General features: G+C 51.2%; 56 protein-coding genes and 5 pseudogenes (2 of these 61 running past the window's edge). 45 read left to right on the top strand and 16 right to left on the bottom strand.

Features of this window, described 5'->3' with window-relative positions; translation table 11 throughout:
- Window positions 1-291: the end of an MBL fold metallo-hydrolase gene (locus ACLJRE_RS01210; protein ID WP_001667037.1), read on the top strand. 507 nt of this gene lie to the left of the window's left edge; only the last 291 of its 798 coding nucleotides appear in the window; its start codon lies beyond the left edge, outside the window; its stop codon occupies window positions 289-291.
- A gap of 87 nt (window positions 292-378) precedes the next feature.
- On the opposite strand, the gene queD is transcribed toward ACLJRE_RS01210, so the two are convergent.
- Window positions 379-741 (bottom strand): 6-carboxytetrahydropterin synthase QueD, encoded by a 363-nt coding sequence (gene queD, locus ACLJRE_RS01205; RefSeq protein ID WP_000108312.1) that lies wholly within the window; start codon window positions 739-741, stop codon window positions 379-381.
- A gap of 435 nt (window positions 742-1,176) precedes the next feature.
- Here queD and cysJ point away from each other — a divergent pair, with 435 nt between their 5' ends.
- The 3 genes from cysJ to cysH all read left to right on the top strand — a co-directional run bounded on the left by cysJ (window position 1,177) and on the right by cysH (window position 5,498).
- Complete coding sequence (cysJ, locus tag ACLJRE_RS01200; RefSeq protein ID WP_000210909.1) at window positions 1,177-2,976, top strand: NADPH-dependent assimilatory sulfite reductase flavoprotein subunit; 1,800 nt, start codon at window positions 1,177-1,179, stop codon at window positions 2,974-2,976.
- Window positions 2,976-4,688: an assimilatory sulfite reductase (NADPH) hemoprotein subunit gene (cysI, locus tag ACLJRE_RS01195; protein ID WP_001290665.1), complete on the top strand. Its 1,713-nt coding sequence runs from the start codon at window positions 2,976-2,978 to the stop codon at window positions 4,686-4,688. The genes cysJ and cysI overlap by 1 nt, the downstream gene beginning before the upstream one ends.
- Before the next feature lie 75 nt (window positions 4,689-4,763).
- Window positions 4,764-5,498 carry a phosphoadenosine phosphosulfate reductase gene (gene cysH / locus ACLJRE_RS01190; RefSeq protein ID WP_000080400.1) on the top strand — a complete coding sequence of 245 codons (735 nt, stop codon included), beginning with the start codon at window positions 4,764-4,766 and terminating at the stop codon, window positions 5,496-5,498.
- Between the two features lie 87 nt (window positions 5,499-5,585).
- Here cysH and sopD read toward each other — a convergent pair whose 3' ends face one another.
- The 3 genes and pseudogenes from sopD to ACLJRE_RS01175 all read right to left on the bottom strand — a co-directional run bounded on the left by sopD (window position 5,586) and on the right by ACLJRE_RS01175 (window position 9,663).
- Window positions 5,586-6,539 carry an SPI-1 type III secretion system effector SopD gene (gene sopD / locus ACLJRE_RS01185; RefSeq protein WP_001145533.1) on the bottom strand — a complete coding sequence of 318 codons (954 nt, stop codon included), beginning with the start codon at window positions 6,537-6,539 and terminating at the stop codon, window positions 5,586-5,588.
- Window positions 6,540-6,922: 383 nt separating this feature from the next.
- Window positions 6,923-8,515: pseudogene (gene cas3, locus ACLJRE_RS01180) on the bottom strand (CRISPR-associated helicase Cas3'); the annotation flags it as partial.
- Between the two features lie 101 nt (window positions 8,516-8,616).
- Window positions 8,617-9,663, bottom strand: coding sequence for an aminopeptidase (locus tag ACLJRE_RS01175; RefSeq protein ID WP_023212181.1), 1,047 nt, complete (start codon window positions 9,661-9,663; stop codon window positions 8,617-8,619).
- Window positions 9,664-9,913: 250 nt separating this feature from the next.
- Here ACLJRE_RS01175 and cysD point away from each other — a divergent pair, with 250 nt between their 5' ends.
- The 10 genes from cysD (at window position 9,914) to ACLJRE_RS01125 (ending at window position 17,355) form a co-directional block, all read left to right on the top strand.
- Window positions 9,914-10,822 carry a sulfate adenylyltransferase subunit CysD gene (gene cysD, locus ACLJRE_RS01170; protein WP_000372384.1) on the top strand — a complete coding sequence of 303 codons (909 nt, stop codon included), beginning with the start codon at window positions 9,914-9,916 and terminating at the stop codon, window positions 10,820-10,822.
- 9 nt (window positions 10,823-10,831) lie between these two features.
- Window positions 10,832-12,271 (top strand): sulfate adenylyltransferase subunit CysN, encoded by a 1,440-nt coding sequence (cysN, locus tag ACLJRE_RS01165; protein WP_001092259.1) that lies wholly within the window; start codon window positions 10,832-10,834, stop codon window positions 12,269-12,271.
- Window positions 12,258-12,863, top strand: a complete 606-nt coding sequence (gene cysC / locus ACLJRE_RS01160; RefSeq protein WP_001173661.1) for an adenylyl-sulfate kinase — start codon at window positions 12,258-12,260, stop codon at window positions 12,861-12,863. Before cysN ends, cysC begins: the two co-directional genes overlap by 14 nt.
- A 50-nt stretch (window positions 12,864-12,913) precedes the next feature.
- The gene (locus ACLJRE_RS01155) at window positions 12,914-13,237 is read left to right on the top strand and encodes a DUF3561 family protein (RefSeq protein ID WP_001537530.1); all 324 of its coding nucleotides are present in this window, start codon (window positions 12,914-12,916) and stop codon (window positions 13,235-13,237) included.
- A gap of 190 nt (window positions 13,238-13,427) precedes the next feature.
- On the top strand, window positions 13,428-13,739 hold the full coding sequence (gene ftsB, locus ACLJRE_RS01150) for a cell division protein FtsB (RefSeq protein ID WP_000517480.1): 312 nt from the start codon (window positions 13,428-13,430) through the stop codon (window positions 13,737-13,739).
- Window positions 13,740-13,757: 18 nt separating this feature from the next.
- Complete coding sequence (ispD, locus tag ACLJRE_RS01145) at window positions 13,758-14,468, top strand: 2-C-methyl-D-erythritol 4-phosphate cytidylyltransferase (protein ID WP_000741649.1); 711 nt, start codon at window positions 13,758-13,760, stop codon at window positions 14,466-14,468.
- A complete protein-coding gene (gene ispF / locus ACLJRE_RS01140) occupies window positions 14,468-14,947 on the top strand; it encodes a 2-C-methyl-D-erythritol 2,4-cyclodiphosphate synthase (RefSeq protein ID WP_001219244.1) in 480 nt (159 codons plus the stop codon). Before ispD ends, ispF begins: the two co-directional genes overlap by 1 nt.
- A complete protein-coding gene (gene truD, locus ACLJRE_RS01135) occupies window positions 14,944-15,993 on the top strand; it encodes a tRNA pseudouridine(13) synthase TruD (protein ID WP_000134246.1) in 1,050 nt (349 codons plus the stop codon). Before ispF ends, truD begins: the two co-directional genes overlap by 4 nt.
- The gene (gene surE / locus ACLJRE_RS01130) at window positions 15,974-16,735 is read left to right on the top strand and encodes a 5'/3'-nucleotidase SurE (protein WP_001221538.1); all 762 of its coding nucleotides are present in this window, start codon (window positions 15,974-15,976) and stop codon (window positions 16,733-16,735) included. The genes truD and surE overlap by 20 nt, the downstream gene beginning before the upstream one ends.
- Window positions 16,729-17,355 (top strand): protein-L-isoaspartate(D-aspartate) O-methyltransferase, encoded by a 627-nt coding sequence (locus ACLJRE_RS01125; protein WP_000253542.1) that lies wholly within the window; start codon window positions 16,729-16,731, stop codon window positions 17,353-17,355. The genes surE and ACLJRE_RS01125 overlap by 7 nt, the downstream gene beginning before the upstream one ends.
- Window positions 17,356-17,493: 138 nt before the next feature.
- Here ACLJRE_RS01125 and ACLJRE_RS01120 read toward each other — a convergent pair whose 3' ends face one another.
- Window positions 17,494-17,652: a peptidase gene (locus tag ACLJRE_RS01120; protein WP_223148970.1), complete on the bottom strand. Its 159-nt coding sequence runs from the start codon at window positions 17,650-17,652 to the stop codon at window positions 17,494-17,496.
- On the opposite strand from ACLJRE_RS01120, the gene nlpD reads away from it, so the two are divergent.
- Both nlpD and rpoS read left to right on the top strand, forming a co-directional pair.
- Window positions 17,582-18,664 (top strand): murein hydrolase activator NlpD, encoded by a 1,083-nt coding sequence (gene nlpD, locus ACLJRE_RS01115; RefSeq protein ID WP_223202022.1) that lies wholly within the window; start codon window positions 17,582-17,584, stop codon window positions 18,662-18,664. The genes ACLJRE_RS01120 and nlpD overlap by 71 nt on opposite strands.
- A 62-nt stretch (window positions 18,665-18,726) precedes the next feature.
- Complete coding sequence (gene rpoS, locus ACLJRE_RS01110) at window positions 18,727-19,719, top strand: RNA polymerase sigma factor RpoS (RefSeq protein ID WP_000081498.1); 993 nt, start codon at window positions 18,727-18,729, stop codon at window positions 19,717-19,719.
- Between the two features lie 44 nt (window positions 19,720-19,763).
- Here rpoS and ACLJRE_RS01105 read toward each other — a convergent pair whose 3' ends face one another.
- From ACLJRE_RS01105 to ACLJRE_RS01095, 3 genes are read right to left on the bottom strand one after another with little or no spacing between them, the layout of a single operon-like run.
- The gene (locus ACLJRE_RS01105; protein WP_000562967.1) at window positions 19,764-20,000 is read right to left on the bottom strand and encodes a non-oxidative hydroxyarylic acid decarboxylases subunit D; all 237 of its coding nucleotides are present in this window, start codon (window positions 19,998-20,000) and stop codon (window positions 19,764-19,766) included.
- 10 nt (window positions 20,001-20,010) lie between these two features.
- A complete protein-coding gene (locus tag ACLJRE_RS01100) occupies window positions 20,011-21,438 on the bottom strand; it encodes a non-oxidative hydroxyarylic acid decarboxylases subunit C (RefSeq protein ID WP_000863168.1) in 1,428 nt (475 codons plus the stop codon).
- On the bottom strand, window positions 21,438-22,031 hold the full coding sequence (locus ACLJRE_RS01095) for a non-oxidative hydroxyarylic acid decarboxylases subunit B (RefSeq protein ID WP_001237181.1): 594 nt from the start codon (window positions 22,029-22,031) through the stop codon (window positions 21,438-21,440). The genes ACLJRE_RS01100 and ACLJRE_RS01095 overlap by 1 nt, the downstream gene beginning before the upstream one ends.
- Window positions 22,032-22,201: 170 nt before the next feature.
- Between ACLJRE_RS01095 and ACLJRE_RS01090 the strand changes: the two genes are divergently transcribed.
- Window positions 22,202-22,606: a MarR family winged helix-turn-helix transcriptional regulator gene (locus ACLJRE_RS01090; RefSeq protein ID WP_000423338.1), complete on the top strand. Its 405-nt coding sequence runs from the start codon at window positions 22,202-22,204 to the stop codon at window positions 22,604-22,606.
- An 18-nt stretch (window positions 22,607-22,624) separates the two neighbouring features.
- Here the strand turns inward: ACLJRE_RS01090 and ygbI are convergent, their stop codons facing one another.
- A complete protein-coding gene (gene ygbI, locus ACLJRE_RS01085) occupies window positions 22,625-23,389 on the bottom strand; it encodes a DNA-binding transcriptional repressor YgbI (RefSeq protein WP_000613179.1) in 765 nt (254 codons plus the stop codon).
- A 196-nt stretch (window positions 23,390-23,585) separates the two neighbouring features.
- On the opposite strand from ygbI, the gene ltnD reads away from it, so the two are divergent.
- Genes ltnD through ACLJRE_RS01055 form a run of 6 tightly spaced genes read left to right on the top strand, consistent with a single transcriptional unit; the run spans window position 23,586 to window position 29,664 of the window.
- The gene (ltnD, locus tag ACLJRE_RS01080) at window positions 23,586-24,509 is read left to right on the top strand and encodes an L-threonate dehydrogenase (protein ID WP_000206958.1); all 924 of its coding nucleotides are present in this window, start codon (window positions 23,586-23,588) and stop codon (window positions 24,507-24,509) included.
- A complete protein-coding gene (gene otnK, locus ACLJRE_RS01075; protein ID WP_000912488.1) occupies window positions 24,503-25,765 on the top strand; it encodes a 3-oxo-tetronate kinase in 1,263 nt (420 codons plus the stop codon). The genes ltnD and otnK overlap by 7 nt, the downstream gene beginning before the upstream one ends.
- Window positions 25,762-26,400: an aldolase gene (locus ACLJRE_RS01070; protein WP_000209068.1), complete on the top strand. Its 639-nt coding sequence runs from the start codon at window positions 25,762-25,764 to the stop codon at window positions 26,398-26,400. The genes otnK and ACLJRE_RS01070 overlap by 4 nt, the downstream gene beginning before the upstream one ends.
- 4 nt (window positions 26,401-26,404) lie before the next feature.
- A complete protein-coding gene (locus ACLJRE_RS01065) occupies window positions 26,405-27,181 on the top strand; it encodes an HPr family phosphocarrier protein (RefSeq protein ID WP_001136896.1) in 777 nt (258 codons plus the stop codon).
- A gap of 39 nt (window positions 27,182-27,220) precedes the next feature.
- Window positions 27,221-28,171 (top strand): D-erythronate dehydrogenase, encoded by a 951-nt coding sequence (denD, locus tag ACLJRE_RS01060; protein ID WP_001165731.1) that lies wholly within the window; start codon window positions 27,221-27,223, stop codon window positions 28,169-28,171.
- Entirely contained in the window at window positions 28,168-29,664 is a 1,497-nt protein-coding gene (locus ACLJRE_RS01055) for a GntP family permease (RefSeq protein WP_000202719.1), read from the top strand. Before denD ends, ACLJRE_RS01055 begins: the two co-directional genes overlap by 4 nt.
- A 41-nt stretch (window positions 29,665-29,705) precedes the next feature.
- Here the strand turns inward: ACLJRE_RS01055 and ACLJRE_RS01050 are convergent, their stop codons facing one another.
- Window positions 29,706-30,638 carry a LysR family transcriptional regulator gene (locus ACLJRE_RS01050; RefSeq protein ID WP_000216305.1) on the bottom strand — a complete coding sequence of 311 codons (933 nt, stop codon included), beginning with the start codon at window positions 30,636-30,638 and terminating at the stop codon, window positions 29,706-29,708.
- Between the two features lie 87 nt (window positions 30,639-30,725).
- Between ACLJRE_RS01050 and ACLJRE_RS01045 the strand changes: the two genes are divergently transcribed.
- Both ACLJRE_RS01045 and ACLJRE_RS01040 read left to right on the top strand, forming a co-directional pair.
- Entirely contained in the window at window positions 30,726-31,934 is a 1,209-nt protein-coding gene (locus ACLJRE_RS01045) for an MFS transporter (protein WP_000222388.1), read from the top strand.
- Window positions 31,931-32,311: a DUF4440 domain-containing protein gene (locus ACLJRE_RS01040; RefSeq protein WP_001070466.1), complete on the top strand. Its 381-nt coding sequence runs from the start codon at window positions 31,931-31,933 to the stop codon at window positions 32,309-32,311. Before ACLJRE_RS01045 ends, ACLJRE_RS01040 begins: the two co-directional genes overlap by 4 nt.
- A gap of 55 nt (window positions 32,312-32,366) precedes the next feature.
- Here the strand turns inward: ACLJRE_RS01040 and mutS are convergent, their stop codons facing one another.
- The gene (mutS, locus tag ACLJRE_RS01035) at window positions 32,367-34,934 is read right to left on the bottom strand and encodes a DNA mismatch repair protein MutS (RefSeq protein WP_001005807.1); all 2,568 of its coding nucleotides are present in this window, start codon (window positions 34,932-34,934) and stop codon (window positions 32,367-32,369) included.
- A gap of 157 nt (window positions 34,935-35,091) precedes the next feature.
- On the opposite strand from mutS, the pseudogene ACLJRE_RS01030 reads away from it, so the two are divergent.
- Both ACLJRE_RS01030 and ACLJRE_RS01025 read left to right on the top strand, forming a co-directional pair.
- A pseudogene (locus tag ACLJRE_RS01030) lies at window positions 35,092-35,490 on the top strand (cytoplasmic protein); the annotation flags it as partial.
- A 126-nt stretch (window positions 35,491-35,616) separates the two neighbouring features.
- Window positions 35,617-35,739: pseudogene (locus ACLJRE_RS01025) on the top strand (cytoplasmic protein); the annotation flags it as partial.
- 170 nt (window positions 35,740-35,909) lie between these two features.
- Here the strand turns inward: ACLJRE_RS01025 and pphB are convergent.
- Window positions 35,910-36,566: a protein-serine/threonine phosphatase gene (gene pphB / locus ACLJRE_RS01020; protein ID WP_000420448.1), complete on the bottom strand. Its 657-nt coding sequence runs from the start codon at window positions 36,564-36,566 to the stop codon at window positions 35,910-35,912.
- A gap of 223 nt (window positions 36,567-36,789) precedes the next feature.
- Between pphB and ACLJRE_RS01015 the strand changes: the two are divergent.
- Window positions 36,790-37,220, top strand: a pseudogene (locus ACLJRE_RS01015) (transposase); the annotation flags it as partial.
- 72 nt (window positions 37,221-37,292) lie between these two features.
- On the opposite strand, the pseudogene ACLJRE_RS01010 reads toward ACLJRE_RS01015, so the two are convergent.
- The 4 genes and pseudogenes from ACLJRE_RS01010 to invH form a co-directional block, all read right to left on the bottom strand.
- A pseudogene (locus ACLJRE_RS01010) lies at window positions 37,293-37,385 on the bottom strand (GNAT family N-acetyltransferase); the annotation flags it as partial.
- 49 nt (window positions 37,386-37,434) lie between these two features.
- Entirely contained in the window at window positions 37,435-37,782 is a 348-nt protein-coding gene (locus tag ACLJRE_RS01005) for a DUF1493 family protein (RefSeq protein WP_023212178.1), read from the bottom strand.
- Entirely contained in the window at window positions 37,767-38,216 is a 450-nt protein-coding gene (locus tag ACLJRE_RS01000) for an STM2901 family protein (protein WP_000381613.1), read from the bottom strand. The genes ACLJRE_RS01005 and ACLJRE_RS01000 overlap by 16 nt, the downstream gene beginning before the upstream one ends.
- Window positions 38,217-38,646: 430 nt before the next feature.
- Window positions 38,647-39,090 carry an SPI-1 type III secretion system invasion lipoprotein InvH gene (invH, locus tag ACLJRE_RS00995; RefSeq protein WP_000715096.1) on the bottom strand — a complete coding sequence of 148 codons (444 nt, stop codon included), beginning with the start codon at window positions 39,088-39,090 and terminating at the stop codon, window positions 38,647-38,649.
- A gap of 456 nt (window positions 39,091-39,546) precedes the next feature.
- On the opposite strand from invH, the gene invF reads away from it, so the two are divergent.
- From invF to sipD, 17 genes are all read left to right on the top strand, one after another.
- Window positions 39,547-40,197: a type III secretion system transcriptional activator InvF gene (gene invF / locus ACLJRE_RS00990; protein WP_023212177.1), complete on the top strand. Its 651-nt coding sequence runs from the start codon at window positions 39,547-39,549 to the stop codon at window positions 40,195-40,197.
- Window positions 40,194-41,882, top strand: a complete 1,689-nt coding sequence (gene invG / locus ACLJRE_RS00985) for a type III secretion system outer membrane ring protein InvG (protein ID WP_000848101.1) — start codon at window positions 40,194-40,196, stop codon at window positions 41,880-41,882. The genes invF and invG overlap by 4 nt, the downstream gene beginning before the upstream one ends.
- Window positions 41,879-42,997 (top strand): type III secretion system gatekeeper InvE, encoded by a 1,119-nt coding sequence (gene invE, locus ACLJRE_RS00980; RefSeq protein ID WP_000612171.1) that lies wholly within the window; start codon window positions 41,879-41,881, stop codon window positions 42,995-42,997. The genes invG and invE overlap by 4 nt, the downstream gene beginning before the upstream one ends.
- A 24-nt stretch (window positions 42,998-43,021) precedes the next feature.
- Window positions 43,022-45,079: a type III secretion system export apparatus protein InvA gene (gene invA, locus ACLJRE_RS00975; RefSeq protein ID WP_000927219.1), complete on the top strand. Its 2,058-nt coding sequence runs from the start codon at window positions 43,022-43,024 to the stop codon at window positions 45,077-45,079.
- Between the two features lie 23 nt (window positions 45,080-45,102).
- A complete protein-coding gene (gene spaK / locus ACLJRE_RS00970; RefSeq protein ID WP_001164066.1) occupies window positions 45,103-45,510 on the top strand; it encodes an SPI-1 type III secretion system chaperone SpaK in 408 nt (135 codons plus the stop codon).
- Window positions 45,507-46,802: a SctN family type III secretion system ATPase InvC gene (gene invC / locus ACLJRE_RS00965; protein ID WP_000856766.1), complete on the top strand. Its 1,296-nt coding sequence runs from the start codon at window positions 45,507-45,509 to the stop codon at window positions 46,800-46,802. The genes spaK and invC overlap by 4 nt, the downstream gene beginning before the upstream one ends.
- On the top strand, window positions 46,780-47,223 hold the full coding sequence (spaM, locus tag ACLJRE_RS00960; protein WP_000555884.1) for an SPI-1 type III secretion system protein SpaM: 444 nt from the start codon (window positions 46,780-46,782) through the stop codon (window positions 47,221-47,223). Before invC ends, spaM begins: the two co-directional genes overlap by 23 nt.
- Window positions 47,223-48,233 (top strand): SPI-1 type III secretion system protein SpaN, encoded by a 1,011-nt coding sequence (spaN, locus tag ACLJRE_RS00955; RefSeq protein WP_023212176.1) that lies wholly within the window; start codon window positions 47,223-47,225, stop codon window positions 48,231-48,233. The genes spaM and spaN overlap by 1 nt, the downstream gene beginning before the upstream one ends.
- Entirely contained in the window at window positions 48,233-49,144 is a 912-nt protein-coding gene (spaO, locus tag ACLJRE_RS00950; RefSeq protein ID WP_000058731.1) for an SPI-1 type III secretion system protein SpaO, read from the top strand. Before spaN ends, spaO begins: the two co-directional genes overlap by 1 nt.
- Window positions 49,134-49,808, top strand: a complete 675-nt coding sequence (gene spaP / locus ACLJRE_RS00945) for an SPI-1 type III secretion system export apparatus protein SpaP (RefSeq protein WP_000526016.1) — start codon at window positions 49,134-49,136, stop codon at window positions 49,806-49,808. Before spaO ends, spaP begins: the two co-directional genes overlap by 11 nt.
- Window positions 49,809-49,833: 25 nt before the next feature.
- Window positions 49,834-50,094 (top strand): SPI-1 type III secretion system export apparatus protein SpaQ, encoded by a 261-nt coding sequence (gene spaQ / locus ACLJRE_RS00940; RefSeq protein ID WP_000342503.1) that lies wholly within the window; start codon window positions 49,834-49,836, stop codon window positions 50,092-50,094.
- A gap of 3 nt (window positions 50,095-50,097) precedes the next feature.
- The gene (gene spaR, locus ACLJRE_RS00935; RefSeq protein ID WP_000498965.1) at window positions 50,098-50,889 is read left to right on the top strand and encodes an SPI-1 type III secretion system export apparatus protein SpaR; all 792 of its coding nucleotides are present in this window, start codon (window positions 50,098-50,100) and stop codon (window positions 50,887-50,889) included.
- Window positions 50,876-51,946: an SPI-1 type III secretion system export apparatus protein SpaS gene (gene spaS, locus ACLJRE_RS00930; protein WP_000097719.1), complete on the top strand. Its 1,071-nt coding sequence runs from the start codon at window positions 50,876-50,878 to the stop codon at window positions 51,944-51,946. Before spaR ends, spaS begins: the two co-directional genes overlap by 14 nt.
- Window positions 51,947-52,083: 137 nt before the next feature.
- Window positions 52,084-52,581 (top strand): SycD/LcrH family type III secretion system chaperone SicA, encoded by a 498-nt coding sequence (sicA, locus tag ACLJRE_RS00925; protein ID WP_000386309.1) that lies wholly within the window; start codon window positions 52,084-52,086, stop codon window positions 52,579-52,581.
- Between the two features lie 2 nt (window positions 52,582-52,583).
- Window positions 52,584-54,365 carry an SPI-1 type III secretion system needle tip complex protein SipB gene (gene sipB, locus ACLJRE_RS00920; RefSeq protein ID WP_000245782.1) on the top strand — a complete coding sequence of 594 codons (1,782 nt, stop codon included), beginning with the start codon at window positions 52,584-52,586 and terminating at the stop codon, window positions 54,363-54,365.
- 27 nt (window positions 54,366-54,392) lie between these two features.
- Window positions 54,393-55,622 (top strand): SPI-1 type III secretion system needle tip complex protein SipC, encoded by a 1,230-nt coding sequence (gene sipC, locus ACLJRE_RS00915; RefSeq protein WP_023212175.1) that lies wholly within the window; start codon window positions 54,393-54,395, stop codon window positions 55,620-55,622.
- Between the two features lie 70 nt (window positions 55,623-55,692).
- Window positions 55,693-56,321, top strand: the 5' portion of a protein-coding gene (sipD, locus tag ACLJRE_RS00910; protein WP_023212174.1) for an SPI-1 type III secretion system needle tip complex protein SipD. Its footprint extends 394 nt past the window's final position; only the first 629 of its 1,023 coding nucleotides appear in the window; the start codon lies at window positions 55,693-55,695; its stop codon lies off the right edge, out of view.

The following is a 56,321-nucleotide window of genomic DNA, read 5'->3' as shown; positions in this document are numbered from 1 at the left end:
CTGATTTACCAGTCGGCAAAAGGATTAGTCATCATTACGGGATGCGGGCATCGGGGAATCGCAAATATTGTCCGGCACTGTCAGAACATTACCGGTATAAAGCGGATTTACGCGCTTGTCGGCGGATTTCATCTCCGCTGCGCATCACCGTTCACGATGTGGCGAGTCAGGCGCTTTCTGCAAGAACACAAACCTGAAAAACTATGCGGTTGTCACTGTACAGGGGCCTGGGGGCGGTTGTGGCTACCGGAAATAACCGCACCTGCAACTGGTGATGTGCTGCGCTTTTAACACCGCGCTGGACAATGTTTTCACTGATAAAACGTCGTGTGAATAGGCTGGAATCAATTTGGCATCCAGCCCACGCGTTAATAAACCTTATTCGCCGCGATAGATGCAGCCGGCTGTACAGGTTTCTTTCACCATCACGGCGCTCAGTAGCGGCACGACGGGCTTAACCTGATCCCAAATCCATTTTGCCAGCACTTCGCTGGTGGGATTGGACAGCCCTGGAATATCATTCAGATAGTAGTGATCAAGACGATCGTAAGTAGGTTTAAACGCCGCTTTGAGATCCGCGAAATCCATAATCCAACCGGTATGTGGATCGACTTCACCGGTAATTTCGAGACGCACCATAAACGAGTGTCCGTGCAGGCGGCCGCACTTATGCCCTTCAGGCACGTGAGGCAGGCGGTGAGCGGCTTCAAAGGTGAAATCTTTATACAACGTGGTGGACATGATGAACTCTCAGGCAATAAAAAAACCGCCGTAGGGTACCGGAAAGCGCATTTTTTATCATTAACTAAAACCATTCTCCGCCTTGTGACGGGCAATTAATTTAAGAATTTCCAGAAAATTCAATAATTATCAATCAATTATAAAATCGATTTTGGCGTTAATCACGATAACTAAAACAGGTTAGTTCATTTGGTTATTTGTTATTTCCAACCCTTCTTTAATTGTTATTCCTCTCACCGTTAACCTTATCCTCAGTTTGGGATTTATCGCTTATACACTTCATCCTTCAAGCCGCATCTGTGTTGACTGCGTTTACTCACCCCAGTCACGTATTTATGTACGCTCCTGGGGCGCGATCAGCTTACAGTCTGGGCTACAGCGAACTTGAATGATTTTGTGTATAGATCCGCTTTGCTTACTGGAACATAACGACGCATGACGACACCGGCTCCACTGACTGGGTTGCTTCCGCTTAATCCGGAGCAACTGGCGCGCCTTCAGGCCGCGACAACCGACCTTACTCCCGAACAGCTTGCCTGGGTCTCCGGCTATTTTTGGGGCGTACTGAACCCGCGCTCAGGCGCTGTTGCCGTCACGCCTGCTCCTGAGGGGAAGATGCCGGGAGTTACGCTTATCTCCGCTTCGCAAACCGGCAATGCGCGTCGTGTGGCGGAAGCGCTGCGTGATGATCTGCTGGCGGCCAACCTTAATGTGACTTTGGTGAACGCTGGCGACTACAAATTCAAACAGATTGCCAGTGAAAAACTGTTGGTGATAGTGACGTCCACCCAGGGAGAAGGCGAGCCGCCGGAAGAGGCTGTCGCGCTGCATAAATTCCTGTTCTCGAAAAAAGCGCCGAAACTGGAAAACACCGCGTTTGCCGTATTTAGCCTTGGCGATACATCCTATGAATTCTTCTGCCAGTCCGGAAAAGATTTCGACAGCAAACTGGCGGAACTGGGCGGTGAACGTCTGCTCGACCGTGTCGATGCTGACGTTGAATATCAGGCAGCTGCCAGCGAATGGCGCGCCCGCGTGGTTGATGTTCTGAAGTCCCGCGCACCTGTCGCGGCACCTTCGCAATCCGTCGCTACTGGCGCGGTAAACGACATCCACACCAGCCCCTATACCAAAGACGCGCCGCTGACCGCGACCCTCTCCGTGAATCAGAAAATCACCGGTCGCAACTCGGAAAAAGACGTTCGCCATATTGAGATTGATTTAGGCGACTCCGGTCTGCGTTACCAGCCGGGCGATGCGCTGGGCGTCTGGTATCAGAACGATCCGGCTCTGGTGAAGGAGCTGGTTGAGTTGCTGTGGCTGAAGGGCGATGAGCCGGTGACGGTTGATGGTAAAACCCTGCCGCTCGCCGAAGCGCTGGAGTGGCACTTCGAGCTGACGGTGAATACCGCCAACATTGTTGAGAACTACGCGACCCTGACGCGCAGTGAGTCGCTGTTGCCATTAGTGGGCGACAAAGCGCAGCTCCAGCACTACGCCGCGACCACGCCCATTGTTGATATGGTGCGTTTCTCTCCGGCGCAGCTCGACGCTGAAGCATTAATCGGCCTGCTGCGTCCGCTGACGCCGCGTCTGTACTCCATCGCCTCCGCGCAGGCGGAAGTCGAAAGCGAAGTACACGTAACCGTCGGCGTCGTGCGCTACGATATTGAAGGCCGCGCCCGCGCGGGTGGTGCTTCCAGCTTCCTCGCCGACCGCGTGGAAGAAGAGGGCGAAGTGCGCGTGTTTATTGAACACAACGATAATTTCCGCCTGCCAGCTAACCCGGAAACGCCGGTGATTATGATTGGCCCAGGTACGGGTATCGCGCCGTTCCGCGCCTTTATGCAGCAACGCGCCGCCGACGGTGCGGAAGGCAAGAACTGGCTGTTCTTCGGTAACCCGCACTTCACCGAAGACTTCCTTTATCAGGTTGAATGGCAGCGTTACGTGAAAGAAGGCGTGCTGAACCGGATCGATCTGGCCTGGTCCCGCGATCAAAAAGAAAAAATCTACGTACAAGACAAACTGCGCGAACAGGGCGCGGAGCTGTGGCGCTGGATCAATGACGGTGCCCACATTTATGTCTGCGGCGACGCCAGGCGTATGGCCGCAGATGTCGAAAAAGCATTGCTGGAAGTGATTGCTGAATTCGGTGCAATGGACATCGAAGCGGCGGATGAATTTTTAAGTGAGCTGCGCGTCGAGCGCCGTTATCAGCGAGATGTCTACTAATGAGCGAAAAACATCCAGGCCCACTGGTGGTCGAAGGTAAACTGTCCGATGCCGAGCGCATGAAGCTGGAAAGCAACTACCTGCGCGGTACCATTGCGGAAGATCTGAACGACGGTCTCACCGGCGGTTTTAAAGGCGACAACTTCCTGCTAATACGCTTTCATGGCATGTATCAGCAGGATGACCGCGATATTCGCGCCGAGCGTGCGGCGCAGAAGCTGGAGCCGCGCCACGCGATGCTGCTGCGCTGCCGCCTGCCGGGCGGGGTGATTACTACGACGCAATGGCAGGCGATCGATAAATTCGCGGCGGATAACACGATTTATGGCAGTATCCGTCTGACCAACCGCCAGACCTTCCAGTTCCACGGCATTCTGAAGAAGAACGTTAAGCCGGTGCACCAGATGCTGCACTCGGTGGGGCTGGATGCGCTGGCAACCGCCAACGACATGAACCGTAACGTGCTGTGTACCTCTAACCCGTACGAGTCTCAGCTGCATGCTGAAGCCTACGAGTGGGCGAAGAAGATCTCCGAACATCTGCTGCCGCGTACTCGCGCCTATGCGGAGATCTGGCTCGATCAGGAGAAGGTGGCGACCACCGATGAAGAGCCGATCCTCGGTCAGACCTATCTGCCGCGTAAGTTCAAAACCACGGTAGTGATCCCGCCGCAAAACGATATAGATCTGCACGCCAACGACATGAACTTTGTGGCGATTGCCGAGAACGGCAAGCTGGTCGGCTTTAACCTGCTGGTGGGCGGCGGTCTGTCTATTGAGCATGGTAATAAGAAAACCTACGCTCGTACGGCCAGCGAGTTTGGCTATCTGCCGCTGGAGCACACCCTGGCGGTGGCCGAAGCGGTAGTGACGACGCAGCGCGACTGGGGTAACCGTACCGACAGGAAAAATGCCAAAACCAAATACACCCTTGAGCGCGTGGGACTGGAGACGTTTAAAGCGGAAGTCGAGCGTCGCGCGGGGATCAAATTTGAGCCGATCCGCCCGTATGAGTTTACCGGTCGCGGCGATCGTATCGGTTGGGTGAAAGGGATCGACAACAACTGGCACCTGACGCTGTTTATCGAAAATGGTCGTATCCTGGATTATCCGGGGCGCCCGCTGAAAACCGGCCTGCTGGAGATCGCGAAGATTCATCAGGGCGAGTTCCGTATTACCGCTAACCAGAACCTGATTATTGCCAGCGTGCCGGAAAGCCAGAAAGTGAAAATCGAGACGCTGGCGCGCGACCACGGGTTGATGAATGCCGTGAGCGCGCAGCGTGAAAACTCAATGGCCTGCGTGTCGTTCCCAACCTGCCCGCTGGCAATGGCGGAAGCCGAGCGTTTCCTGCCGTCGTTCACGGACAAAGTGGAAGCGATTCTGGAAAAACACGGCATTCCTGATGAGCATATCGTGATGCGCGTGACCGGCTGCCCGAACGGCTGTGGTCGCGCGATGCTGGCGGAAATTGGCTTAGTAGGGAAAGCGCCTGGTCGTTATAACCTGCATCTTGGCGGCAACCGTATTGGGACACGTATCCCACGGATGTATCAAGAAAATATCACCGAGCCGGATATTCTGGCTTCGCTGGATGAACTGATTGGGCGCTGGGCGAAAGAGCGTGAAGCGGGTGAAGGCTTTGGCGACTTTACGGTGCGTGCGGGCATCATTCGCCCGGTGCTCGATCCCGCGCGTGATTTCTGGGAATAACCTGAATTGCCGGATGGCGTCTGTGTAGGCCTGATAAGCACAGCGCCATCAGGCAAGGCAAACAGTGAGGAACTTATGTCCCAACTCGATCTCAACGCATTGAATGAACTGCCAAAAGTCGATCGCGTACTGGCGTTGGCGGAAACCAACGTCCAACTGGAAACGCTAACAGCCGAAGAACGCGTGGCCTGGGCGCTGGAAAATCTGCCCGGCGAATATGTGCTTTCTTCAAGCTTTGGCATCCAGGCGGCGGTGAGCCTGCACCTGGTGAACCAGATTCGCCCGGATATCCCGGTGATCCTCACCGATACCGGCTATTTGTTCCCGGAAACCTATCAGTTTATTGATGAGTTAACGGACAAACTTAAACTCAATCTGAAAGTTTACCGCGCGGGCGAAAGTCCGGCCTGGCAGGAAGCGCGCTACGGCAAACTGTGGGAGCAGGGCGTTGAGGGCATTGAGAAATACAATGACATCAACAAAGTCGAGCCGATGAACCGGGCGCTCAAAGAGTTAAACGCGCAGACCTGGTTTGCCGGTCTGCGTCGCGAGCAGTCCGGTAGCCGCGCGCATTTACCCGTTCTCGCTATCCAGCGCGGCGTGTTTAAAGTGCTGCCGATTATCGACTGGGATAACCGCACGGTTTACCAGTATCTGCAAAAGCACGGTCTGAAATACCATCCGCTGTGGGATCAGGGCTATCTGTCGGTGGGCGATACGCACACCACCCGCAAATGGGAGCCGGGTATGGCGGAAGAAGAGACACGCTTCTTCGGACTGAAGCGCGAGTGCGGGCTGCATGAAGGGTAATTGTCCTTACGCGGTATAATTATACTTGCTGCTATGAAAAATCCGGCAGGCAGCCGGATTTTAAATTAGTTATTTTACTGACTATCTTTATGTCAGTAATATATTACGACTGCACCCATCTTTACCAATGTGCAAAGAACGTTCATGCGTTAGATATATCTTTTCAAGAATTACATCAATAAACATTTTTTTTGCATGATAGTCGTTATAATCCTGATTAAGTTTTTTTAAAAAACCAGAATTTGTTGGTTTAAACTCTGCAAACGGTGAATAGCTATGTAGTAAATAGGAGATGCACGGATGCATCATGCTAAAAGCGACTTCACCTTGTACCTCCTGATAACCTATTTTGCAAAACTGAGTCGTAGGCTCAAAGTTACCGGCATTAATACAGGCCAGCATCGATTTTTCATCTGCAGTAAGTGAGTCCTGCCATTCGACAAGCGGGTGGTCTGGAGCCTCTGCGGGACGCATCATCTCATAAACCGTCGCTTTGATTTGTGCATTGCCCGTCACTTCTTTTCGTAGAGTAGAAATCGACTCCTGAAGTAATTCCGGGTGCCAGGTCATCTTCGCACCAATCACCTCGCATATTTGTAAAAATAACTGTCTCTCCTCTCTACTCATAGATTCTATCACTGCATCATCTGATATATTGAGGATGTCCTTAATATTGCTTTGGCTGATCACCGTGTCGCCGACCATAAGTAAAAATTGTGTCTGAGAAGCGTCCAACTTGATAGTAAACAGATCCTGATGAGCCGGGCAGGCCAGATGTTGTAGCCGTTTAAAGGCGTAAATTTTATTTATATCCTCTACGTTAACTTCCATCTCTCCAGGTTCACCACGGCCCTGCCCGTGAATGATGGAGTGTAACACTTCCAGCGCATGGTCCTTTTTTTCCGCTCTAAAATGATCCTGGACTTTATCCCAGCCCCCCATATGGATTGCTTTTTCTTTATCTGCGCTTAACAGATGAGCAAGCCGACTTTCATTAAGCGTATAATTTTGATGATTACCGAAGCTTAAAGTGACTGGCATAATATTTTCCTTCAAATTTATATTATTTAATATCCGGAGTAAAATATATCGTTCAACTCCCTCTTTTTTATTAAACAGACAAGGTTTACTACAGGAGAGAATTTGAACGGCATTATAAATACAGCACATTTAGTGTTGGCAATCCTTTATGGTGACGATAATTCAGACAAAAGGTAGATGATTCGCCGCAAATGGTCGTTTTTTTAAATTTTGGTTTGTCATGAATGGTGTTGATGCTGAGAGATAAAGTATGATGAAATGAAGTAGTTAAATTTAATTAATTAAGGGTATTCATGGAAATGGATGTAGATAGAGAAGCTACAAAGATTTTGGTGAATCTAATGTAATAACTTCTCTATACAACGGAGTTAGAATAATACCCGTTATCCAACCAATCCAAAACGTTTACTATAATAGCTAGCTTCTCCGGCATCAGATACCAGCACAACCTGTCCGGAAGGGCGATGGTGGCGTTTTCTGAAACAGGCTAATGTTTCCTCATCTGGACATTGGAATGTACCAGAATTTTTTTGCCACCATGATTTTCGGACGGATAAGCGACTTTTTTCCCAGCAGAAATCTATTTCATCAACTAAAGGGCGTAGCTGTCCATCAATGTCTTTTCTGGCGAGATAAACATCAACACTCTCTTCACCCAGACGGGTAGAAAATTCTCTATCTTTATCCCATAAAAAGTCGCTGGCTTCTCGATCGTAACCGAGATCGTAACGTAATAAATTTTGCGCAGCCACTGAACGTTGGCTAAGGACTTTGCCAAAGGCAACGTCAGAGATCGTCTGCAAGCCTGCTGGCGCAGCAATTTTCTGCTCGTATACGCCGTCAACGAGTGCTCTGGCATTATCCGGCATACGGATCTCACCATGTTGACGCAGCAGCGCCTGTGTACGCCACAGGCAGGCATGATCGGCGTAAACAAAGCCGGTACCTTTTAGCTCTTGCCCCAACCAGCCCTCTTCTGCCTGCTCCTGCCAGTGAGGGGCCAGAATATGCAATACTGGTGGCTGGCGTTCATCCGGAAGCGTAGATTTTCGTTGCCCATGGGCATCGCGGATATGGCGTTGCAGGCGACCGGCGCGCTGGATCAATAAATCAATCGGCGCCAGATCGGTGATCATCCAGTCAAAGTCCAGATCGAGACTTTGTTCAACGACTTGTGTGGCGATTAATACCTTACCACGTCGTTCAGAAACGGGGGCATTGTTACCAAACCAGTTTAACGTTTTATTTTCAATAGCAATACGATCGATAAAAGCAAAACGGCTGTGGAAAAGCAAAAGATCCTGCTCTGGAACGATTCCCTCGTGTAGCAACTGCTGGTAAGTGTCCAGCGCATCATCAACCGTGTTGCGGATCCAACAAATGCACTGTCCGGTTGCCACAACGCGATAAATAATGTCCAGTGCTTCCTGGCGCTGCTGTATCCAATTAACGGCTACAGTCCTTTGGACTTCGGGACGTGTGGCCAGTGGTTGCTCTAACAGACCGGAGGAAGTGAGGTGGCTTAACCATGGATAACCCGCGTTATCGCTACCACCAGCGCTCATAAATCCCGCGCCATCGCTAAACGCATTAAGTAATTTTTCCCGTAAAGCGGCGGGAAGAGTGGCGCTCAGAATAATAGCGCTACCGCCCTGGGCGGCATGGAAGCGCAATAAACCTTCCAGCAATTTAACCATATAACCATCATAGGCGTGCACTTCATCCAGCAGCAGGATTTTGTCGCGCATCCCTAGCAATCGGAGCGATTGATGGCGAAAAGGCATCACCGCCATTAAGAGTTGATCCAGCGTACCTACGCCGACTTCCGCCAGCAGCGCTTTTTTGCGTGAATCTGCAAACCAGGTATGGCACTCAGTAGTCGCGTTGCCATCATCACGGGCATAATCTTCAGCTATATTTTCTGTTGGCTGCCAGATGGATTGTCGGAAAGAGTCCGACATTTCTCGCCCACCGTGTTCCCCGCGCCAGCGGGGATAAACCGCCTTAACGGATTAGGTAGTAACCTGAAACAGGGTGTTCCCCGCGCCAGCGGGGATAAACACGTTTCACCAGCATATCAGGACGTTTTTTCCGCCTTCGCCAGCTCTTTTACCAACGGCAGCATTATCCGCACTACATCGCGGCTACGGCGCTCAATTCGCCCAGGTAGCGCCTTGTCTATATGCTGTTGATTATCAAGCCGTACGTCGTGCCAGCTATTGCCGTTCGGGAAGGATGCATTTTTCACGCGTTGCTGGTATCCGTCTTTTTTACCCAGATTCCAGTTCGTCGCCTCAACAGAAAGCACCGATATTCCCGCTTTATCGAAAACCTCCGCATCATTACAGCAACCCGTTCCTTTGGGGTAGGATGGATTGCGTCCCGGATTGGTGTTGGCGGCGATACCATAACGGCGCGCAATCGCTAATGCCCGATCGCGGGTCAGTGTACGCACCGCTTCAGGCGTATTTTTCCCGCTATTAAAATAGAGCTTGTCGCCAACAATCAGGTTATCGAGATTAATGACCAGCAGTGTATTTTTCTTCTCAGCGTCACTCATTCGTTTGAGTAAATTTTCCGCGCCTAGCTTTCCCTCTTCTTCCCCACTGGTGGCGATAAAACGAATCCCATAATGGGTCGGTATATCTTTCAGGCGCGCCGCCAGTTCCAGCATAACGCCTAATCCCGCGGCATTATCATCCATTCCCTGTAACGTTAAACCGCCCAGATTGGCATCGACATCAGCGTCGCTCTGCGGAGCGTAGGTATCCAGATGCGCCATAATGATGATCTGTTGCGGCACGCGCCCTTCATGGGCGGCGATGACCGTACTGCCCGTCACGTTATGCCAGTTTTTGCGATTATCCTTCGTGGTATAAATAAATCGGCTATTAAACGTTCGAATATCGCTTTGATATCCCATCTGGGTAAATTGTTGGCGTAAATAATCGGCAGACAACATCTCGGCGGGGGAGCCAGTCATTCTCCCGGGAAAAAAGGTGGCGATATGTCGTGCCTGAGTATTCGCTATTTCACCAGGCGCTGGTGATGCTGCTTGTGCAGGAAGGATAAAGCCTACGCCGAGCGCCAGAATGACGGCAAAGCGGCGCGTTGCGGAAAACATAATGAGTCCTTAAATACAGAACAAAATTTTACGTGGCTAGTATGAAACCGCGATCGTGTTAATACAATTTCATTTGCTCCTAAATGCTGGCAATCCGGTACGTTAAGCATTTTTTGATATTGGTTTTTGGGCCGCGTTATTCCTTTGAGGAACTACTCATTCCAATTCGTCATTTCATTCACTCTCCTGCGCTCCCTATAGTCGTGTAATCGAAATGTTTAGCAAAAAACGGTATTGCAAAGGAACGGTTATGGATCAAAAACGACTCACCCACCTGCGGCAACTGGAGGCGGAAAGTATCCACATTATCCGTGAAGTGGCAGCGGAATTCGCTAATCCGGTCATGCTGTACTCCATTGGTAAAGACTCCAGCGTCATGCTGCATCTGGCGCGTAAGGCGTTTTATCCGGGTACGTTGCCGTTCCCGCTATTGCACGTTGATACCGGTTGGAAATTCCGTGAGATGTACGCCTTTCGCGATCGTACCGCCAACGCATACGGCTGCGAATTGCTGGTACATAAAAATCCGGAAGGCGTGGCGATGGGCATCAATCCGTTCGTTCACGGTAGCGCTAAACACACCGACATTATGAAAACCGAAGGGTTAAAGCAGGCGCTGAATAAGTACGGTTTTGATGCCGCGTTCGGCGGCGCACGGCGCGATGAGGAAAAATCCCGCGCGAAAGAACGTATTTACTCCTTTCGTGACCGTTTCCATCGCTGGGACCCGAAAAATCAGCGTCCAGAGTTGTGGCGTAACTATAACGGTCAGATTAATAAAGGCGAAAGTATACGCGTCTTCCCGCTCTCCAACTGGACAGAGCAGGATATCTGGCAATACATCTGGCTGGAAAACATCGACATCGTGCCGCTGTATTTGGCTGCTGAACGCCCGGTTCTGGAACGTGACGGCATGTTGATGATGGTGGATGACGATCGTATCGATCTCCAGCCTGGCGAAGTCATCAAAAAAAGGATGGTGCGCTTCCGTACACTTGGCTGTTGGCCGCTCACCGGGGCGGTGGAATCCCACGCGCAAACGCTGCCGGAAATTATCGAAGAGATGCTGGTTTCTACCACCAGCGAGCGCCAGGGGAGGATGATTGACCGCGATCAGGCGGGGTCGATGGAGCTTAAAAAACGTCAGGGGTATTTCTAAGGAGCCGCCATGAACACCATACTTGCACAACAAATCGCCAATGAAGGCGGCGTCGAAGCCTGGATGATTGCCCAACAACACAAAAGCCTGCTGCGTTTTTTAACCTGTGGCAGCGTTGATGACGGTAAAAGTACGCTGATAGGTCGTTTGCTGCACGATACCCTGCAAATTTATGAAGATCAGCTCTCTTCTCTGCATAATGACAGTAAACGTCATGGCACACAGGGAGAAAAACTCGATCTGGCGCTGCTGGTAGATGGGCTACAGGCCGAGCGTGAGCAGGGCATTACTATTGACGTCGCGTACCGCTATTTCTCCACGGAAAAACGAAAATTTATTATCGCCGACACGCCGGGCCATGAACAATATACCCGTAATATGGCGACCGGGGCGTCCACCTGCGATCTGGCGATCCTACTGATCGACGCGCGTAAAGGCGTGCTGGATCAGACGCGTCGCCATAGCTTTATCTCCACTCTGTTGGGGATCAAACACCTGGTGGTGGCAATCAACAAAATGGATCTCGTTGACTACCGCGAAGAGACCTTCGCTCGTATTCGCGAAGATTACCTGACTTTTGCTGAACAGTTGCCAGGCGATCTGGACATTCGCTTTGTCCCGCTTTCGGCGCTGGAAGGGGATAATGTCGCCGCGCAGAGCGCCAATATGCGCTGGTACAGCGGTCCGACGCTGCTGGAAGTCCTGGAAACGGTAGACATACAGCGTGCGGTAGACCGTCAGCCGATGCGCTTTCCGGTACAGTACGTCAATCGCCCGAATCTTGATTTTCGGGGGTATGCCGGCACTCTGGCGTCTGGTAGCGTCAAAGTCGGAGAGCGCATTAAAGTGCTGCCGTCTGGCGTGGAATCCAGCGTGGCGCGTATCGTCACTTTTGATGGCGATAAAGAAGAAGCCTATGCGGGCGAAGCCATTACCCTGGTACTCAACGACGACATTGATATTAGCCGCGGCGATCTGCTGCTGGCGGCAAACGAGACGCTGGCACCTGCGCGGCACGCCGCGATCGATGTGGTATGGATGGCGGAACAGCCGCTGGCACCGGGCCAAAGCTACGACGTTAAACTTGCGGGTAAGAAAACCCGCGCGCGTATCGAGGCTATTCGCTATCAGATTGATATCAACAATCTGACCCAACGAGACGTCGAGAGCCTGCCGTTAAACGGTATTGGTCTGGTGGAGATGACATTCGATGAGCCGCTCGCGCTGGATATTTATCAGCAAAATCCGGTGACGGGCGGGCTGATTTTTATCGACCGACTTTCTAACGTCACCGTGGGCGCAGGCATGGTGCGGGAACTGGATGAACGCGGAGCGACGCCGCCCGTGGAATACAGTGCGTTTGAGCTGGAGCTGAATGCGCTGGTACGCCGTCATTTTCCGCACTGGGACGCCCGCGATTTGCTGGGAGATAAACATGGCGCTGCATGATGAGAACGTGGTCTGGCACTCTCATCCCGTTACTGTCGCCGCCCGTGAACAGCTCCACGGCCACCGTGGCGTGGTGCTGTGGTTTACCGGGCTCTCCGGTTCGGGAAAATCAACGGTGGCCGGCGCGCTGGAAGAGGCGTTACATCAGCGTGGCGTCAGTACCTACCTGTTGGATGGCGATAATGTGCGCCACGGTTTGTGCTGTGATTTAGGCTTTAGCGATGCCGATCGCCAGGAGAATATCCGGCGGGTAGGCGAAGTGGCCAGTCTGATGGCGGACGCCGGTCTGATTGTTTTGACGGCATTTATTTCTCCGCACCGCGCCGAGCGGCAACTGGTAAAAGAGCGCGTCGGCCACGATCGTTTTATCGAGATTTATGTCAATACGCCGCTGGCTATCTGTGAACAGCGCGATCCTAAAGGGTTGTATAAAAAAGCGCGCGCGGGCGAGTTGCGTAACTTTACCGGCATCGACGCCATTTACGAAGCGCCTGACTCGCCCCAGGTTCATCTTAATGGTGAACAATTAGTAACAAATTTGGTTTCCCAATTATTAGACCTGCTGAGACGGCGCGATATTATCAGATCCTGAGACACCACCGGGCTTGTATGCCCGGTATGGTCAAGGTTACAGGATTTAATATGCGTAATAGCCATAACATTACTTTCACAAGGTCAGACGCCTTCATGGTCGACGATGACGCCACCAGTGCATTTCCGGGGGCGGTGGTCGGCTTTGTGTCATGGCTGCTGGCGTTGGGGATCCCTTTTCTGCTTTATGGCCCTAACACGCTGTTTTTTTTCCTCTATACCTGGCCCTTTTTCCTCGCGTTAATGCCGGTATCGGTGATTATCGGCATTGCGTTGCATTTGCTGGTAAAGGGCAAAATACTTTTTAGCATCATGTTTACTCTACTGGCCGTAGGCGCGCTGTTCGGCGCGTTATTTATATGGCTATTAGGGTAGACGGGTTATCACTGCGCCTCCGGTCATAATTCAAACCGTAACCAACAATGAGATTATGTTCTCCTTACTCGGGTATACGTAACATCCGGCAAATGTGGTACATTTGCCGGCGTTGTCGCGGCAATCCCGTCCTGAATGTGGAGTCACAGAGGACGTTATGGGATGATGATGCCGTTTTTCAGGGGGCAGGATGGGTAAACTAACGCTGCTGTTGCTGGCTTTACTGGTCTGGCTACAGTACTCGCTGTGGTTCGGTAAGAACGGCATACATGACTATAGCCGCGTCAACGATGATGTGGTCGCGCAGCAGGCGACAAACGCCAAACTTAAAGCGCGTAACGATCAGCTTTTTGCCGAAATTGACGATCTCAATGGTGGCCAGGAAGCGATTGAGGAGCGCGCGCGCAACGAACTTAGCATGACCAAACCGGGCGAAACCTTCTATCGTCTGGTGCCTGACGCCTCAAAACGCGCGGCAACGGCGGGGCAAACTCATCGATAAACCATCCAGGGATTTAACATGGCAGCCACTTTATTGGACGTTTGCGCCGTGGTGCCGGCGGCCGGATTTGGCCGCCGAATGCAAACAGAATGTCCTAAGCAGTATCTCTCAATCGGTAATAAAACCATTCTGGAGCACTCAGTTCATGCGCTGCTGGCGCATCCTCGGGTGACACGCGTTGTTATTGCTATCAGTCCTGGCGATCATCGCTTTGCCCAACTTCCGCTGGCGAATCATCCGCAAATCACCGTTGTGGATGGCGGCAACGAACGCGCTGATTCCGTTTTGGCCGGGTTACAGGCCGTTGCAAAGGCGCAGTGGGTGCTGGTGCACGACGCGGCAAGACCCTGTTTGCATCAGGATGACCTTGCGCGGTTGCTGGCTATCAGCGAAAACAGCCGGGTCGGCGGTATCCTCGCCAGTCCGGTGCGCGACACCATGAAACGCGGCGAACCAGGGAAAAACGCTATTGCCCATACCGTAGAGCGCGCCGATTTATGGCACGCGCTCACCCCGCAGTTTTTCCCCCGCGAACTCTTGCATGATTGTCTGACGCGTGCGCTGAATGAAGGCGCGACCATCACCGACGAAGCGTCAGCGCTGGAGTATTGTGGTTTTCATCCGGCGCTGGTAGAAGGTCGCGCGGATAACATCAAGGTCACCCGTCCGGAAGATCTGGCGCTGGCGGAATTTTATCTGACCCGAACCATCCACCAGGAGAAAGCATAATGCGAATTGGACACGGTTTTGACGTACACGCGTTTGGCGGAGAAGGGCCGATTATCATTGGCGGCGTGCGTATCCCTTATGAAAAAGGGCTATTGGCGCATTCCGATGGCGATGTGGCGTTACATGCGCTGACCGATGCGCTGCTGGGCGCGGCGGCGCTTGGCGATATCGGCAAGCTCTTCCCGGATACCGATCCGGCATTTAAGGGAGCGGATAGCCGCGAACTACTGCGTGAAGCCTGGCGTCGTATTCAGGCGAAGGGGTACACCCTCGGCAACGTGGATGTCACCATTATTGCGCAGGCGCCGAAAATGCTGCCGCATATTCCTCAAATGCGTGTCTTTATCGCCGAAGATCTCGGCTGCCATATGGATGACGTTAACGTGAAGGCGACGACGACGGAAAAGCTCGGATTTACCGGACGCGGAGAAGGCATTGCCTGCGAAGCGGTCGCGTTGCTGATGAAGGCGGCGAAATGACAGAGTTTGACAATCTCACCTGGCTGCACGGAAAACCACAAGGTAGCGGATTGCTGAAAGCGAATCCGGAAGATTTTGTGGTGGTTGAAGATTTAGGCTTTACGCCGGATGGTGAAGGCGAGCACATTCTGCTGCGTATTTTGAAAAACGGTTGCAATACCCGTTTTGTCGCTGACGCGCTGGCGAAATTCCTGAAAATTCACGCTCGCGAAGTGAGCTTTGCCGGGCAAAAAGATAAACACGCCGTTACCGAGCAGTGGCTGTGTGCGCGCGTGCCGGGGAAAGAGATGCCCGATTTCAGCGCCTTTCAGCTGGAAGGTTGTAAAGTGCTGGAATACGCGCGTCACAAGCGTAAGCTGCGTTTAGGCGCGCTGAAAGGCAATGCCTTTACGCTGGTGTTGCGTGAAATAAGCGATCGCCGCGATGTCGAAACGCGATTGCAGGCGATTCGCGATGGCGGCGTGCCGAACTATTTTGGCGCACAGCGATTCGGCATTGGTGGCAGCAACTTGCAGGGCGCGCTGCGCTGGGCACAAAGTAACGCGCCGGTGCGCGATCGCAATAAACGCAGTTTTTGGTTGTCGGCGGCACGTAGCGCGTTGTTTAATCAAATTGTTCACCAGCGGCTGAAGAAACCAGACTTTAATCAAGTTGTTGACGGCGATGCGCTACAATTAGCGGGGCGTGGAAGCTGGTTCGTCGCGACATCTGAAGAACTGCCTGAATTGCAGCGCCGGGTAGACGAAAAAGAGCTGATGATTACAGCATCGTTGCCGGGCAGCGGAGAGTGGGGAACACAGCGTGCGGCGCTGGCGTTTGAGCAAGATGCCATTGCCCAGGAAACGGTGTTGCAATCGCTGTTGCTGCGCGAAAAAGTAGAGGCGTCGCGCAGAGCGATGCTGCTTTATCCGCAACAATTAAGCTGGAACTGGTGGGATGACGTTACCGTCGAGTTACGTTTCTGGCTGCCCGCAGGCAGTTTTGCCACCAGCGTAGTAAGGGAACTGATCAACACAATGGGTGATTATGCGCATATTGCTGAGTAACGATGACGGGGTTCACGCGCCCGGTATACAAACGCTGGCGAAAGCGCTGCGTGAGTTTGCTGATGTACAGGTCGTAGCCCCGGATCGTAACCGCAGCGGCGCGTCTAATTCCCTCACGCTGGAATCTTCGCTTCGTACTTTTACCTTTGATAATGGCGATATCGCCGTACAGATGGGGACGCCGACCGATTGCGTCTATCTGGGCGTTAATGCCTTAATGCGTCCGCGTCCGGATATTGTCGTTTCCGGTATTAACGCGGGTCCGAATCTGGGCGATGATGTGATCTATTCCGGTACAGTCGCCGCGGCGATGGAAGGTCGTCATCTCGGCTTTCCGGCATTAGCGGTCTCCCTTAACGGCTATCAGCATTATGATACGGCTGCAGCCGTGACTTGCGCGCTTTTGCGAGGGTTAAGCCGGGAGCCGTTGCGTACCGGGCGTATTCTCAACGTGAATGTCCCGGATCTACCGTTAGCGCAGGTTAAAGGCATCCGCGTGACTCGCTGTGGTAGCCGCCATCCAGCGGATAAAGTAATCCCGCAGGAAGATCCGCGCGGTAATACATTGTACTGGATTGGCCCGCCGGGCGATAAATACGATGCCGGGCCGGATACCGATTTCGCGGCGGTGGATGAAGGCTACGTCTCCGTCACGCCGTTGCATGTGGATTTAACCGCGCACAGCGCGCATGATGTGGTTTCAGACTGGTTAGACAGCGTGGGAGTTGGCACGCAATGGTAAGTGGACGTGTACAGGCTCTTCTTGAACAATTGCGCGCACAGGGCATCAGAGATGAGCTGGTGCTTAATGCGCTTGCCGCAGTGCCGCGCGAGAAATTTATTGATGAAGCGTTTGAACATAAGGCCTGGGAAAATATCGCTTTGCCGATAGGCCAGGGTCAGACGATTTCGCAGCCCTATATGGTGGCGCGAATGACGGAACTGCTCGAACTGACGCCGCAGTCCAGGGTGCTGGAAATTGGCACCGGTTCCGGCTATCAGACGGCGATTCTGGCGCATCTGGTGCATCACGTTTGCTCCGTTGAGCGGATTAAGGGGCTGCAATGGCAGGCGCGCCGCCGCCTGAAGCAGCTCGATTTACATAATGTTTCTACCCGTCATGGCGATGGCTGGCAAGGCTGGCAGGCGCGTGCGCCGTTTGACGCTATCATTGTGACGGCCGCGCCGCCGGAAATTCCTACCGCGCTCATGGCACAGTTGGATGAAGGCGGCATTCTTGTTCTGCCCGTGGGCGATGAGCAGCAGTTTTTGAAACGCGTGCGTCGCCGGGGCGGCGAATTTATTATCGATACCGTGGAGGCCGTTCGCTTCGTCCCGTTAGTCAAGGGAGAGCTGGCCTAGTTTGCCCTGCAAACACCCACTCTTACGCCTGATGAAGCCGAAACGAATACCTGGAGTTTTCCTGGTTATTCCCGGTGGGTTAAGCGTATCGTGAACACATTTTCCCGTGTTCACTTAATGCGTTGCACGGTTCTTACGTCACTGGTTGTTAACCAAATTTTTTCCTGGGGGATAAATGAGCGCGGGAAGCCCAAAATTCACCGTTAGTCGCATTGCGGCACTATCACTGGTTTCACTATGGCTGGCAGGTTGTACCAGTTCGTCAAACCCTCCGGCGCCGGTCACGTCTGTGGACAGTGGTTCGTCATCAAATACCAATTCCGGGATGTTGATCACACCGCCGCCAAAAATGGGCACGACGACGCAACAAACGCCGCAACAAGCGCCGCAAATTCAACCCGTTCAGCGTCCTGTAACGCAGCCCATGCAAACTCAACCGGTCGCGGAACAGCCCGTGCAGATGGAAAATGGGCGAATCGTATACAATCGCCAGTATGGGAATATTCCGAAAGGTAGCTATACGGGTGGCAGTACTTACACCGTGAAAAAGGGGGATACGCTTTTTTACATCGCCTGGATTTCCGGGAACGATTTCCGCGATCTGGCCCAGAGAAACAGTATTCCTGCCCCGTATAGCCTGAATGTAGGGCAAACTTTGCAAGTTGGTAACGCATCCGGTACGCCAATTACTGGCGGAAATGCGATCACCCAGGCGGATGCAGCACAGCAAGGAGTTGTGACCAGGTCTGCACAAAATTCCACCGTTGCAGTTGCGTCTCAACCAACAATTACGTATTCTGAGGGCTCAGGTGAACAAAGTGCTAACAAAATGTTGCCAAACAACAAGCCTGCTGGGACGGTTGTCACAGCGCCTGTAACGGCACCAACGGTAAGCACGACCGAACCAAATGCAAGCAGTACGTCAACCAGCGCGCCGATTTCCGCATGGCGCTGGCCGACGGATGGCAAAGTGATCGAAAACTTTGGCGCTTCCGAAGGGGGCAATAAAGGGATCGACATTGCAGGCAGTAAGGGACAGGCTATCGTCGCAACCGCTGATGGGCGCGTCGTATATGCCGGTAACGCGCTGCGTGGTTACGGTAATCTTATTATCATCAAACATAACGATGATTACCTGAGTGCCTACGCCCATAATGATACGATGCTGGTCCGGGAACAACAGGAAGTTAAGGCGGGGCAAAAAATCGCTACTATGGGTAGCACCGGCACCAGCTCTACACGCTTGCATTTTGAAATTCGTTACAAGGGGAAATCCGTAAACCCGCTGCGTTATTTACCGCAGCGATAAAGCGGCGGAACCAGGCTTTGACTTGCTAGTTCCGTCAAGGGATCACGGGTAGGAGCCACCTTATGAGTCAGAATACGCTGAAAGTTCATGATTTAAATGAAGACGCGGAATTTGATGAGAACGGAGTAGAGGCTTTTGACGAAAAAGCCTTGAGTGAAGAGGAACCCAGTGATAACGACCTGGCTGAAGAAGAGCTGTTATCGCAAGGGGCCACACAGCGTGTGTTGGACGCGACTCAGCTTTACCTTGGTGAGATTGGGTATTCACCACTGTTAACAGCCGAAGAAGAAGTCTATTTTGCGCGTCGCGCACTGCGTGGAGATGTCGCTTCTCGCCGTCGCATGATTGAGAGTAACCTGCGTCTGGTGGTAAAAATTGCCCGCCGTTATGGCAATCGTGGACTGGCGTTGCTGGACCTGATTGAAGAGGGCAACCTGGGGCTTATCCGTGCAGTTGAGAAGTTTGACCCGGAACGCGGGTTCCGCTTCTCAACATACGCAACCTGGTGGATTCGCCAGACAATCGAACGGGCGATTATGAACCAAACCCGTACGATTCGCTTGCCGATTCACATTGTTAAAGAGCTGAACGTATACCTGCGCACCGCACGTGAGTTGTCGCATAAACTGGACCACGAACCGAGTGCGGAAGAAATTGCAGAGCAACTGGATAAACCGGTTGATGACGTCAGCCGTATGCTTCGTCTCAACGAGCGCATTACCTCGGTAGACACCCCGCTGGGCGGTGATTCCGAAAAAGCGTTGCTGGACATCCTGGCCGATGAAAAAGAGAACGGTCCGGAAGACACCACGCAAGATGATGATATGAAACAGAGCATCGTCAAATGGTTGTTCGAACTGAACGCCAAACAGCGTGAAGTGCTGGCGCGCCGTTTCGGTCTGCTGGGATATGAAGCTGCGACACTGGAAGATGTAGGCCGTGAAATCGGTCTTACGCGTGAACGTGTTCGTCAGATTCAGGTTGAAGGCCTGCGCCGTCTGCGCGAAATTCTGCAGACGCAGGGGCTGAATATCGAAGCGCTGTTCCGCGAGTAAGTACCCTTGTCAAAAAAAGGCCAGTCGACAGACTGGCCTTTTTTTTACCGTTTGTCTTCTGCCAGCAGCGGCGGGATACTCGGCACCATTGGCGCGTTATCAATATCTTTTTGCGTCATGCGAAACGCTTGTGGATAGTGTTCGCGGCTGGTACGACGTAACGGTTCGGTATCGCGCCAGGTATACAGACAATGCTGACACTGATATACCGTCCAGACTCCTTTTACCGGCGAAGTCGCCATGAGTTCAATATGTGCATCGGCACAGCGTGGACAAATCATCGGTTACTCCTTATTTACGGTTGGCCAGCATGGCGGTCAGCTTTTCAGCCCAGGCTTTAGTTTCCGGTAAATCAACAACCGGCTGGCTATAGTGACCACGGTTATCTGGCGCAACCGGCGTGGTGGCGTCAATGATCAGCTTGTCGGTAATCCCCGCCGGGCTTGAGCCCGGATCCAGTTCCAGGACGGACATATTCGGTAGCTGTACCAGATCGCCTGCCGGATTCACTTTCGACGACAACGCCCACATCACCTGTGGCAGATTGAATGGATCGACATCTTCATCGACCATGATCACCATCTTCACATATCCCAGACCGTGCGGCGTCGTCATCGCTCGCAGGCCCACCGCACGGGCAAAGCCGCCGTAGCGTTTTTTGGTTGAGATGATGGCCAGCAGGCCGTGGGTGTACATGGCGTTTACCGCCTGCACTTCCGGAAATTCGGCTTTCAACTGTTGATACAGTGGCACGCAGGTCGCCGGCCCCATCAGGTAGTCGATTTCCGTCCACGGCATCCCCAAATAGAGCGATTCAAAAATGGGTTTGCTGCGGTAAGAGACCTTATCGATACGCACCACGGTCATGTTGCGACCGCCGGAATAGTGGCCGGTAAATTCGCCGAACGGTCCTTCAATTTCACGTTTACGGCTTTCGATGACCCCTTCAAGAATGACTTCAGATCCCCACGGCACATCAAAACCGGTCAGCGGCGCGGTGGCGATAGGATAGGGGCTTTCACGCAGCGCGCCTGCCATTTCATACTCTGACTGATCGTATTTCAGCGGCGTTGCGCCCATCAGGGTAATGATCGGATCGTTACCCAACGTGATCGCAATCGGCAGATCTTCGCCACGCTCTTCAGCTTTGTGCAGGTGCAATGCGATATCATGCATCGGCACTGGTTGCAGACCCAGCTTACGCTTGCCTTTAACTTCCATACGGTAGATGCCGACATTCTGCTTGCCGAAGTTATCGGGATCGAGCGGATCGCGTGATACCACACAGGCTTTATCCAGATAGAATCCGCCGTCGCCGTCGTTCAGACGAAACAGCGGCAGGATATCAAACAGGTTGATCGCGTCGCCGTCGACGGTATTTTCCGCCCAGCCCGGATTCGCCCGTCGTTCCGGCGCTACCGGAAAATTGTCCCAGCGGCGAATAAATTCATCGATCTGTTTTTTAACCGGCGTGTTAGGCGGCAAACCCAGTGAGATGGCATGGTTCTGCCAGGAACCGATGGTATTCATCGCCACGCGGGCGTCGGTAAAACCACGAATATTGTCAAACCACAGCGCGGGCGCGCCATCGCCGATTCGTCCCGTTGCGTTGGCAGCGGCGGCGAGATCCGGCTCCGCATTCACTTCCTCGCTGATTTTCAGCAGTTGTCCCTGCTGATCCAGCGCATGTAAAAAACTGCGCAAATCATCAAATGCCATTATCCATTCTCCTGTGAAAAATTTGCTGCCTGTCGCAGTCCTTGCCAGCGGCGCGTGCGCGTATGCTCCAGACCAAACTGGTCGAGAACGCGCGCTACGATGTGCTGGATAATATCGTCAACGGTTTGCGGCAGGTTGTAGAACGCGGGCATGGGCGGCACTATCGCCACCCCCATACGAGAAAGCGCAAGCATGTTTTCCAGATGAATCGTGCTGAGCGGCATTTCCCGCGGCACAAGCACCAGCTTGCGACCCTCTTTCAACACGACATCGGCAGCGCGTCCCACCAGCCCCTCGGCATAGCCGGCGCGAACCCCCGCCAGTGTTTTCATACTGCAGGGGATAATAATCATGCCGTCGGTACGAAATGAGCCGGAGGAAATGGTCGCCGCCTGATCGGCCGGGCTATGACAATAATCTGCCAGGGCGGCTACCTCAGCGGGCGTGTAGGGCGTCTCCAGTTCAATAGTGGTTTTCGCCCACTTTGACATTACCAGATGCGTTTCAACATCAGGTATCGCCCGCAATGCCTGGAGTAGCTCGACGCCAAGCGGCGCGCCGGTCGCACCGGTCATCCCCACAATCAATCTCATTTCTTACCTCAAATATCGTTCGTATACGAACATTTTGATCAAAATACGCCCACACGGCCTTTGCGACAAGATCGCTCCCGACGCCTGCGCACGTTTAGCTAAAGCATTCGTCATTAAAAAACCGTGCATAAGTCGTTATGATAGAAAAAGTTAATTTATCCGGAGCGCTCATGGAGTTACGAAACACCGCGTTTCATCTGTTACGCCAACTTTTTCAGCAACATACCGCACGCTGGCAGCATGAACTACCGGAGCTCACCAAACCTCAATATGCGGTGATGCGCGTTATTGCTGAACATCCGGGTATTGAACAGGTCGATCTGACCGAAGCGGCGGTTAGCACTAAAGCGACGCTGGCGGAGATGTTAAGCCGGATGGAAAATCGTGGGCTGGTAAAGCGAGAAAACGATCCGCTGGATAAACGTCGGCGTTTTGTCTATCTCACCGTTCAGGGCCAAACGTTGCTCGCCGCCGCGATACCACTGGGGGATCGCGTTGACGATGAATTTTTGGGGCGACTGAGCGCTGAAGAACGCGAACAGTTTACGCAACTGGTACGCAAGATGATGACGTAAGCGGCTTGCGCCGCTTCGCTATTGTTTGGCCATCAGCAGTGAGATATCCACTTTGGCCAGCGCCCGAATTGCGCTTTCCGGCAGGCCGTCATCGGTGACGATTTGGTTGAATTCCGCCAGCGGTAACGCCAGCCATGTAGCGACCTGGCCGTATTTGGTCGCGTCGCACACCAGAATTTTTTGGCGGCTGGCGCTGGCGACGGCCCGTTTCACCGTGACTTTATCTTCTGCCGGCGTTGAAATACCGCGCACGCTCCAGGAAGAGGCGGAAATAAAGGCCTGGTCAATCATCAACCCACGCAAAAGCGTCGCCGCGGCTTCACCGACGCACGACCGGTTTTCCCGGCATACCGCCCCGCCAGTGTGAATAATTGTGCAATCGCTATTGTCCATCAGGTAATCGGCGATAACGAAATCATTCGTCACCACCGTAAGTTTATTCATCGTAACCAGCTGCCTGGCAATCGCCAGCGTGGTCGTACCTGCATCAAGGTAGATACAGCTTTCTGGCTGTACCAGGCTGGCGGCCAGTTTGCCAATCGCCGCTTTCTGCGGCGTCGCCAGTTCGGTTTTGATCTGATGCGAGGGCTCGTGCGCCACGCGAGTCGATGATTGCACGCCGCCAGAGACCTGGATTACCGCGCCTTGCTGCTCCAGTTTTTGTAAATCACGGCGAATAGTCATGTGGGATACATGCATGCGCTCGGTCAGTTCAGCGATACTGACGATGCCTTTCTCCGCCACCATATCAAGAATGATTTGTCGACGCTCAGTAGGTATCAACGTCTGCTCCTTTCTTTAGTCCTGTCGCGATTTTACGCGATTTCTCGTCACAGCGTGTGAAGTTCTATGAGGATTGCCTTCACAAAAAATAACACATTTTGTTATTTTTTGTGAAACAACTCACCGCAATTGTTTACAAAAACGCCTATATTCACATAACAAAACATAATATCACGTAAATTAACATGGAGTGATAATGACAACAGGAACTGATTTTCATGTCGGCATTGTGGGGCTTGGCTCAATGGGAATGGGCGCTGCGCGTTCATGCCTGCGCGCCGGGCTTTCCACATGGGGGGCCGATCTTAACCCGCAAGCGTGCGCGAATCTTCTCGCTGAAGGGGCTTGTGGGGCTGCCGCCAGCGCCAGGGAGTTCGCCGGCGTCGTGGATGCGTTAGTCATTCTGGTCGTCAATGCCGCCCAGGTCAGACAGGTGTTATTCGGTGAGGATGGCGTCGCCCATCTGATGAAACCCGGAAGCGCGGTGATGGTTTCGTCTACGATCTCAAGCGCCGACGCGCAAGAGATCGCCGCGGCGTTGACGGCATTGAATCTTAATATGCTGGATGCGCCGGTTTCCGGCGGCGCGGTAAAAGCGGCGCAGGGCGAAATGACGGTGATGGCCTCCGGGAGCGAGGCGGCGTTTACCCGCCTGAAGCCCGTGCTGGACGCCGTTGCCAGCAACGTTTATCGCATCAGCGATACGCCGGGCGCAGGCTCAACCGTCAAAATTATTCATCAACTGCTGGCTGGCGTGCATATTGCGGCGGCGGCCGAAGCGATGGCGCTGGCCGCGCGGGCCGGTATTCCTCTGGACGTGATGTATGACGTCGTGACCCATGCCGCCGGAAACTCCTGGATGTTCGAAAACCGTATGCAGCATGTCGTTGATGGCGACTATACCCCGCGTTCGGCCGTCGACATTTTTGTCAAAGATTTGGGGCTGGTTGCCGACACGGCGAAAGCGCTGCGCTTCCCCTTACCGCTGGCCTCTACGGCGTTAAATATGTTCACCAGCGCCAGTAACGCCGGTTATGGCAAAGAGGATGACAGCGCTGTGATCAAAATTTTCTCAGGGATTACTCTGCCTGGCGTCACGCCTGAGGAGCCGTCATGTTAAAAATTGGCGTCATTGCCGATGATTTTACCGGCGCGACCGACATCGCCAGTTTTCTGGTCGAAAACGGGATGCCGACAGTGCAGATCAATGATGTCCCAACCGGGACGCAACCGGAAGGGTGCGACGCGGTGGTTATCAGCCTGAAAACCCGCTCATGCCCGGCGCAAGAGGCGATAAAACAATCGCTGGCGGCGCTGGTATGGCTGAAAAAACAGGGCTGCCAGCAAGTCTATTTCAAATATTGCTCGACTTTCGATAGTACCGCCGAAGGCAATATCGGCCCGGTCACCGATGCGCTGATGGTGGCGCTGGATACCTCATTTACCGTGATTTCTCCCGCGCTGCCGGTTAACGGACGCACGGTTTATCAGGGCTATCTGTTTGTCATGAACCACTTGCTGGCGGAGTCCGGTATGCGCCACCACCCTATCAATCCGATGACCGACAGCTACCTGCCGCGTCTGATGGAAGCGCAGGCGCAAGGGCGCTGCGGCGTTATTCCGGCTCAGACGCTTGATGAAGGCGTTGCCGCGACCCGTGCGGCGCTGTCGCGTTTACAGCAGGAAGGATATCGCTACGCGGTACTTGACGCGCTCAATGAGCGGCACCTGGAAATTCAGGGCGAGGTTTTGCGTGATGCCCCGCTGGTGACTGGCGGTTCCGGGTTGGCAATGGGGCTGGCGCGTCAGTGGGCGAAGCACGGCGTTTCTCAGGCCCGTTCCGCAGGCTATCCGCTGAGCGGTCGCGCGGTGGTGCTTTCCGGTTCCTGTTCGCAAATGACGAATCAGCAGGTGGCCTTCTATCGACAACATGCTCCCACACGCGACGTTGACGTGGCGCGCTGCCTGTCATCCGAGACGCGCGAGGCCTACGCTGAAGCGCTGGCGCAGTGGGTGCTCAGTCAGGACAGCGAACTGGCGCCAATGATTAGCGCCACCGCCTCCACGCAGGCGCTGGCTGCCATCCAGCAGCAATATGGCGCTACCGAAGCCAGCCATGCGGTAGAGGCGCTCTTTTCCCTGCTGGCCGCTCGCTTAGCGGAAGGCGGTATCACCCGGTTTATCGTGGCGGGCGGCGAAACCTCGGGCGTGGTGACGCAAAGCCTCGGTATTACCGGTTTTCACATCGGACCGTGCATTTCACCCGGCGTGCCGTGGGTCAACGCGCTCCATGCGCCAGTCTCGCTGGCGCTAAAGTCAGGCAATTTTGGCGATGAATCCTTTTTCATCCGCGCTCAAAGGGAGTTTCAGGTATGACGACACTGGCAAAAGAAGAGCACGCTTTGCGAGAAGAGATGGTCAGGATAGCCGCCTCGTTTTTCCAGCGCGGCTATGCCACCGGCTCGGCAGGCAATCTCTCGCTGTTACTGCCGGACGGCAATATTCTGGCGACGCCCACCGGTTCGTGTCTGGGTAATCTCGACCCGCAGCGGCTATCCAAAGTGGACCCGCAGGGCGAATGGCTCAGCGGCGATAAACCGTCTAAAGAGGTGCGTTTTCATCTGGCGTTGTATCGCAATAACCCTTGCTGCAAGGCCGTGGTACATCTGCACAGCACCTGGTCAACGGCGCTTTCCTGTCTCGAAGGGCTGGACCCGCAAAATGTGATTCGCCCGTTTACCCCCTATGTGGTGATGCGGATGGGAGACATTCCGCTGGTTCCCTACTATCGCCCGGGGGATGACCGAATTGCCCGCGATTTGGCTGCGCTGGCGGCCCGGCATCAGGCCTTTTTACTGGCTAATCATGGGCCGGTCGTGTGCGGGGAGAATTTGCAGGAAGCCGCTAATAATACCGAGGAGCTGGAAGAGACGGCAAAGCTGATTTTTATCCTTGGCGAACGCCCGATTCGTTATTTAACCACCGAAGAAATTGCGCAGTTAAGGAGATAACCCGATGCCGCGTTTTGCCGCCAATTTGTCGATGATGTTTACCGAAGTGCCGTTTATCGAGCGTTTTGCCGCCGCTGCCGAAGCCGGTTTTCAGGCCGTTGAGTTTCTGTTCCCCTACGACTTTGCCGCCAGCGAGATTAAAGCCCAGCTATCGCGTCATGATCTGACGCTGGCGCTGTTTAATACTTCGGCGGGCGATACCGCGGCGGGCGAGTGGGGACGCGCCGCGCTACCGGGGCGCGAACACGACGCGCGCGCCGATATCGATCTGGCTCTGGAATACGCTCTGGCGCTGGAATGTGAGCAGGTTCACATCATGGCGGGCGTAGTGCCGGATGGCGCTGATGGCGCACGTTATCGCGCCACGTTTATCGATAATTTGCGTTATGCCGCCGACCGGTTTGCCGCCCACGATAAACGTATTTTGATCGAAGCGCTGAGTCCCGGCGTTAAACCCGGCTACCTCTTTTCCAGCCAATATCAGGCGCTGGGCATCGCAGAAGAGGTTAACCGCCCGAATGTATTCATCCAGCTCGACACTTTCCACGCGCAAAAAGTGGATGGCAATTTGAGTCACCTGATTCGCGAGTACGCGGGCCGCTATGCCCATGTACAAATCGCTTCGCTACCGGACAGACATGAACCGGATGATGGCGAGATCAACTACCCGTGGCTGTTCCGGCTGTTCGATGACGTCGGTTATCGCGGCTGGATAGGCTGCGAATACCAACCACGGAATACCACTCAGGACGGGCTTGGCTGGTTTAACGCCTGGCGCTAACCCTGAACTACCCTACACAACAATAAAGAGGACATCCGGATGCAGATTATCATTACCGGCGGGGGCGGCTTTTTAGGCCAGAAACTCGCAAGCGCCTTATTAAACTCATCGCTGGCGTTTAACGAACTGCTTCTTGTTGATTTAAAAATGCCTGCACGGTTATCAGATTCTCCTCGTTTACGCTGCCTGGAGGCTGACTTAACCCAGCCGGGCGTACTGGAGAATGTGATTACCGCTAATACCTCTGTTGTTTATCATCTCGCTGCGATTGTCAGCAGTCATGCGGAAGACGATTTCGATCTGGGATGGAAAGTTAACCTGGATCTTACCCGCCAGTTACTTGAGGCGTGTCGTCGACAACCGCAGAAAATTCGTTTTGTCTTCTCCAGCTCGCTTGCCGTTTATGGCGGTACGCTGCCGGAATGCGTCACCGATACCACCGCGCTCACGCCGCGCTCGTCTTATGGCGCGCAGAAGGCCGCCTGTGAACTGTTGGTCAACGACTATACCCGCAAAGGCTATGTGGATGGGCTGGCGCTGCGTTTGCCGACGATCTGTGTTCGCCCGGGTAAACCAAACCGCGCCGCTTCTTCTTTTGTCAGCGCGATTATTCGTGAACCGTTGCAGGGCGAGACGACCGTCTGCCCGGTATCGGAAAGTTTGCGGCTGTGGATTTCCAGCCCGGCGACGGTGATCCATAACCTGTCGCTGGCCGCAACGTTACCCGCGCCTGGCGAGGCGAGCAGCATCAACTTACCGGGGATCAGCGTAACCGTGGGCGAGATGCTGGAAACGTTGCGTCAGGCGGGCGGCCAGGCGGCGCGCGATCGGGTTACGCATCAGCGCGACGAAGGCGTCGAGAAAATTGTCGCCTCTTGGCCGGGACGTATCGATAACCAGCGTGCGCTGGCGTTAGGTTTTGTCGCCGATAAACGCTTCGATGACATTATCGAACGCTTTCGACAAGATGATATGGAGGGGAGGTCATGACAAGTTTACCGACCCCAATTATCGGCCTGATCGTTGCCGTTTTCGTGCTGGTATGGCTGGTGTTACGCACCCGCGTTCATGCGCTGATCGCGATGCTGGCGGCGGCCTGTATCGCCGGTCTGTTGGGGGGAATGGGCATTGATAAAACGCTCTCTGTCATCACCAGCGGATTCGGTACGACGCTGGGTAGCATTGGCCTGGTGATTGGTCTCGGCGTAATGATGGGGCGCTTGCTGGAGGTTTCCGGCGCGGCGGAGCGTATCGCCTGGAGCTTTATCAAATGGCTGGGGAAACGTCGTGAAGAGTGGGCGCTGGCGATCACGGGTTATATTGTCAGCATCCCCATTTTCGTCGATTCCGCTTTTGTCATTCTTTATCCGGTGGCGAAAGCGCTGGCGAAAAGCGGTAAACGTTCGCTACTGACGCTGGGCGTCGCGCTGGCGGGCGGGCTGGTGGTCACTCACCATACGGTACCTCCGACGCCAGGCCCGCTGGGGGTAGCCGGGATTTTTAACGTCGACATCGGCGCAATGTTATTGACCGGGATGGCGCTGGCGGTGCCCTGTGTGATCGGCATTGTGTTCTATGCGCAGTGGCTGGATAAACGCTACCCTGATTTCGTGCCGCGCACGCTGAACGCCGATGAAGTCAATGCCGCGCTGGAGCAGTACAATAAAGAGAAAGAGCAAAAGGATCTGCCGAGTCTGACGCTTTCTCTGCTGCCTATTGTGGTGCCGATCGTGCTGATCTTCCTGAAGGCTATCTGTTCCACCCTCGCCACCATAGAAGGATGGTCCGGCCTGGCGACGCATCCGGTGGTACAGGCAATCAACTTTGTGGGAAGTCCAGTGATCGCGTTGGCCATCAGCGTTCTGCTGGCGGTGTATACGCTGGTGCCGCGCATGGATAAACATACCACCGCAGAGCGTCTGGAAGAGGGCTTGCAAAGCGCCGGGATTATCTTACTGGTCACGGGCGCTGGCGGCGCGTTGGGCGCGATCCTGCGCGACAGCGGCGCGGGGCAACAGCTGGCGGAGCAGGTTGCCAACCTGCCGATCTCGCCGATCCTGATCCCGTTTATCGTGGCGACGTTGGTACGCCTGATTCAGGGATCGGGGACGGTGGCGATGATCACTGCCGCCTCGATTTCCGCGCCGATCCTGGCGCAGATCCCCGGCATCAATATGTTGCTTGCCGCTCAGGCCGCAACGATGGGGTCGCTGTTCTTCGGCTACTTCAACGATAGCCTGTTCTGGGTGGTTAACCGCATGATGGGCGTCTCTGATGTCAAACAGCAGATGGTGGTTTGGTCTGTACCGACGACCATTGCCTGGGCGATTGGCGGCACCGGCGTGGCGCTGATTAACCTGCTGTTCGGTTCCGGCGGCAGTTGGCTCGATCCGTTACTGCCGATTGTCGTTCTGGCGGCAATTATGCTGTGGGTGCGTTGGCAGGCGCAGGGGATCAAAGACAAGCTGGTAGTTAAGGATTAAGACGGTATTATCCGTCCGGGAGCGCAATGCTCCCGGGCTGGCTACAATGATGGGGCGTGCTCCCCGCAATCCCATTGCGAACGTAAAAAATCAATAAATGCGCGTACTTTTGTCGATACATGGCGGGCGTCCGGATAAACGGCATAAATGCCCTGACGGGGAAAATGATAGTCGGGTAACACGTGAATTAACGTTCCATCCTCCAGTGCGGTGTTGACTAACCATTGCGGCAGTAATGCGACGCCGCTTCCCGCGAGAGCGAAGGCCATCAGCGAGCGCGCGCTGTCGACAGAAATTTTGCCGGCTTTGCTTATCTCCAGGCGTGAGTGTTGGCCATGATTATTCGTTACTGTCCACCGTAGCGGCGTAGGTAATCGCTCATGAATAATCCATTCCGCCTGAGCCAACGACTCCAGCGACGACACGGGGTGGCGGGCGAGCCACTGCGGCGCGGCGACCGGCAGAATGGTAAAGCGGGATATCAGCGCGGCGCGATAGCGGGAGTCCGCCAGCGAGCCAAGCCGAATCGCCACATCAAAGCGCTCGGCAATTAAATCGGCATGATGTGATGAGGACATATGCCGAATACGGAGATCGGGATGGCGCTGACTAAACTGCGCCAGTACCGGAATGACCACCTGTTCGCCAAACTCGGGCGTAGTGGTAATACGTAACTCGCCGCCCAGCCCACTATGGCTGGCACGCACTTCATCCTGCAAATTTTTCGCGGCATTGAGTAAATTCACGCCTTTTTGGTAAAAGAGGACGCCGGCGTCTGTGAGCGTCAATCGTCGGGTGGAACGTAGCAGTAACGTTACGCCAAGCTCTTTTTCAAGCTGCCGAATATTAAAACTCACTACCGCTTTTGTTTGGCCCGATGCGGCGGCGGCGGCCGTGAAGCTGCCGCTATCTACCACGGCGATAAACAGCGACATACGCTGCAAATTGAGCATGGCGAGCTCCTTTACTGTCAAAATTATTTTGACAGTATATCGTTGAAGCGCGGACTTATCTGGCTTTCTCCGGACGGCTACATTAGCGCCTCTGACGGAGGATGCATAATGACGTATCGCAGTAAAGTGGCAGTGGTTTACCTGCTCGGCTTCTTTCTTGATCTGATTAATCTGTTTATTGCCAGCGTGGCTTTTCCTGCGATGTCCGTGGATCTGCATACGTCCATATCGGCGCTGGCATGGGTGAGTAATGGTTATATCGCAGGATTAACGCTGATCGTTCCGTTTAGCGCGTTTCTTGCGCGTTATCTTGGCGCTCGACGGCTGATCATATTTTCGCTCATCCTGTTTAGCGTTGCCGCCGCTGCCGCAGGTTTTGCCGATTCCTTACACAGCCTTGTTTTCTGGCGTATTGTGCAGGGGGCGGGCGGTGGCTTATTGATCCCGGTTGGTCAGGCGTTAACCTGGCAACAGTTTAAACCGCATGAACGCGCTGGCGTGTCATCGGTTGTCATGATGGTGGCGCTACTGGCGCCGGCATGTTCGCCTGCGATTGGCGGGCTGCTGGTGGAAACGTGGGGCTGGCGCTGGATATTCTTTGCCACGCTGCCGGTGGCCGTTCTCACTTTATTGCTCGCTTATCGTTGGCTGAACGCCGCGCCGACGACAATGGCGTCAGCAAGATTGCTCCATCTGCCGTTGTTGATGGACAAGCTGCTGCGTTTTGCCATGATCGTCTATCTGTGTGTGCCGGGTATGTTCATTGGTATCAGCGTGGTCGGGATGTTTTATCTACAGAACGTCGCGCAGTTATCGCCTGCGGCGGCGGGGTCGCTGATGCTCCCCTGGTCGATCGCTTCATTTGTCGCCATTATGCTTACCGCACGTTACTTCAATCGGCTTGGGCCGCGTCCGCTGATTATCGTCGGCTGTCTTCTTCAGGCCGCAGGGATACTGCTTTTAACTAACGTTACGCCTGCGACATCGCACCGTGTACTGATGATGATATTCGCCTTAATGGGCGCTGGCGGCAGTTTGTGCAGCAGTACCGCGCAGAGTGGCGCTTTCCTGACTATTGCTCGCCGGGACATGCCTGACGCCAGCGCGCTATGGAATCTTAATCGTCAGATCAGCTTTTTCCTTGGCGCGACGCTGTTGACGCTGCTGTTAAATGCGCTCCAGCGCGTTATGTCGCTTGAGGTTGCTTATCGCTGGACCTTTATTGCCGCCGCCGGTATCACCCTGCTGCCCCTTATTTACGCTGTCTGTCTAAACAATAGACAGGCACTTCTGTGCCTGAAAAAGGAAAGATCATGAATCCATATAAAGATGAAATTATTCACGCCCATGCGGCGATTGAGAGCTGGCTTAGTAAGGGGATGGGTAGCCTGGAGGCGTTGATAGCGCGTTTCGCTGCTGATTTTACGATGATAACGCCAGGCGGTGTTTGTCTGGATTATCCGGCGCTCGGCGCTTTTTTCCAGGCGCAGCGCGGGTGTCGCCCGGGGCTGGTTATCGTGGTTGAGCATATTGACCTTGTGGCGGAGTGGCCGGAAGGCGCCGCGCTGCGTTATCGTGAGCGACAGCAACTGCCGGGCCAGGCTGAGACGGTACGCTGGTCGACGGTCATTTTAAAAAGGGAAAGAGGACGGATAGTCTGGCGTCATTTACATGAAACGACAGTCACAGCCTGAAAAGCCTGTTCCGGCGCGTGGGCCCGATAACGCGCCGCTATCGGGCCCGACACGTTTACACCAGACTTTTCAGCCGATAGATCCACTCCAGCGCCTGGCGTGGCGTCAGGGAGTCCGGATCGAGATTCTCCAGCGCTTCAACGGCAGGCGATGTCTCCTCCGGGGCCGCAAGCAACGACATTTGCGTGCCGTCCACCTGCGTTGCCGCCGCATTGGGCGAGATGCTTTCCAGCTCGCGGAGTTTTTGGCGCGCGCGTTTGATGACTTCTTTAGGGACGCCCGCAAGCGCCGCGACCGCCAGGCCATAGCTCTTACTTGCCGCGCCGTCCTGCACGCTGTGCATAAACGCGATAGTATCGCCGTGTTCCAGCGCATCCAGGTGGACGTTCGCCACGCCTTCCATTTTCTCCGGTAATTGGGTCAGCTCGAAGTAGTGGGTAGCGAACAGCGTTAACGCTTTAATCTTATTCGCGAGATTCTCCGCGCAGGCCCAGGCCAACGACAGCCCGTCATACGTGGAGGTACCGCGCCCGATTTCATCCATCAATACCAGACTGTTTTCCGTGGCATTATGCAGAATGTTCGCGGTTTCGGTCATCTCCACCATAAAGGTCGAACGCCCGGAAGCCAGGTCGTCCGCTGCGCCGACGCGGGTAAAAATACGGTCGATGGGGCCGATTTCCACGTTTTGCGCCGGAACGTAACTGCCGATATAGGCCAGCAGGGCGATCAATGCCGTTTGTCGCATATAGGTACTTTTACCGCCCATATTGGGGCCGGTAATGATCAACATCCGGCGCTGCGGCGACAGATTGAGCGGGTTAGCGATAAACGGCTCATTCAGTACCTGTTCAACCACCGGGTGGCGACCTTCGGTAATACGGATACCGGGTTTATCGGTAAATGTCGGGCAGGTGTAATTCAGCGTCCAGGCGCGTTCGGCCAGGTTAACCAGCACATCCAGTTCCGCCAGCGCGTTGGCGCTCTGCTGTAAATCGGCCAGATGCGGCAACAGCAGATCAAACAATTCGTCATATAGCTGTTTTTCCAGCGCCAGCGCTTTGCCTTTCGAGGTCAGAACTTTATCTTCGTACTCTTTAAGCTCAGGAATAATGTAGCGTTCGGCATTTTTCAGCGTCTGGCGACGCACATAATTGATGGGCGCCAGATGGCTTTGACCACGGCTAATCTGAATGTAATAACCATGTACCGCGTTATAGCCGACTTTCAGCGTATCCAGCCCGGTACGCTCGCGTTCGCGAATTTCCAGACGATCGAGATAATCGGTGGCGCCGTCCGCCAGCGCGCGCCATTCGTCCAGCTCTTCATGGTAGCCGGGCGCAATAACGCCGCCGTCGCGGACCAGTACCGGCGGCGCGTCAATAATGGCGCGTTCCAGGAGGTCGCGCAGCTCGGCGAAATCGCCCATTTTTTTACGCAACGCCTGTACCGGCGCGCTGTCAACGGTTTCAAGCTGAGCGTGCAATTCCGGCAGTTGCTGAAAGGCGTGACGCATTCGGGCGAGATCGCGCGGACGCGCGGTGCGCAGCGCCAGACGCGCAAGGATACGCTCCAAATCGCCGACCTGACGCAGCACCGGTTGCAGTTCGCTGACGGTGTCCTGCAAGGCGCCGATGGTCTGCTGGCGTTCACGTAATATGTCGGTATTTCGTACCGGCATATGCAGCCAGCGTTTAAGCATTCGACTACCCATTGGCGTCACGGTACAGTCAAGCACCGCGGCGAGGGTATTTTCGACGCCGCCGGCCAGGTTCTGGGTAATTTCCAGATTGCGGCGGGTGGCGGCATCCATAATGATGCTGTCCTGCTGGCGTTCCATCGTAATGGAACGAATATGCGGCAGGGAGGTGCGCTGGGTATCTTTTACGTACTGTAACAGGCAGCCTGCCGCACATAATCCACGCGAGGCATTTTCGACGCCGAAACCGACCAGATCCCGCGTACCGAATTGCAGATTTAACTGCTGGCGGGCGGTATCAATCTCAAACTCCCACAACGGGCGACGGCGCAGACCCCGGCGTCCCTCTATTAACGCCATTTCAGCAAAATCTTCGGCATACAACAGTTCAGCGGGATTGGTGCGCTGCAGCTCTGCGGCCATCGTTTCACGGTCGGCGGGTTCGCTCAGACGAAAGCGCCCGGAGCTGATATCCAGCGTGGCGTAACCGTAGCCTTTACCATCCTGCCAGATAGCCGCCAGCAGGTTATCCTGACGCTCCTGTAACAGGGCTTCATCGCTGATGGTGCCAGGCGTAACGATACGCACGACCTTACGTTCAACGGGACCTTTGCTGGTGGCCGGATCGCCAATCTGTTCGCAAATAGCGACGGATTCGCCCTGATTGACCAGTTTCGCGAGGTAGTTTTCTACGGCGTGGTGCGGGATACCCGCCATAGGGATAGGTTCGCCAGCCGATGCGCCGCGTTTGGTCAGCGAAATATCGAGCAGCTGCGACGCACGCTTTGCGTCGTCATAAAACAGCTCGTAAAAGTCTCCCATACGATAAAAGAGCAGGATCTCCGGATGCTGGGCTTTCAGCTTGAGATACTGCTGCATCATTGGTGTGTGGTTGGAGAAGTCCTTATCAAATGACTCATTCATATTGATTTTACTCGTTTTTTATTCTTTCAAGTGCTCATGTGGCCCCGGGTAAAACCCTTATAAACTCACATAAACCCATAAATTTGTAGCTCACCTGTAGCCTAAAATGTGACAGGTTACATTCTCATCATTCCTGGACTACAACAGGGGTGATACTTTGAAAACAACTCTCAGCCAGCCTTTCATTATCAACAAGTTAAGTATCAATGTTAAGCCTGCGCTCAGTCGCTCTGGAAAAATCGTTTTCGAAGCTAACCTAGCTCAAAAATTCTACATTGTTTTCGATGACCACAGAGAAGCTCCTGCTGGTTTCGGGGTAAAAGCCAGTTTGACGAAAAAAACCTACGTAATCCAGCGAAGAGTAGCCTCGTCAGATCGTAATGTCAGTGAGGGTAGGAAGCCAAGTTCTGTCTTGAAAGTAAAAGTTGGAAATGTGTTCGATTTTCCAAGTATTGACGAAACAAGGCAAGTAGCCAGGCAATTAGTTCAGACCATGCTCGCAACAAAGAGAAATCCCAACAAAATTAAGAGGGGAGCGGATGCTTCCGAACTCAAAATGAGACTGTAATTAAAATTGTGTAATTGCCTGATTTTGATATGTTCGATTCAACATCAAAAGCTGGTTGCTTTATGGACGAAAAACACCTGGCATTCACAGAGCATTAACTTCATCCCGGCGGCCACAGCTATCAAGATTGTGTTGCATGAAGGTAAGCCGATCCATTTCACCACCACGGTTATTGCGCTTTCTTCCGATAGGTATCTTGAGCTGTGCGATCTTTACTCTTCTCAGGCGATCGAGTAACTATCTGCGTTGGATTACGGCTTCGTTTTTTGATCTGCGATCTTAATGATGAAATGGGCAGAAAAACGCGAAATTTAGACGTTATTACGAATGGGCAATGGTACTTATTGAAGGCTATATCATTGCCCATAATGCAGGGAGGGTTAATATTATATAATTCTATTTCCAGATTACTTTATTTTAAAAAAAGACAGATTGCCTGAACAGAAAGAACCGGTGTCAATGTAGATTTGATTGGCGAATGTTGTTGTGTAGTCAACAATCATATGGCCGAAGATGAAAGTATCCGCACCGCGTATTGGATGGATATTCCCCTGTAACGAACCAAGCAGACGATCGCGTGACCATAGAACGCTATCAATATCAACTTGCTTCCCATAATCGTAGCTGTCATCTGGATAATCGGCATGGGCAATCACGTACTTCTTTGAGGACGTTTCAACCTCTATGATGTGAGGACGCTGCTTAAAAGTTAGTAATAGCTCAGTGGCTTCTTGCCTGTCTTTTTCGGTGACCGAGTCGTACCAGTAACCACCGTTTACATACCAGAAATTGCCATCCTGTGTTTCAAAAGCGTCAAGCGCCATAGCTTCATGATTACCCACTACAGAAATAAACCATGGGGTATTTAACAGTCTCAGTGTTTCAAGGTTTTCTTTTCCTCGATCAATGTTATCTCCAGTGGAGATCAAGAGATCGGTATCAGGAGAGAAATGTAATTGAGCCAGTCTGGTTAACAATAAGGAGTAACATCCATGAATATCACCAACGACCCAAATGTGGCGATAGAGATCGCTGTTGATGTCAGCATAACGGATTAATTCCATGATGTTCCTATAGCACAATTTTTGAGTCTGGTATTATAACAAAGAAGTAGGGTGATATTAATTTTTATTCTTTAAAATACACAGTTATTAAAATAACCTACAAGCTAGAAATCAACAGATAATATATATTTTATGAATCGGTTAATTAAAGTAGACGATGTGCTTGAAAGATGCACGATTTCTCGCGCGACACTTTACTGATTAATTGCAAAGGCATACTTTCTCGCTCAGCGGCACGACGGATACGCAGGCACTGCCGGGGCTGATTAGCCAGACTCACTGTAAAATCAGGGAAGCCTCGGCTGACGGCGCTTATGACACGCGCTATTGCCATGATGTGTTATTGAGGAAAAAAATCAGGCCGCTAATCCCGCCACGAAGCGGTGCGCGATACTGGCCGGACAAGTAGTACCATGAGCGTAACCACGCGGTGGCGAATCAACATCGGAGCGGCAGCAATGAGGTCTGGAAAAGAAAGTGGGCTATCACCGTCGTTCAGTAGTGGAAACAGCGATGTTTCGTATTAAAACCTTGCTGGGCGGCTATCTGAGTCTGCGGAACTATGACGCGCAGGTAGGTGAAGCGATGGCGATGCTCAAGGCGCTGAACTGGATGACGTTGTTGGCAATGCCGACCAGCGTCAGGCTCGTATAACGAGTGCTCCGGTGGGAGTCCTGTATCCTTATCGTTGGCCGATTCTGAATTATTCAACCAAGCCTCATGTTGTCATAACCTACCAGATGCAGATAAAGTAGCATAAAGCGTTTTAAACGACAGCAACAAGGAAAGGGGTTGATCGTTTAATGATACTGCGCCAAATAACAAAATTCATAGTAATTAACTCCTGATTAATTCGACATATTTTTCATTAATCATAAAGCCATTTCCCAGCTTTCGCTGATTCAGAAAACATTCTGATTGTTAAAGGCTTACGAGTTCGTTCTACATCTTCCCGTTTTAATTTAAACCATCGTGTAAGCAGTGGAGTATTCTCCCAAGGAAAATAACACGACCATTTAACTTGTGATAAATCTACATTAAATTTTTTTTCAAATTTATCCAAAGCTTCATGCAGGTCATCGCCTGGAACTTCAAATAAATCAGAATCAAGTTCTAAAGGGATTTCTTTCCAATTGCTGTCTAAATATCCGGGAATCTCTTCACGGAAGAGTGTTAACACCTCTTGCTGAATTGTGTCCATCAAAAGGATGTCCATTGTATACGATCTTTAGGGCGTGCTATTAGGTTGTATTTTGCCTGAGTTCTCCTTGATACCTGGTAAATTGAATTCACAAGACCAACCCAACCTAACCATGGAACATATCGTGCTATGACTGCGGCAAGATTATTTGTTTTTCGCATTCTTATACCAACGGGTGTAGGAACTCTAATACCAAAAGGAGTTCGTGCATTTCGTAAAAGCATTCTCCCATACCTGGAGATAACACTTGTCCCTTTGATTGCCTCTCCCGGTTTCGTTCTGGTTTTTAACCACGGTTGCCCGGCGAGGATAGCAGCACCTGACTCAATGCTAATCCCAAGTTCATCACAAAATTGCTCAAGGAAAATTACATCAAATAGTTCACCTGCTGACAGGTTCGATTGTCCGTGGTAGAAGTAGGTTCCGTTTAGTTCTTCTGTCGTATCCATTCAATCACCTTATAGACTGTTTGCCATTCATTCCAGACATCGGGACGTTTCTGCCGCTATACTAGCCTGGTAGTCAATACGCTGTCACAGGTAAAAAGAACGTTATCCGCGAAAAGTGGATGGAGTATCGCAAGAATGCCAACATGTGAGGCAAGAGGGGATGTCAGTTTACCGCGATATACGAGACGATAGTTTGTCAGTATAAGTTTCGGCTATTTTCCCGAGTCTGGGAGGCAGTTCTTTATTGCAAATAAAAAAAGCAGCAGCGAGGTGCTGCTGTATCAAAAAGCAGATTGATAAATGCAACGTAAGAGACAAATGGCCAACCGTAAAAGTGACCATAGCTATAATAATTATATTGATATTAAGTGGCAATGCAAAATATGGTCTTAATTATATCATGATGAGTTCAGCCAACGGTGATATAGCCTTATAAGGCTTGCAGTCTTTCATGGGCAGCAAGTAACGTCTGATATATGCTTAAATTCTTACTTCCGGGTTCAAGCAAAACTTTTTTAAATTCGGTCATGAGTTGCTCTTCATCTTCTTTCGAACGCATGTATTGTGGATGTTCCTGGAAGAAGGTGAGCGCCTGTTCTTTGGTTTGTTTATATTTTTCGCAAAAAATGCTTGAGCTGATTGCGCTATTTTTTGATGCGGAATTATCAGCGTTCTGGTTTGATAATGATTTATTCTTCGCAAGGTCTGACGGCACATACGGAAGAGACTGACACTCATCAATACTATTTGCGTTGGCCAGTTGCTCTTTCTGAGCGCCAGGTTGCTGTACCGGTTTGCTCACGGAGGAAGGGAGGGGCACCTGGGCACAGCCAATCAGTAAAAAGACAGGAAGACAGCTATAAAATTTTTTCATATTAACTCCAACTACAGAAGAATGAGGCACAATGTTTTTACACAACCGTCAGAACGTTATCTGACAATAGTGATAAGGGGGCGAATGCGTTTCAGGAATGCTAGCAAAAAAAACTTCTGATATAAATAATTAATTCTTCATCCCGATGACAATATTTGATTTTTTGCTGCTGCAGAATAATAAGCCAGAATTTATACACTATGAGCTGATTTTCTATTTTAAATTATCAAGCGCTGTGCAAGTGGGCCAATTTAATTAGCGGGTGGCATCAGTTTCATAATGATTGCATCAGGATTTTGCCACTCGCTCCCGGTATTGTTTACATATTAAAATGATTTTTAACTGGTGCTGACAACTATGCTAAATACGCAGGAAGTACTTAAAGAAGGAGAGAAGCGGAAAATCCGCAGCCCGGAAGCATGGTTTATACAGACGTGTTCCGCGCAAAAGCTGCATATGTCATTTTCTGAAAGCCGACACAATGAAAACTGCCTGATTCAGGAAGGCGCGCTGCTTTTTTGCGAGCAGGCTGTTGTCGCACCAGTATCAGGAGACGTGGTTTTTCAACCGTTAAAAATTGAAGTACTCAGCAAATTACTGGCATTTATCGATGGCGCAGGATTAGTGGACACGACATATGCTGAATCCGATAAATGGGTTTTGCTGAGTCCTGAGTTTCGCGCTATTTGGCAAGATCGTAAACGCTGCGAGTACTGGTTTTTGCAGCAAATTATTACGCCTTCTCCGGCCTTCAATAAGGTACTGGCGCTGTTACGAAAAAGCGAGAGTTACTGGTTGGTTGGCTATTTACTCGCTCAGTCAACCAGCGGCAACACGATGAGAATGCTGGGAGAAGACTATGGCGTTTCTTATACCCATTTTCGTCGTTTGTGCAGCAGAGCGTTGGGCGGAAAAGCGAAGAGTGAATTACGAAACTGGCGTATGGCGCAATCGCTGCTGAATAGTGTAGAAGGCCACGAGAACATCACCCAATTAGCCGTTAATCATGGTTACTCATCGCCTTCACATTTTTCTAGTGAGATCAAAGAGCTGATCGGCGTTTCGCCGCGGAAATTATCAAATATTATTCAATTGGCAGACAAATGAAGACACATATTCTTTTGGCCAGAGTGCTGGCATGTGCCGCGCTTGTTCTGGTTGCACCTGGTTATTCTAGTGAAAAAATACCTGTAACGGGAAGTGGGTTTGTTGCGAAAGACGATAGCCTGCGGACATTTTTCGATGCCATGGCGCTACAGCTAAAGGAGCCTGTCATTGTTAGCAAAATGGCGGCACGAAAAAAAATTACGGGCAACTTTGAGTTTCACGATCCTAACGCATTACTGGAGAAGCTTTCCCTACAACTGGGGCTGATTTGGTATTTCGATGGGCAGGCTATCTATATTTATGACGCCAGTGAAATGCGCAATGCCGTGGTTTCTTTACGCAACGTCTCACTCAATGAGTTCAACAATTTTCTAAAACGCTCAGGTTTATATAACAAAAATTACCCGCTACGTGGCGATAACCGTAAAGGAACATTCTATGTTTCAGGGCCACCCGTCTATGTTGATATGGTGGTCAACGCTGCCACCATGATGGACAAGCAAAACGATGGTATTGAGCTGGGACGCCAGAAAATAGGGGTGATGCGTCTGAACAATACCTTCGTGGGCGATCGTACCTACAATCTGCGCGATCAGAAAATGGTTATCCCCGGTATTGCCACGGCCATTGAAAGGTTATTGCAGGGAGAAGAGCAACCCTTAGGTAATATTGTCAGTAGCGAACCCCCGGCGATGCCAGCGTTTTCAGCGAATGGAGAAAAAGGTAAAGCAGCAAATTATGCCGGTGGCATGAGTCTGCAGGAAGCTTTAAAGCAAAATGCCGCGGCGGGCAATATTAAAATCGTGGCCTATCCGGATACCAACAGTTTGTTAGTAAAGGGAACGGCTGAGCAGGTGCATTTTATCGAAATGCTGGTTAAAGCGCTGGATGTCGCCAAACGTCACGTAGAATTATCCCTGTGGATTGTCGATCTTAATAAAAGCGATCTGGAGCGTTTGGGCACTTCATGGAGCGGCAGCATAACTATTGGGGACAAACTTGGCGTGTCATTAAACCAGTCTTCAATAAGTACCCTCGATGGCAGTCGATTCATCGCCGCGGTAAATGCGTTAGAAGAGAAGAAACAGGCGACGGTGGTTTCGCGCCCGGTATTACTGACTCAGGAAAATGTTCCCGCTATTTTTGATAACAACAGAACGTTTTACACCAAGCTGATTGGGGAACGTAATGTGGCGCTTGAGCATGTAACATACGGAACAATGATCCGAGTGCTGCCCCGTTTTTCCGCAGATGGTCAGATAGAAATGTCGCTGGACATTGAAGATGGCAACGATAAGACGCCGCAATCTGATACTACCACCTCCGTAGATGCGTTACCCGAAGTCGGGCGAACGTTAATTAGCACTATTGCGAGAGTTCCGCACGGAAAAAGTTTGCTGGTCGGTGGTTATACACGGGATGCAAATACCGATACTGTCCAAAGTATTCCGTTTTTAGGCAAATTACCGCTTATTGGTAGCCTGTTCCGTTATTCCAGTAAGAATAAAAGTAATGTTGTTCGTGTGTTCATGATTGAACCAAAAGAAATTGTCGACCCGTTAACGCCGGATGCCAGCGAATCGGTAAACAATATTCTGAAGCAAAGCGGTGCCTGGAGTGGGGACGATAAGTTACAGAAATGGGTTCGTGTTTATCTGGATAGAGGTCAGGAGGCAATTAAATGATTCCTGGCTCAACCTCCGGTATTTCATTTTCCAGAATATTGTCCCGGCAGACATCTCATCAGGATGCGACCCAGCATACTGATGCGCAACAGGCGGAAATACAACAGGCCGCAGAGGATTCGTCTCCAGGGGCGGAAGTACAAAAATTTGTCCAGTCGACGGACGAAATGTCAGCGGCGCTGGCGCAATTTCGTAACCGTCGCGATTATGAAAAAAAATCCAGTAATTTATCTAACAGTTTTGAACGCGTGCTGGAGGATGAGGCTTTACCGAAGGCGAAGCAAATATTAAAGCTAATTAGCGTACATGGCGGCGCGTTAGAAGATTTTTTACGTCAGGCGCGTAGCTTATTTCCTGACCCCAGTGATTTAGTCCTTGTGTTACGCGAATTGCTTCGTCGTAAAGATCTGGAAGAGATCGTGCGGAAAAAGCTGGAGTCGTTACTTAAGCACGTTGAAGAGCAAACCGATCCGAAGACCCTCAAGGCAGGGATTAATTGTGCGTTGAAGGCCCGGCTTTTTGGGAAAACATTATCGTTAAAACCAGGCTTATTGCGCGCCAGCTATCGGCAATTTATCCAGAGTGAATCACATGAAGTGGAGATTTACTCTGACTGGATAGCCAGTTATGGCTATCAACGTCGACTGGTGGTACTGGATTTTATCGAGGGTTCGCTATTAACCGATATTGACGCGAATGACGCCAGCTGTTCGCGTCTGGAGTTTGGCCAGCTTTTACGACGCCTGACGCAACTTAAAATGTTGCGCTCCGCTGACCTACTGTTTGTGAGTACATTGTTGTCGTATTCGTTTACCAAAGCGTTTAATGCGGAGGAGTCGTCGTGGCTACTACTGATGCTTTCACTATTGCAACAGCCACATGAAGTGGATTCGCTGTTAGCCGATATTATAGGTTTGAATGCGTTATTGCTTAGTCATAAAGAACATGCATCCTTTTTGCAGATATTTTATCAAGTATGTAAAGCCATACCCTCTTCACTCTTTTATGAAGAATATTGGCAGGAAGAATTGTTAATGGCGTTACGTAGTATGACCGATATTGCCTACAAGCATGAAATGGCAGAACAGCGTCGTACTATTGAAAAGCTGTCTTAATTTAATATTAACAGGATACCTATAGTGCTGCTTTCTCTACTTAACAGTGCTCGTTTACGACCTGAATTACTGATTCTGGTACTAATGGTGATGATCATTTCTATGTTCGTCATTCCATTACCTACCTATCTGGTTGATTTCCTGATCGCACTGAATATCGTACTGGCGATATTGGTGTTTATGGGGTCGTTCTACATTGACAGAATCCTCAGTTTTTCAACGTTTCCTGCGGTACTGTTAATTACCACGCTCTTTCGTCTGGCATTATCGATCAGTACCAGCCGTCTTATCTTGATTGAAGCCGATGCCGGTGAAATTATCGCCACGTTCGGGCAATTCGTTATTGGCGATAGCCTGGCGGTGGGTTTTGTTGTCTTCTCTATTGTCACCGTGGTCCAGTTTATCGTTATTACCAAAGGTTCAGAACGCGTCGCGGAAGTCGCGGCCCGATTTTCTCTGGATGGTATGCCCGGTAAACAGATGAGTATTGATGCCGATTTGAAGGCCGGTATTATTGATGCGGATGCCGCGCGCGAACGGCGAAGCGTACTGGAAAGGGAAAGCCAGCTTTACGGTTCCTTTGACGGTGCGATGAAGTTTATCAAAGGTGACGCTATTGCCGGCATCATTATTATCTTTGTGAACTTTATTGGCGGTATTTCGGTGGGGATGACCCGCCATGGTATGGATTTGTCCTCCGCCCTGTCTACTTATACCATGCTGACCATTGGTGATGGTCTTGTCGCCCAGATCCCCGCATTGTTGATTGCGATTAGTGCCGGTTTTATCGTGACTCGCGTAAATGGCGATAGCGATAATATGGGGCGGAATATCATGACGCAGCTGTTGAACAACCCATTTGTATTGGTTGTTACGGCTATTTTGACCATTTCAATGGGAACTCTGCCGGGATTCCCGCTGCCGGTATTTGTTATTTTATCGGTGGTTTTAAGCGTACTCTTCTATTTTAAATTCCGTGAAGCAAAACGTAGCGCCGCCAAACCTAAAACCAGCAAAGGCGAGCAGCCGCTCAGTATTGAGGAAAAAGAAGGGTCGTCGTTAGGACTGATTGGCGATCTCGATAAAGTCTCTACAGAGACTGTACCGTTGATATTACTTGTGCCGAAGAGCCGGCGTGAAGATCTGGAAAAAGCTCAACTTGCGGAGCGTCTACGTAGTCAGTTCTTTATTGATTATGGCGTGCGCCTGCCGGAAGTATTGTTACGCGATGGCGAGGGTCTGGACGATAACAGCATCGTATTGTTGATTAATGAGATCCGTGTTGAACAATTTACGGTCTATTTTGATTTGATGCGAGTGGTAAATTATTCCGATGAAGTCGTGTCCTTTGGCATTAATCCAACAATCCATCAGCAAGGTAGCAGCCAGTATTTCTGGGTAACGCATGAAGAGGGGGAGAAACTCCGGGAGCTTGGCTATGTGTTGCGGAACGCGCTTGATGAGCTTTACCACTGTCTGGCGGTGACGCTGGCGCGCAACGTCAATGAATATTTCGGTATTCAGGAAACAAAACATATGCTGGACCAACTGGAAGCGAAATTTCCTGATTTACTTAAAGAAGTGCTCAGACATGCCACGGTACAACGTATATCTGAAGTTTTGCAGCGTTTGTTAAGCGAACGTGTTTCCGTGCGTAATATGAAATTAATTATGGAAGCGCTCGCATTGTGGGCGCCAAGAGAAAAAGATGTCATTAACCTTGTGGAGCATATTCGTGGGGCAATGGCGCGTTATATTTGCCATAAATTCGCCAATGGCGGCGAATTACGAGCAGTAATGGTATCTGCTGAAGTTGAGGATGTTATTCGCAAAGGGATCCGTCAGACCTCTGGCAGTACCTTCCTCAGCCTTGACCCGGAAGCCTCCGCTAATTTGATGGATCTCATTACACTTAAGTTGGATGATTTATTGATTGCACATAAAGATCTTGTCCTCCTTACGTCTGTCGATGTCCGTCGATTTATTAAGAAAATGATTGAAGGTCGTTTTCCGGATCTGGAGGTTTTATCTTTCGGTGAGATAGCAGATAGCAAGTCAGTGAATGTTATAAAAACAATATAAGGGCTTAATTAAGGAAAAGATCTATGCAACATTTGGATATCGCTGAATTAGTTCGTTCCGCACTGGAAGTAAGTGGTTGCGATCCTTCACTCATCGGAGGAATAGATAGCCATTCAACAATTGTTCTGGATTTATTTGCATTGCCAAGTATCTGTATCAGCGTCAAGGACGATGATGTATGGATCTGGGCGCAATTGGGTGCTGACAGCATGGTGGTATTACAACAGCGGGCTTATGAAATCTTAATGACCATAATGGAAGGATGCCATTTTGCCCGCGGCGGGCAATTACTACTGGGGGAGCAGAATGGGGAGCTAACGCTTAAAGCCTTAGTGCATCCGGATTTTTTATCTGACGGTGAAAAGTTCTCTACTGCCTTGAATGGGTTTTACAACTATCTGGAAGTTTTTAGTCGGTCGCTAATGAGATGAAAACACCTCGTTTACTGCAATATCTGGCCTACCCACAAAAAATAACCGGCCCAATTATTGAGGCGGAATTGCGCGATGTAGCCATTGGCGAACTGTGTGAAATACGCCGTGGCTGGCACCAAAAACAGGTTGTTGCACGTGCGCAGGTGGTTGGCTTACAGCGGGAACGCACCGTGCTAAGTCTTATCGGCAATGCCCAGGGGCTGAGCCGCGATGTCGTGCTTTATCCCACTGGACGTGCGTTATCGGCGTGGGTGGGATACTCGGTATTAGGCGCGGTGTTGGATCCGACGGGGAAAATCGTTGAGCGTTTTACCCCTGAAGTGGCGCCGATTAGCGAAGAACGCGTTATTGATGTCGCACCGCCTTCTTACGCTTCGCGCGTTGGCGTCCGTGAACCGCTGATTACCGGTGTGCGCGCGATTGACGGGTTATTGACCTGTGGCGTAGGCCAGCGAATGGGCATTTTTGCCTCCGCAGGATGCGGTAAGACCATGCTGATGCATATGCTGATCGAGCAAACGGAGGCGGATGTCTTTGTTATCGGTCTTATCGGTGAACGAGGCCGCGAGGTCACTGAATTCGTGGATATGTTGCGCGCTTCGCATAAGAAAGAAAAATGCGTGCTGGTTTTTGCCACTTCCGATTTCCCCTCGGTCGATCGCTGCAATGCGGCGCAACTGGCGACAACCGTAGCGGAATATTTTCGTGACCAGGGAAAACGGGTTGTGCTTTTTATCGATTCCATGACCCGTTATGCGCGTGCTTTGCGAGACGTGGCACTGGCGTCGGGAGAGCGTCCGGCCCGTCGAGGTTATCCAGCCTCCGTATTCGATAATTTGCCCCGCTTGCTGGAACGCCCCGGGGCGACCAGCGAGGGAAGCATTACTGCCTTTTATACGGTACTGCTGGAAAGCGAGGAAGAGGCGGACCCGATGGCGGATGAAATTCGCTCTATCCTTGACGGTCACCTGTATCTGAGCAGAAAGCTGGCCGGGCAGGGACATTACCCGGCAATCGATGTACTGAAAAGCGTAAGCCGCGTTTTTGGACAAGTCACGACGCCGACACATGCTGAACAGGCATCTGCCGTGCGTAAATTAATGACGCGTCTGGAAGAGCTCCAGCTTTTCATTGACTTGGGAGAATATCGTCCTGGCGAAAATATCGATAACGATCGGGCGATGCAGATGCGGGATAGCCTGAAAGCCTGGTTATGCCAGCCGGTAGCGCAGTATTCATCCTTTGATGACACGTTGAGCGGTATGAATGCATTCGCTGACCAGAATTAAAGTATTGCAGCGGCGCTGTACGGTATTTCATTCACAGTGTGAGTCGATATTACTTCGCTATCAGGATGAGGACCGCGGGCTGCAGGCCGAGGAGGAGGCGATCCTTGAACAAATAGCGGGTCTGAAATTGTTATTAGATACGCTGCGTGCAGAAAACAGACAGCTCAGTCGTGAGGAAATTTATACGTTATTACGTAAGCAGTCTATTGTTCGCCGGCAGATAAAAGATTTAGAACTCCAGATTATACAAATTCAGGAAAAACGGAGCGAGCTGGAAAAGAAAAGGGAAGAGTTTCAGAAAAAAAGTAAATATTGGTTGCGCAAAGAAGGGAACTATCAACGCTGGATAATCCGTCAGAAAAGACACTATATCCAGCGAGAGATACAGCAGGAAGAGGCCGAGTCAGAGGAGATAATTTAATGGGCGATGTGTCAGCTGTCAGTTCATCCGGGAACATTTTACTGCCGCAGCAGGATGAGGTTGGCGGTTTATCAGAAGCATTAAAAAAAGCGGTGGAAAAACATAAGACAGAATATTCCGATCATAAAAAAGATCGCGACTATGGCGATGCTTTCGTAATGCATAAAGAAACGGCTTTACCGGTATTGCTGGCGGCATGGCGACATGGCGCGCCAGCGAAATCAGAACATCACAATGGCAACGTTTCTGGTCTGCATCATAACGGAAAAGGCGAACTCAGGATTGCTGAAAAACTGTTGAAAGCCACTGCTGAAAAATCTGTCGGTTTAATTTCTGCGGAGGCCAAAGTAGATAAATCCGCAGCGTTGCTATCGTCTAAAAATAGGCCGTTAGAAAGCGTAAGTGGTAAAAAATTATCTGCTGATTTAAAAGCTGTGGAATCCGTTAGTGAAGTAACCGATAACGCCACGGGAATCTCTGACGATAATATCAAGGCATTGCCTGGGGATAATAAAGCCATCGCGGGTGAAGGCGTTCGTAAAGAGGGCGCGCCGCTGGCGCGGGATGTCGCACCTGCCCGAATGGCCGCAGCCAATACCGGTAAGCCTGACGATAAAGATCATAAAAAGGTTAAAGATGTTTCTCAGCTTCCGCTGCAACCAACCACTATCGCCGATCTTAGCCAATTAACCGGCGGCGATGAAAAAATGCCTTTAGCGGCGCAATCAAAGCCGATGATGACTATTTTTCCCACTGCCGATGGCGTGAAAGGGGAGGATAGCTCGCTGACTTACCGTTTTCAGCGCTGGGGAAATGACTATTCCGTCAATATTCAGGCGCGGCAAGCAGGGGAGTTTTCGTTAATACCGTCAAATACGCAGGTTGAACATCGTTTGCATGATCAATGGCAAAACGGTAATCCCCAGCGCTGGCACCTGACGCGAGACGATCAACAAAATCCGCAGCAGCAACAGCACAGACAGCAATCTGGCGAGGAGGATGACGCCTGATGTCATTGCGTGTGAGACAGATTGATCGTCGCGAATGGCTATTGGCGCAAACCGCGACAGAATGCCAGCGCCATGGCCAGGAAGCTACGCTGGAATATCCGACGCGACAGGGAATGTGGGTTCGGTTGAGCGATGCAGAAAAACGGTGGTCGGCCTGGATTCAACCTGGGGACTGGCTTGAGCATGTCTCTCCCGCTCTGGCGGGGGCGGCGGTTTCTGCTGGCGCTGAGCACCTGGTCGTTCCCTGGCTTGCTGCAACAGAGCGACCGTTTGAGTTGCCCGTGCCGCATTTGTCCTGTCGGCGTTTATGCGTAGAGAACCCCGTGCCGGGAAGCGCGCTGCCGGAAGGGAAATTGTTGCACATTATGAGCGATCGGGGCGGCCTGTGGTTTGAATATCTTCCTGAACTGCCTGCAGTCGGGGGCGGCAGGCCGAAAATGCTGCGTTGGCCGTTGCGCTTTGTAATCGGTAGCAGTGATACGCAGCGTTCGTTGCTGGGCCGAATCGGGATCGGAGATGTACTCCTGATTCGTACTTCCCGTGCGGAAGTTTATTGCTACGCGAAAAAGTTAGGTCATTTCAACCGTGTTGAAGGGGGAATTATTGTGGAAACGTTAGATATTCAACATATCGAAGAAGAAAATAATACAACTGAAACTGCAGAAACTCTGCCTGGCTTGAACCAATTGCCCGTCAAACTGGAATTTGTTTTGTATCGTAAGAACGTTACCCTCGCCGAACTCGAAACCATGGGGCAGCAGCAGCTATTATCACTGCCGACCAATGCTGAACTTAACGTTGAAATTATGGCGAATGGTGTTTTGCTGGGTAATGGCGAACTGGTACAGATGAATGACACCTTAGGCGTTGAGATCCATGAATGGCTGAGCGAGTCTGGTAATGGGGAATGATATCTCATTAATTGCCTTACTGGCATTTTCCACCCTGTTGCCATTTATTATTGCGTCAGGAACCTGTTTCGTTAAATTTTCTATTGTATTTGTCATGGTGCGTAACGCCCTGGGATTGCAGCAGATACCTTCAAATATGACGCTTAACGGCGTCGCATTGCTGCTTTCTATGTTTGTTATGTGGCCCATAATGCATGATGCCTACGTCTATTTTGAGGACGAAGATGTCACCTTTAATGATATTTCGTCATTAAGTAAACACGTTGATGAAGGTCTGGATGGTTATCGCGATTATCTGATCAAATATTCAGATCGCGAGTTAGTTCAGTTTTTTGAAAACGCGCAACTGAAGCGTCAGTATGGAGAAGAGACCGAGACGGTAAAGCGTGACAAAGATGAAATTGAAAAACCATCAATATTTGCGTTATTACCTGCTTATGCGCTGAGCGAAATAAAAAGCGCGTTTAAAATTGGTTTTTATCTCTATTTGCCCTTTGTTGTCGTCGACCTGGTGGTATCCAGCGTGCTACTGGCGCTGGGGATGATGATGATGAGTCCGGTGACGATATCTACACCTATTAAGCTGGTGCTTTTTGTCGCGCTTGATGGCTGGACATTACTGTCTAAAGGATTGATTTTACAGTATATGGACATTGCAACATGACATCATTACGAGACGGGATAGTTAAATGGATGATTTAGTGTTTGCAGGTAATAAGGCGCTCTATCTTGTTTTGATCCTGTCAGGGTGGCCGACGATTGTCGCAACGATTATCGGCCTCCTGGTAGGGTTATTCCAGACGGTAACGCAATTACAGGAACAGACGCTGCCTTTTGGCATTAAATTACTTGGCGTGTGTTTGTGCTTGTTTTTACTGTCTGGCTGGTATGGCGAAGTTTTACTCTCTTACGGGCGTCAGGTGATATTCCTGGCGTTGGCTAAGGGGTAAAAAATGTTTTACGCGTTGTACTTTGAAATTCATCACCTGGTTGCGTCTGCGGCACTAGGGTTTGCTCGCGTGGCGCCGATTTTTTTCTTCCTGCCGTTTTTGAATAGCGGGGTATTAAGCGGCGCGCCGAGAAACGCCATTATCATCCTGGTGGCATTGGGAGTATGGCCGCATGCATTGAACGAGGCGCCGCCGTTTTTATCGGTGGCGATGATCCCGTTAGTTCTGCAAGAAGCGGCGGTAGGCGTCATGCTGGGCTGTCTGCTGTCATGGCCTTTTTGGGTTATGCATGCGCTGGGTTGTATTATCGATAACCAGCGAGGGGCAACGCTAAGTAGCAGTATCGATCCGGCAAACGGCATTGATACCTCGGAAATGGCTAATTTCCTGAATATGTTTGCCGCTGTCGTTTATTTACAAAACGGCGGTCTGGTCACGATGGTTGACGTGTTAAATAAAAGCTATCAGCTATGCGATCCGATGAACGAGTGCACGCCTTCATTACCGCCGCTATTAACGTTTATTAATCAGGTGGCTCAAAACGCCTTGGTTCTGGCCAGTCCGGTGGTATTAGTGCTGTTGCTGTCAGAAGTATTCCTGGGTTTATTGTCGCGCTTTGCTCCGCAAATGAACGCCTTTGCGATTTCACTGACGGTAAAAAGCGGCATTGCCGTTTTAATTATGCTGCTTTATTTCTCTCCGGTGCTACCGGACAATGTACTGCGACTCTCTTTCCAGGCCACAGGATTAAGCAGTTGGTTTTACGAGCGAGGGGCGACGCATGTCCTCGAATAAAACAGAAAAACCGACTAAAAAACGGCTGGAAGACTCCGCTAAAAAAGGCCAGTCATTTAAAAGTAAAGATCTCATTATCGCCTGCCTGACGCTGGGAGGAATTGCCTATCTGGTGTCGTATGGCTCATTTAATGAGTTTATGGGGATAATTAAGATCATTATTGCGGATAATTTTGATCAGAGCATGGCTGACTACAGTTTGGCCGTTTTTGGGATAGGGTTAAAATATCTGATTCCATTTATGCTGCTCTGCTTAGTGTGTTCCGCATTACCGGCGTTATTACAGGCCGGTTTTGTGCTGGCGACAGAAGCATTAAAACCTAATTTATCGGCGTTAAACCCGGTAGAAGGGGCGAAAAAACTTTTTAGTATGCGAACGGTTAAAGATACGGTCAAAACCCTACTGTATCTCTCATCCTTTGTGGTGGCCGCCATCATTTGCTGGAAGAAATATAAGGTTGAAATCTTTTCTCAGCTAAATGGCAATATTGTAGGTATTGCCGTCATTTGGCGTGAGCTTCTTCTCGCGTTGGTATTAACTTGCCTTGCTTGCGCATTGATTGTCTTATTATTGGATGCTATTGCGGAATATTTCCTGACCATGAAAGATATGAAAATGGATAAGGAAGAAGTGAAGCGTGAAATGAAGGAGCAGGAAGGGAACCCAGAGGTTAAATCTAAAAGACGTGAAGTTCATATGGAAATTCTGTCTGAACAGGTGAAATCCGATATTGAAAACTCACGCCTGATTGTTGCCAACCCCACGCATATTACGATCGGGATTTATTTTAAACCCGAACTGATGCCGATTCCGATGATCTCGGTGTATGAAACGAATCAGCGCGCACTGGCCGTCCGCGCCTATGCGGAGAAGGTTGGCGTACCTGTGATCGTCGATATCAAACTGGCGCGCAGTCTTTTCAAAACCCATCGCCGTTATGATCTGGTGAGTCTGGAAGAAATTGATGAAGTTTTACGTCTTCTGGTTTGGCTGGAAGAGGTAGAAAACGCGGGCAAAGACGTTATTCAGCCACAAGAAAATGAAGTACGACATTGAGCCGCGTAAAGCAGTAGCGATGTATTCATTGGGCGTTTTTTGAATGTTCACTAACCACCGTCGGGGTTTAATAACTGCATCAGATAAACGCAGTCGTTAAGTTCTACAAAGTCGGTGACAGATAACAGGAGTAAGTAATGGATTATCAAAATAATGTCAGCGAAGAACGTGTTGCGGAAATGATTTGGGATGCCGTTAGTGAAGGCGCCACGCTAAAAGACGTTCATGGGATCCCTCAAGATATGATGGACGGTTTATATGCTCATGCTTATGAGTTTTATAACCAGGGACGACTGGATGAAGCTGAGACATTCTTTCGTTTCTTATGCATTTATGATTTTTACAATCCCGATTACACCATGGGACTGGCGGCAGTATGCCAACTGAAAAAACAATTTCAGAAAGCATGTGACCTTTATGCAGTAGCGTTTACGTTACTTAAAAATGATTATCGCCCCGTTTTTTTTACCGGGCAGTGTCAATTATTAATGCGTAAGGCGGCAAAAGCCAGGCAGTGTTTTGAACTTGTCAATGAACGTACTGAAGATGAGTCTCTGCGGGCAAAAGCGTTGGTCTATCTGGAGGCGCTAAAAACGGCGGAGACAGAGCAGCACAGTGAACAAGAAAAGGAATAATTATGGTAAATGACGCAAGTAGCATTAGCCGTAGCGGATATACCCAAAATCCGCGCCTCGCTGAGGCGGCTTTTGAAGGCGTTCGTAAGAACACGGACTTTTTAAAAGCGGCGGATAAAGCTTTTAAAGATGTGGTGGCAACGAAAGCGGGCGACCTTAAAGCTGGAACAAAGTCCGGCGAGAGCGCTATTAATACGGTGGGTCTAAAGCCGCCTACGGACGCCGCCCGGGAAAAACTCTCCAGCGAAGGGCAATTGACATTACTGCTTGGCAAGTTAATGACCCTACTGGGCGATGTTTCGCTGTCTCAACTGGAGTCTCGTCTGGCGGTATGGCAGGCGATGATTGAGTCACAAAAAGAGATGGGGATTCAGGTATCGAAAGAATTCCAGACGGCTCTGGGAGAGGCTCAGGAGGCGACGGATCTCTATGAAGCCAGCATCAAAAAGACGGATACCGCCAAGAGTGTTTATGACGCAGCGGCCAAAAAACTGACGCAGGCGCAAAATAAATTGCAATCGCTGGACCCGGCTGACCCCGGCTATGCACAAGCTGAAGCCGCGGTAGAACAGGCCGGAAAAGAAGCGACAGAGGCGAAAGAGGCATTAGATAAGGCCACGGATGCGACGGTTAAAGCAGGCACAGACGCCAAAGCGAAAGCCGAGAAAGCGGATAACATTCTGACCAAATTCCAGGGAACGGCTAATGCCGCCTCTCAGAATCAGGTTTCCCAGGGTGAGCAGGATAATCTGTCTAATGTCGCCCGCCTCACTATGCTCATGGCCATGTTTATTGAGATTGTGGGCAAAAATACGGAAGAAAGCCTGCAAAACGATCTTGCGCTTTTCAACGCCTTGCAGGAAGGGCGTCAGGCGGAGATGGAAAAGAAATCGGCTGAATTCCAGGAAGAGACGCGCAAAGCCGAGGAAACGAACCGCATTATGGGATGTATCGGGAAAGTCCTCGGCGCGCTGCTAACCATTGTCAGCGTTGTGGCCGCTGTTTTTACCGGTGGGGCGAGTCTGGCGCTGGCTGCGGTGGGACTTGCGGTAATGGTTGCCGATGAAATTGTGAAGGCGGCGACGGGGGTGTCGTTTATTCAGCAGGCGCTGAACCCGATTATGGAGCATGTGCTGAAGCCGTTAATGGAGCTGATTGGCAAGGCGATTACCAAAGCGCTGGAAGGATTAGGCGTCGATAAGAAAACGGCAGAGATGGCCGGCAGCATTGTTGGTGCGATTGTCGCCGCTATTGCCATGGTAGCGGTCATTGTGGTGGTCGCAGTTGTCGGGAAAGGCGCGGCGGCGAAACTGGGTAACGCGCTGAGCAAAATGATGGGCGAAACGATTAAGAAGTTGGTGCCTAACGTGCTGAAACAGTTGGCACAAAACGGCAGCAAACTCTTTACCCAGGGGATGCAACGTATTACTAGCGGTCTGGGTAATGTGGGTAGCAAGATGGGCCTGCAAACGAATGCCTTAAGTAAAGAGCTGGTAGGTAATACCCTAAATAAAGTGGCGTTGGGCATGGAAGTCACGAATACCGCAGCCCAGTCAGCCGGTGGTGTTGCCGAGGGCGTATTTATTAAAAATGCCAGCGAGGCGCTTGCTGATTTTATGCTCGCCCGTTTTGCCATGGATCAGATTCAGCAGTGGCTTAAACAATCCGTAGAAATATTTGGTGAAAACCAGAAGGTAACGGCGGAACTGCAAAAAGCCATGTCTTCTGCGGTACAGCAAAATGCGGATGCTTCGCGTTTTATTCTGCGCCAGAGTCGCGCATAAAAACTGCCAAAATAAAGGGAGAAAAATATGTTAATTAGTAATGTGGGAGTAAATCCCGCCGCTTATTTAAATAATCATTCTGTTGAGAATAGTTCACAGACAGCTTCGCAATCCGTTAGCGCTAAAGATATTCTGAATAGTATTGGTATTAGCAGCAGTAAAGTCAGTGACCTGGGGTTGAGTCCTACGCTGAGCGCGCCTGCGCCAGGGGTATTAACGCAAACCCCCGGAACGATCACGTCCTTTTTAAAAGCCAGTATTCAAAATACCGACATGAATCAGGATTTGAATGCCCTGGCAAATAATGTCACGACTAAAGCGAATGAGGTTGTACAAACCCAGTTACGCGAGCAGCAGGCAGAAGTCGGAAAGTTTTTTGATATTAGCGGGATGTCTTCCAGTGCCGTTGCGCTGTTGGCTGCCGCGAATACGTTAATGCTGACGTTGAACCAGGCTGATAGCAAACTGTCTGGTAAGTTGTCATTAGTCAGTTTTGATGCAGCTAAAACGACGGCAAGCTCCATGATGCGCGAAGGGATGAATTCGTTGTCCGGTAGTATTTCCCAGAGCGCGCTTCAGTTGGGGATCACTGGCGTGGGCGCCAAACTGGAATATAAGGGGCTGCAGAATGAAAGAGGCGCGCTTAAACATAATGCCGCGAAGATCGATAAACTGACCACTGAAAGCCACAGTATTAAAAACGTGCTGAACGGGCAGAATAGCGTCAAACTCGGTGCTGAAGGCGTCGATTCTCTGAAATCGTTAAATATGAAGAAAACCGGTACCGATGCGACGAAAAATCTTAATGAAGCGACGCTTAAATCTAATGCCGGAACCAGCGCCACGGAAAGTCTGGGTATTAAAGACAGTAATAAACAAATCTCCCCTGAACATCAGGCTATTCTGTCGAAACGTCTTGAGTCTGTCGAATCCGATATTCGTCTTGAGCAGAATACCATGGATATGACCCGAATCGATGCGCGCAAGATGCAGATGACGGGCGATCTGATTATGAAGAACTCGGTCACGGTCGGTGGTATTGCAGGGGCGTCCGGGCAGTACGCCGCTACTCAGGAACGTTCCGAGCAGCAAATTAGCCAGGTGAATAACCGTGTTGCCAGCACCGCATCGGACGAAGCCCGTGAAAGTTCACGTAAATCGACCAGCCTGATTCAGGAAATGCTGAAAACAATGGAGAGCATTAACCAGTCGAAAGCATCCGCACTTGCTGCTATCGCAGGCAATATTCGCGCTTAATCTGAAAGGTCATCTATACGCCATCATGGGGGTGATTTAATCGCGCTCCTGATGGCGAACTGGGGATATTATGCTTAATATTCAAAATTATTCCGCTTCTCCTCATCCGGGGATCGTTGCCGAACGGCCGCAGACTCCCTCGGCGAGCGAGCACGTCGAGACTGCCGTGGTACCGTCTACCACAGAACATCGCGGCACAGATATCATTTCATTATCGCAGGCGGCTACTAAAATCCAGCAGGCACAGCAGACGCTGCAGTCAACGCCACCGATCTCTGAAGAGAATAATGACGAGCGCACGCTGGCGCGCCAACAGTTGACCAGCAGCCTGAATGCTCTGGCGAAGTCTGGCGTGTCATTATCCGCAGAACAAAATGAGAACCTGCGGAGCGCGTTTTCTGCGCCGACGTCGGCCTTATTTAGCGCTTCGCCTATGGCGCAACCGAGAACAACCATTTCTGATGCTGAGATTTGGGATATGGTTTCCCAAAATATATCGGCGATAGGTGACAGCTATCTGGGCGTTTATGAAAACGTTGTCGCAGTCTATACCGATTTTTATCAGGCCTTCAGTGATATTCTTTCCAAAATGGGAGGCTGGTTATCGCCTGGTAAGGATGGAAATACCATTAAGCTAAATGTTGACTCACTTAAAAGTGAAATAAGTAGTTTAATTAATAAATACACTCAAATAAATAA

The sequence above is a fragment of the Salmonella sp. SAL04157 genome (assembly GCF_046551635.1).
In the GTDB taxonomy this organism is placed as follows: Bacteria; Pseudomonadota; Gammaproteobacteria; order Enterobacterales; family Enterobacteriaceae; genus Salmonella; species Salmonella enterica.
This window is presented reverse-complemented; position numbering and strand designations above follow the sequence as displayed.

Excerpts from the sequence above, each read along its gene's own strand:
- queD (WP_000108312.1), bottom strand. The coding sequence starts at position 741 with ATGTCCACCACGTTGTATAAAGATTTCACCTTTGAAGCCGCTCACCGC.
- cysJ (WP_000210909.1), top strand. The coding sequence starts at position 1,177 with ATGACGACACCGGCTCCACTGACTGGGTTGCTTCCGCTTAATCCGGAG.
- cysI (WP_001290665.1), top strand. The coding sequence starts at position 2,976 with ATGAGCGAAAAACATCCAGGCCCACTGGTGGTCGAAGGTAAACTGTCC.
- cysH (WP_000080400.1), top strand. The coding sequence starts at position 4,764 with ATGTCCCAACTCGATCTCAACGCATTGAATGAACTGCCAAAAGTCGAT.
- sopD (WP_001145533.1), bottom strand. The coding sequence starts at position 6,539 with ATGCCAGTCACTTTAAGCTTCGGTAATCATCAAAATTATACGCTTAAT.
- ACLJRE_RS01175 (WP_023212181.1), bottom strand. The coding sequence starts at position 9,663 with ATGTTTTCCGCAACGCGCCGCTTTGCCGTCATTCTGGCGCTCGGCGTA.
- cysD (WP_000372384.1), top strand. The coding sequence starts at position 9,914 with ATGGATCAAAAACGACTCACCCACCTGCGGCAACTGGAGGCGGAAAGT.
- cysN (WP_001092259.1), top strand. The coding sequence starts at position 10,832 with ATGAACACCATACTTGCACAACAAATCGCCAATGAAGGCGGCGTCGAA.
- cysC (WP_001173661.1), top strand. The coding sequence starts at position 12,258 with ATGGCGCTGCATGATGAGAACGTGGTCTGGCACTCTCATCCCGTTACT.
- ACLJRE_RS01155 (WP_001537530.1), top strand. The coding sequence starts at position 12,914 with ATGCGTAATAGCCATAACATTACTTTCACAAGGTCAGACGCCTTCATG.
- ftsB (WP_000517480.1), top strand. The coding sequence starts at position 13,428 with ATGGGTAAACTAACGCTGCTGTTGCTGGCTTTACTGGTCTGGCTACAG.
- ispD (WP_000741649.1), top strand. The coding sequence starts at position 13,758 with ATGGCAGCCACTTTATTGGACGTTTGCGCCGTGGTGCCGGCGGCCGGA.
- ispF (WP_001219244.1), top strand. The coding sequence starts at position 14,468 with ATGCGAATTGGACACGGTTTTGACGTACACGCGTTTGGCGGAGAAGGG.
- truD (WP_000134246.1), top strand. The coding sequence starts at position 14,944 with ATGACAGAGTTTGACAATCTCACCTGGCTGCACGGAAAACCACAAGGT.
- surE (WP_001221538.1), top strand. The coding sequence starts at position 15,974 with ATGCGCATATTGCTGAGTAACGATGACGGGGTTCACGCGCCCGGTATA.
- ACLJRE_RS01125 (WP_000253542.1), top strand. The coding sequence starts at position 16,729 with ATGGTAAGTGGACGTGTACAGGCTCTTCTTGAACAATTGCGCGCACAG.
- rpoS (WP_000081498.1), top strand. The coding sequence starts at position 18,727 with ATGAGTCAGAATACGCTGAAAGTTCATGATTTAAATGAAGACGCGGAA.
- ACLJRE_RS01105 (WP_000562967.1), bottom strand. The coding sequence starts at position 20,000 with ATGATTTGTCCACGCTGTGCCGATGCACATATTGAACTCATGGCGACT.
- ACLJRE_RS01100 (WP_000863168.1), bottom strand. The coding sequence starts at position 21,438 with ATGGCATTTGATGATTTGCGCAGTTTTTTACATGCGCTGGATCAGCAG.
- ACLJRE_RS01095 (WP_001237181.1), bottom strand. The coding sequence starts at position 22,031 with ATGAGATTGATTGTGGGGATGACCGGTGCGACCGGCGCGCCGCTTGGC.
- ACLJRE_RS01090 (WP_000423338.1), top strand. The coding sequence starts at position 22,202 with ATGGAGTTACGAAACACCGCGTTTCATCTGTTACGCCAACTTTTTCAG.
- ltnD (WP_000206958.1), top strand. The coding sequence starts at position 23,586 with ATGACAACAGGAACTGATTTTCATGTCGGCATTGTGGGGCTTGGCTCA.
- otnK (WP_000912488.1), top strand. The coding sequence starts at position 24,503 with ATGTTAAAAATTGGCGTCATTGCCGATGATTTTACCGGCGCGACCGAC.
- ACLJRE_RS01070 (WP_000209068.1), top strand. The coding sequence starts at position 25,762 with ATGACGACACTGGCAAAAGAAGAGCACGCTTTGCGAGAAGAGATGGTC.
- ACLJRE_RS01065 (WP_001136896.1), top strand. The coding sequence starts at position 26,405 with ATGCCGCGTTTTGCCGCCAATTTGTCGATGATGTTTACCGAAGTGCCG.
- denD (WP_001165731.1), top strand. The coding sequence starts at position 27,221 with ATGCAGATTATCATTACCGGCGGGGGCGGCTTTTTAGGCCAGAAACTC.
- ACLJRE_RS01055 (WP_000202719.1), top strand. The coding sequence starts at position 28,168 with ATGACAAGTTTACCGACCCCAATTATCGGCCTGATCGTTGCCGTTTTC.
- ACLJRE_RS01045 (WP_000222388.1), top strand. The coding sequence starts at position 30,726 with ATGACGTATCGCAGTAAAGTGGCAGTGGTTTACCTGCTCGGCTTCTTT.
- ACLJRE_RS01040 (WP_001070466.1), top strand. The coding sequence starts at position 31,931 with ATGAATCCATATAAAGATGAAATTATTCACGCCCATGCGGCGATTGAG.
- mutS (WP_001005807.1), bottom strand. The coding sequence starts at position 34,934 with ATGAATGAGTCATTTGATAAGGACTTCTCCAACCACACACCAATGATG.
- pphB (WP_000420448.1), bottom strand. The coding sequence starts at position 36,566 with ATGGAATTAATCCGTTATGCTGACATCAACAGCGATCTCTATCGCCAC.
- ACLJRE_RS01005 (WP_023212178.1), bottom strand. The coding sequence starts at position 37,782 with ATGGACATCCTTTTGATGGACACAATTCAGCAAGAGGTGTTAACACTC.
- ACLJRE_RS01000 (WP_000381613.1), bottom strand. The coding sequence starts at position 38,216 with ATGGATACGACAGAAGAACTAAACGGAACCTACTTCTACCACGGACAA.
- invH (WP_000715096.1), bottom strand. The coding sequence starts at position 39,090 with ATGAAAAAATTTTATAGCTGTCTTCCTGTCTTTTTACTGATTGGCTGT.
- invF (WP_023212177.1), top strand. The coding sequence starts at position 39,547 with ATGTCATTTTCTGAAAGCCGACACAATGAAAACTGCCTGATTCAGGAA.
- invG (WP_000848101.1), top strand. The coding sequence starts at position 40,194 with ATGAAGACACATATTCTTTTGGCCAGAGTGCTGGCATGTGCCGCGCTT.
- invE (WP_000612171.1), top strand. The coding sequence starts at position 41,879 with ATGATTCCTGGCTCAACCTCCGGTATTTCATTTTCCAGAATATTGTCC.
- spaK (WP_001164066.1), top strand. The coding sequence starts at position 45,103 with ATGCAACATTTGGATATCGCTGAATTAGTTCGTTCCGCACTGGAAGTA.
- invC (WP_000856766.1), top strand. The coding sequence starts at position 45,507 with ATGAAAACACCTCGTTTACTGCAATATCTGGCCTACCCACAAAAAATA.
- spaM (WP_000555884.1), top strand. The coding sequence starts at position 46,780 with ATGCATTCGCTGACCAGAATTAAAGTATTGCAGCGGCGCTGTACGGTA.
- spaN (WP_023212176.1), top strand. The coding sequence starts at position 47,223 with ATGGGCGATGTGTCAGCTGTCAGTTCATCCGGGAACATTTTACTGCCG.
- spaO (WP_000058731.1), top strand. The coding sequence starts at position 48,233 with ATGTCATTGCGTGTGAGACAGATTGATCGTCGCGAATGGCTATTGGCG.
- spaP (WP_000526016.1), top strand. The coding sequence starts at position 49,134 with ATGGGGAATGATATCTCATTAATTGCCTTACTGGCATTTTCCACCCTG.
- spaQ (WP_000342503.1), top strand. The coding sequence starts at position 49,834 with ATGGATGATTTAGTGTTTGCAGGTAATAAGGCGCTCTATCTTGTTTTG.
- spaR (WP_000498965.1), top strand. The coding sequence starts at position 50,098 with ATGTTTTACGCGTTGTACTTTGAAATTCATCACCTGGTTGCGTCTGCG.
- spaS (WP_000097719.1), top strand. The coding sequence starts at position 50,876 with ATGTCCTCGAATAAAACAGAAAAACCGACTAAAAAACGGCTGGAAGAC.
- sicA (WP_000386309.1), top strand. The coding sequence starts at position 52,084 with ATGGATTATCAAAATAATGTCAGCGAAGAACGTGTTGCGGAAATGATT.
- sipB (WP_000245782.1), top strand. The coding sequence starts at position 52,584 with ATGGTAAATGACGCAAGTAGCATTAGCCGTAGCGGATATACCCAAAAT.
- sipC (WP_023212175.1), top strand. The coding sequence starts at position 54,393 with ATGTTAATTAGTAATGTGGGAGTAAATCCCGCCGCTTATTTAAATAAT.